The following is a 57,671-nucleotide window of genomic DNA, read 5'->3' as shown; positions in this document are numbered from 1 at the left end:
TGGAACCAATGGTTACTTGGATTTAGTCCTGAAGAAAAAGTTGAACCCTGCAGTGTTGGCAGTGAGCAATTTCCGTCACTGGAAGCCGCGCCCGGTGGGTATGTTAAGCAAGTTCTGCCAATTAAAGTTTAATATAATTAAGTCTAGGTCGCGTCATTGAAAGCCTCTAGTTTTTTCTAGAGGCTTTTGTTTGTAATGAAGGACGGGATCTGGTTAATTATCTGAGCATGAAAAGATCAACTGTTTGGCACGGGTAGGGAAATAGAATGAAAACCATTGGTGTTATTGGTGGAATGAGCTGGGAATCGACCGCAACGTATTATCGTTATCTCAATGAGCAAATCAAACGACGTATGGGTGGATTACATTCAGCCAAAGCCATCATTAATAGCGTCGATTTTGCCGAAATCGAGCTGCTACAGCGGTGCGGCGTTTACCATGGAGCAAGATTTCTATAAACAAAGGCTGATCGATAAATACCCTATAGATGTTGTGGTGCCTAATCGTGCGCAGCGTTCGGTATTAGCTGATGGGTAAGTCTAAACTTGCGCCCCATTCAGTCCAAGAACCGTCATAAACCACTAAGTTCTGATAACCACAAATGTGAGCGGCAAGTAAGACAATACAGGCGGTAACGCCTGATCCACAGCTAAAAATAGTTTGTTGTGCTTGATTAGACAAGGTGCTCGATAAAACACGCTCAAGCTCTTGATTCGGTTTAAACTTGTGTCCATCGACCAATTCGGCAAATGGGAGGCAAACCGAATTTGGAATATGGCCACTACGAACGCCCACTCGCGGTTCTTTCACTTTACCGTCAAAGCGTGCACGACCACGAGCGTCCACCGTGAGACTGGCCTGATTGTCGATATTAGCTAATACATACTTGGCATCAACAAAGTAGTTAGGATCAAGCTTGCCTGAGAAGTTACCTGCTAGCTTATTCTCTACATAGGATTGGTTAAGTTCTAAGCCTTGCTTCTTCCACTCAGTCAAGCCACCATCAAGCACATAAACCTGTTTATGCCCCATGGCTTTTAGCATCCACCACGCTCGGGGGGACGCGAAAGTGCCGCTGTTATCGTAAACGACAATCAGCGAATCAGAATTTAATCCTAATTGGCGTGCAAGTTGATTGAAACGCGCTTCGCTGGGCATCATATGCGGTAATTGAGATTCGGGATCGCAAAAAACCGTGTCATAGTCGAACCGGCGCGCTCCTGGAATAAGGTTGACGCGGTCTTTTTCGACTTCTCCAGGGATCTGAAAATCGATACTGGCATCAAGTACAACCAATTGCGGGTTGTTGCTCTGCTGCATAAGCCACTGAGGGCTGACTAGAGGTGACATTATTATTCCTTTAATTATCTATCGAGCCTGATTACACTGTACAAGCTGGTAAGTGACAATGTCACTAAATAAGCTTTGCTTTTGTACGATATATACTTCAGAGCCATCAGGACAATCCGTTTTTGGGTCGACTTGCACAAGCATGAGTTGTTGTTTGGTTTTAATATTCAAAAACAGTCGATGCCCGTCTAAAGACTCAGTTAATGTTTGCGCCACAACGATGCCTTCGAAGTGTTCATTGTTCGGTGTTTTTATCCCTAGCAATAACGCAAGTAGCACACAAGCAAGGGCAGCGAGATAGTATTTTGGACTGTTCATCGTTTTACTCTCGCGGCTCCGTTAACTATGCACACACTGGGCAGGTTGGCATTTTCATTAAGTTCATTTCACGCCACGACATCGTTAGCGCGTCTAACATGAGGATTTTGCCTTTTTTCGCGTTACCATAATTAGCGATAACCTTGATGGCTTCCATTGCCTGAACTGCGCCAATAATTCCCACTACAGGTGACATGACGCCAGCTTCCACACAACTTAAAGCGTTGTTACCAAAAAGGGCGCTTAAGCATTGATAACAAGGTTCAGTTGGGTCTTGATAAGTGAAGACGCTCACTTGGCCTTCCATACGAATGGCGGCGCCAGAGACCAGCGGAATTTTATGGGCAAAGCAGATCTTGTTGAGCTGATTGCGTGTCTCGACATTATCCGATGCATCAACGACTAAGCTATGAGCTTGGATTAAAGTGCTAAGTTCATCATCATTCAAACGGCGATCTATGGTTTCTAGCTTAAGGTAAGGATTGAGTTGCTTGAGTGAATGTGCCGCTGACAAGACTTTTTTTGTGCCTATATCAGCGTCATGATGCAAAACTTGGCGTTGTAAGTTCGATAATTCCACAACGTCATCATCAATTAAAGTCAGCTTACCAATACCGGCAGCAGCTAAGTATTGACTTGACGCGCAGCCTAAGCCTCCAGCGCCAAGGATCAAGATTGAGCTCTGCTTTAGCGCTTCCTGGCCGTCAAAATCAAACTGTTTAAGGATGATTTGGCGGTTGTAGCGCAGCATCTCTGGATCAGAAAGAATTTCCACAAACACCTCTAGTAGAGCGTTGCATTGAAAAGTTGAATATTGACGGTTTCGCCCACTTCAACTCGTCCACGCTCGCGTTCTAGTACCACAAAGCAATTGGCAAGACTCATTGAACGAAACGCGCCCGAGCTTTGATTTCCCGTTGTCTCAACAACAAACTGGCCATTTTCAACCGAATAGATGCCACGCTGATAATCGGTGCGACCAGGTGCCTTTTTAAACGCGCTGCGAGTAATCGCAGGGATAGACTGTGGTGCTTTCCACTCGCTGTGTCCGCCAAGTTTAGCCAGTAAAGGTTGAACCAATACGTACATTGTCAGTACCGCCGAAACTGGGTTGCCGGGAAGGCCGCAGAACCAAGCGGTTGACAGTTTACCAAACGCAAATGGCTTACCAGGTTTGATAGCCAGCTTCCAAAATCCAATTTGGCCCAGTTGCTCAAGGATGTCTTTAGTGTAATCGGCTTCACCAACACTTACGCCACCAGAGGTCACCACCACGTCTGCAAGGGTTTGCGCTTTTTCAAACGTCGCTTCGAGCGTTTTAGGGCAATCGGGGATAATGCCGAGATCGATCGCTTCACACCCAAAATTTTCAATCAATGACTTAATGCCGTAACGATTACTATCGTATATCTGGCCTTCAATTAAGGGCTCACCGAGCGGCTTGAGTTCGTCACCAGTTGAGAAAAAAGCCACCCGAGGTTTACGCACGACAGTGACATGGCTAATGCCTAAAGTCGCGATCATTGGAATATCACGTGCGGTCAAACGAGCGCCTTTCAGCAATACGACATCGCCTTGTTTAATATCATCACCGGTAGGGCGGATATTGTTGTTTGGCTTTACGTCGATTTGGTTGAATTGAACACCAGCGTCGGTGACCTCGGTATTTTCTTGCATGATGACCGCATCACAACCGAGTGGAATTTTGGCTCCGGTCATAATTCGCACGCAACTCCCTTGTGGCCAATCGCCTTCAAAAGGTTGCCCTGCGAATGACTTACCCGCGACAGGCATGACTTGCTGATTGGCTAAATCGGCAATACGAATCGCATAGCCATCCATCGCTGAATTATCGAATGGCGGCACAAAAATTGGCGACTGAATCTCTTCGGCGATAACATAACCAATGGCATCGGCAATCGGCAGTTGTAAAGTAGTTTGGATAGGTGTGATTGGCGACAACATCTTTTCCATCGCTTCTTCAATTGGCATCAAGCCTGGTGCGTCACAGCAGCCCATATTTGAATCCTAATTTTGTTCTTTTTTATTGTTGTTAGCCACTTTACCACAATATCAAATCGGCAATAATGACCCCTGTAAAATATGGGTGTAATTATTCAAAAATCCGAGTATCCTTGTCAGCCATCCTAAAGGGGTAATTAAGAGGAAGTGGAATGTCAGGTCTTAGCGAATCCGCAATATTGGTCAAAGATGCGCTAGAAAGCCGTGGATTAGAGACGCCAATGGCGGCTAATCAATTCAGCCGAGAAGAGAAAAAAGAAAAAATTCAGCATCATATGCGTGAAATTCTTTCTTTACTAGAGCTTGACCTAACGGACGATAGCCTTGAAGAAACACCGCAACGTATAGCAAAAATGTACGTTGATGAGATCTTCTCTGGGCTAGACTACGCCAACTTTCCAAAAATCACGGTAATCGAAAACAAGATGAACGTCAGTGAAATGGTTCGTGTAAAAGACATCACGGTAACCAGCACTTGTGAACATCACCTTGTTACTATCGATGGCCGCGCCGCAGTGGCTTATATTCCGCGTGGCAAGATCATCGGTTTGTCGAAGATCAATCGTATTGTTCGTTTCTTCGCTCAGCGCCCTCAGGTGCAAGAACGCATGACACAGCAGATTTTGGTCGCACTACAAACCTTGCTTGAGTCTGACGATGTTGCTGTCACGATTGATGCGACCCATTATTGTGTCAAGTCACGTGGTGTCATGGATGCCACCAGTGAAACGACGACAACTGCTTTAGGTGGTATTTTTAAATCAAATTCCGCGACCCGTCATGAGTTCCTACACGGAATTCGCTAGGGAAACTGCTGCGATTTAACCAATTCAAACCGCTTCATTTTTGAGGCGGTTTTACTTTTTCTGCCAGGACAAGCTTTCTGGCGAGTCCTTAAAGGATACGACAGTGACAACCTCATTTAAAACACTTGGCCTACGACCTGAGATGTTAGAAACGCTCAACAGTTTAGGCTATACAGAAATGACTCCGATTCAACAGCAAGCTTTACCTATGGTACTGCAAGGTAAAGATGTGATTGGCCAAGGTAAAACGGGTTCAGGTAAAACCGCTGCGTTTTCTCTGGGTCTATTGAGCAACTTAAACGTTCAGCGTTTTCGTGTTCAAACCCTAGTACTCTGCCCAACACGTGAACTGGCTGATCAAGTGGCGAAAGAGATCCGAACCTTAGCTCGCGCCATCCACAATATTAAAGTTTTGACGTTATGTGGCGGTATGCCAATGGGGCCGCAAATCGGTTCGCTTGAACACGGCGCGCATATTTTGGTCGGTACACCGGGTCGAATTCTCGATCATATGTCAAAAGGGCGCATCAATCTTGATGAACTAAATACATTGGTGCTTGATGAAGCCGACCGCATGCTTGATATGGGCTTTGAAGACGCGATCGATACCATTATTGCCGCTGCGCCGAGTAAACGTCAGACCTTATTGTTCAGTGCCACGTTCCCGGACGATATTGAGTCACTAGCGCAGAAAGTCATGGTTGATCCGCAAATGATCAAGGTTGAATCAACCCATCAGACCACGACGATTGAACAACGCTTCTTTGAGGTGAAGTCAACAGAATCACGTGATGATGCGTTAGAAGCGTTATTGTTAACGCATAAACCTGAATCTTCTGTGGTTTTTTGTAACACCAAAAAAGAGGTACAGAATGTCACCGATGAGCTTCTTCACCGCGGATTTAGCGTAGTTGAATTGCATGGTGACATGGAACAGCGTGAGCGTGAACAAGCATTGACGATGTTTGCTAACAAAAGTATTTCGATTTTGGTGGCGACTGATGTTGCCGCGCGTGGTCTAGACGTTGATAACCTTGATGCGGTGTTTAACTTTGAATTGTCACGCGACCCAGAAGTGCATGTCCATCGAATTGGTCGTACTGGTCGTGCAGGTTCAAAGGGGATGGCCTTTAGCTTGTACAATGAAAAAGAAGCGTACCGAGTTGCTCGTATTGATGAGTATATGGATATCGCGATTTCGCCATCTCAACTACCAGAAAAACCACTAGAACGTCCTTTCTATCCTAAAATGCAGACGATCCAAATTTTGGGTGGCAAGAAGCAAAAAGTCCGTGCTGGCGATATTTTGGGTGCGTTGACCAAACAAGCTGGGCTAGATGGCAAAAAGATAGGCAAAATCAATATCCTTTCAATGGTTTCTTATGTTGCCGTTGAACATGACATCGTCAAGCCTGCGCTTAACCAACTGCAAACGGGTAAAATGAAAGGTCGCAGCTTTAAAGCGCGCGTAATGAAATAATTAATACGCTGACTTTCAACCAGTAAAGAGCCAACTTATGTGAGTTGGCTTTTTTATTTGTCCAAGATTTTTAACTACCTAAGACAGGATTAGCTGTCAAAGAGATAGAGATAGTCTTGGTAGCCTTGCTCGGCCATCTTTTCTTTGGGTATAAAACGCATCGCCGCGGAGTTCATGCAGTAGCGTAAACCGGTTGGAGCAGGGCCATCTTTAAACACATGACCTAGATGAGAGTCGGCGAAACGGCTTCTCACCTCTGTTCTTTGGTAAAGCAGGTGATTATCGGTTTTTTTGACAATGTAACCTGAGTGAATCGGCTTGGTAAAACTGGGCCACCCAGTGCCGGATTTGTATTTATCCGTAGATGAGAACAAAGGTTCACCAGACACGATATCAACGTAGATGCCCGCTTGTTTGTTGTCCCAGTATTCGTTACTGAACGCACGCTCAGTTCCTTCTTCCTGAGTGACATAGTATTGCAATTCAGACAAGTTTGCTTTAATCACCTCATCAGAAGGTTTGCCGTATGGTTTGATATCGCGAACTTGTTTTTGTTCATCGATCATCTGGCGCAGAGTCACGGGGTTGTCTTGGCGATCATCACCGAAGATGTTGTCTAAATACTGATCGCGACCAGAGGCATAACGGTAGTAGTTATAGCGAACCTTATTTCGTTTGTAATAGTCTTGATGATAGTCTTCTGCGGGCCAAAATTTTTCAAACTCAATCAGTTCGGTTTTAAGTGGCTTTTTGTATATGCCCAGTTGATCTATTTCGGCGATAAATTGCTGCGCGATGTGCTTTTGTTGCTCATTGTGGTAGAAAATGGCTGGGCGGTATTGCGGGCCACGATCGACGAATGAGCCTTTGTCATCGGTTGGGTCGATGTGACGAAAGAACTGATCGAGAATTTGTTCGTAGCTGACAACACTGCTATCGTATTTAACTTCAACCACTTCAATATGGCCTGACTTACCGGATGAAACTTGCTTATAGGTCGGGTATTCTAGGTCGCCGCCTGAATAACCAGAAACCACATCAACCACACCATCAAATTTCTCTAGATCGGATTCCGTGCACCAGAAACATCCTCCGGCTAAGGTGGCAATCTCAATCTCTTTTCCTGCGTGGCTCTTCGACAGATGATTGTCTGCTATACCAAAAAATGACGCCGTTGTGGCAATAAGTGCCAGTGATAACAGCGCCGATTTAAACTTTACTTTCATATCAACCTCATCGATTGTTTTCGTTATCGATTAAATAGAACGGTTAAGTGGAAAAAAAATTACACCGCTTGTTAGAATTTTATTGAGGTTGTATCAATAAAGATCAAAAAAAAGCGCTCGAAAGCGCTTTTAATCTATTTCAAATTGCGTTGTCAGCCCAGAGCAGGGAGAAAGCCCGCGGTGATGAGTAGCTGTGCGCCGACAATGAATACACCGACACCACTGGTGACGCCCAGAGCTAGGTTACCGCCTGCTACCTGATAATGACTCAGCTTTGATTGAGCACGTGCTTTGCGCACCATCATGATGGGTAAGAAAATAGCGAGAACCACTAAAGCGATAGCGGCGTAGCCTAACGCGGTGATAAAACCTTGAGGGTAAAACAGCGCAAAGCCCATCGGAGGCAGAAATGTAACTAAGCCGACCGCAAGACGAGAACTGCTGACACCGCGTTGCTTCATCGTGTCTCCAAGAAACTCAAACAGCCCCAGGCTAACCCCAAGGAACGAAGTGAGCAAGGCTAGGTCGGCAAAGATACCAATAGTTTGCCCTAGGTTTGATTGATGAACCGTTGTTGCCAAGGTGGAAATGAGTGCGCTTAGTCCTTGATTTTCGATCAAGGTTGCTTGATTGACCACCCCCAAGGTTACTAACTGCCAAAAGACATAGATGATAAGTGGAATGGCAGAACCAATGACAATGGCCTTACGTAAAGATGGAGTATGACCATCGAGGTAATTGACAATGGCCGGAATACTGCCATGAAAACCAAATGAGGTAAAAATGACAGGGATAGCGGCAATCACAAGGCCTTGTTCAATAGGCATACTCATCAAGTAAGATTCAGTGACATTTGGCGCGAGAAAAGTCAGCACCACTGCCATCATCAATACTTTAATGGTGAACAACACACGATTGACTTTATCAACAGTCGCCGTACCAATAATGACGATACCTGCGACCAGAAAAGTAAACAACAGAATCGCATTTGAGCCAGAGATTTCGACCCCAGTAAAATTTGCAATGCGTTCGGCGAATTGAGCGCCACCGCCGGCAATGTAAGCAGCACACAAAGCATAAAATAAGAACATCATCGCGAAGCTCGCAAGCCATTTGCCTTTTTTGCCCAGAAACTGCTTGGCTAATGTGTGCAGTGTCGCGCTCTTATCGGCATGCTGATGAACTTCTATCATTAAAAGCGCGGTATAAGCCATCAAAGCCCATAAAGTGATCATAATGATAAGAGAGGTTGTAAATCCGATTCCCGCAGACGCGAGAGGTAGGGCGAGCATGCCAGCACCAATTGTGGTGCCTGCAATGATCAAAGTACTACCGAATACCTTTGAATTTTCCATTGTAATTATTTCTTTACACTTTGAGGTTGAGTTTAGACTTTTTGGCTATTAGCTACTCATATTGTGGTGAGTAAGCCTGCTTTACTGGCCATTGTGTAAAACATTGACGATGACATCAAGCAAAATGTACAAATATTTTACCGAAACCGTATTTTTATTTTTACACTCGTTAAAGCATTGGTAAAAGACAACGTTTGCGTGAGACTTGCCTCAAAGCGCGTGCAGAATTTTCTTTGCCCTTTCAAAAAACTGTCATATAAGTGGTTTAAAAAGGGAGCGTAGACCCGCATATCTCAAGTGTCAGACAAACATTAGGGTCTAACAATATTGTTTTACTAAGGAGGTCAGAATGAGTGACCAAATAAAAAGCGAAGAGTGCCTAGAGCTACTAGATGCCATGGAAATTGGCTTGGAACTGTCAGAGTATGAGCAGTCAATCGAAGAGCTCGCTGAAGTTATCTTTAAATAACGACACGTTATCTCAGTCGCTATTTCGCGTAGCAACCAGAATAAGCCAGTGCCGACGCGCTGGCTTTGAGCTTTCAGTGGGGTAAATAATCTAGCTGGCTTTTTGACGTAAACTTTCTTGCTCATTTACACATTGTTTATCATTGCTAATCCAGTCTGTTGGGCAATTTACTGGGCGACTTTGTCAAAGGTAACCCCGAGGTACTAACTGCCAGTCGAAGATTCTGATAGAATCGTCCGCCTTGCAATTATAGGTAAACCGCATGTCGACAGAATTCGCCGCGTTAGGGCTATGCACACCATTATTATCAACGATTGAATCTTTAGGTTTTAAACAGCCAACAGAGGTTCAAAAACAGGCGGTTCCGCCTCTGCTGGAAGGTAAAGACGTCTTAGCTGGCGCGCAAACTGGTACGGGTAAAACCGCCGCGTTTGGACTGCCGATTCTGCAACATTTGCTTCAGTCACCAAGTAAACGCAATCCGCAAAGCAATGATGTGACCGCTTTGGTGTTGGTACCAACTCGAGAACTCGCGCAGCAAGTCTTCGACAATATCAGTCAGTATGCCCAACAGACTGAGGTTAAAGTCGTCACGGCTTATGGCGGGACTAGTATGAATGTGCAAGTCCGCAATTTACATCAAGGTTGCGATATATTAATCGCCACGCCTGGCCGCTTGCTCGATCACCTGTTTTGCAAGAATATCCGTTTGGCTAAGACGCAGTATCTGGTGTTGGATGAAGCAGACCGAATGCTCGACATGGGCTTTATGCCTGATATTCAACGCATCCTTAAGCAGTGTAATCCCCAACGTCAGACAATGTTTTTTTCAGCAACCTTTGATAAACGCATCAAAGCTATTGCTTACAAGATGCTCAACGAGCCGGTTGAAGTGCAAGTAACGCCTTCGAATAGTACCGCAGATACCGTCGAGCAGATCGTTTACCCGGTGGACAAAAAGCGCAAAGCAGAATTGCTCGCGTATCTGATTGGATCTCGTAATTGGCAACAAGTGTTGGTGTTTACCAAAACGAAGCAGGGCAGTGATGCCTTAGCGAAAGAACTCAAACTAGATGGAATAAAAGCGGCATCGATTAATGGCGATAAAAGCCAAGGAGCGAGACAAAAGGCGCTGGATGATTTTAAAGCCGGTCGTATACGTGCTTTAATTGCGACGGATGTAGCTGCTCGTGGCTTGGATATTCAACAATTGGAGCAAGTGGTCAACTTTGATATGCCTTATAAAGCGGAAGATTATGTTCACCGTATTGGGCGGACAGGTCGTGCTGGCCAGCAAGGCTTCGCAGCATCATTAATGAGTCGTGACGAAGAGTATTTACTTGAAGCTATCGAGCGCTTGCTTGATACCAAATTGCCACAAGAATGGTTGCAAGGGTTTGAACCAAGTTTGATTGAAGAAATCGAGCCAGACAAAAGCCCGCGGAGCCGTGGACGTAATGCTGATAAACGTAAAATAAAAGCAAAATTGAAGATCCATGCCAATCGCGGTAAAAAGAACTAATCAAGTGAAATCGGCTTATATTGATGACGAGTATGAGCTGCTTTCACCTCGAGAAAGGAATGATCAGTGAAACTCACGTTAATCAATCTAAACGATGCACAAGCACTGTTAGAGTTTGAGATAACCAATAAACAGTGGTTTGAACAGTTTATCCCACCGCGTGAACAACACTTTTATTCTTTAGTTGGCATCAAGCAACACATCCGTGAATTCTTGCTTGATTTCAAATGCAACGAAATGATCCCATTGTTAATTAAAAGCGATAATAATAGGATCATCGGTCGTGTCAACATCACCAATATTGATGGCAACAAACGTCATGCTCATTTGGGCTATCGGGTCGGAAAAAGCGAGATCAAGCAAGGTGTCGCAAAATGGGCGGTTGCCGAAGTCATAGACATGCTAAAAAAGCAGAGAATTGAACAACTGTATGCGTATACAGAGCTAAGCAATATAGCCTCGCAAAAGGTATTGACTACAAACCAATTTAATCGAGTACGGATTGTTGCAAATTTCGCTAAGTTGCATGGAAAACCTATTGATTGTATTGAATATAGGCGGTCCATTTGATAGGTTTTAAATCACCGAAGTGTTCAGAACTATCCTAATCTCTAACATCATACTTACGTTTCCCTTAGTTACAAACATTTATACCAACAGTTTTTATTGTTATGAATGGTCTTCTTGACTTGATGGTGTCATGAACTATTACTTATTCATGGTATGAAAGAATGAATTACACGTCTTTGGGAGGCGATGATGCGAAATATAGTGGTAATTATTTGTGCTCTGGCGTTGAGTATGCCAGTAGTGGCTAAAACTGAAATTATGATTCATGGTGATGATTCTTACCCCCCATATTCCTATATGGAAAGCGGTCGACTAACGGGCATTTATACAGTGATCTTAGAGAAGGTTTTTGCTCAGATGCCTGATTATAACGTCACCTTAAAAGGAACGCCATGGAAAAGAGGCTTGTCTGAAATTGAGTCGGGCAAGCTGTTTGCTCTTTACCCTCCGTATAAGCGCCCTGAACTGCGACCATACATGGAGTATGACGTGCCTATTCTGGATGAAAAACTAGTGGTTGTTTGTCAAAAATCGGTAGTCAGTAGCCCAAGGCCGAATTGGCCAGCAGATTATATGGGGTTAATCATTGGCAACAACTCAGGTTTTTCAGCGGGTGGTGATGAGTTTAGGTCTGCAGTGGCATCAGGGAAAATTAAACTCAGTGAAACCAAAGGGACCCCTAAAAATCTGCTAAAACTGATTGCGGGCCGAGTGGATTGCTACATGAATGATGCTCTATCAATTCAATGGGAGTTGAAAAAGCTTAAAAATGAAGGCAAGTACGATGGCACAAGTGTTGTAGAAGCGGCGACGATTAGTTCTGAACAAGGTTTTCTGGGGATTGTGACCGATGGGACTAACTACCCTTTTAAAGCTGATTTTAAGACTAAATATCATAAAGTATTAGGCGAAATGAAGGCAAGTGGTGAGCTGGATCAAATAATCAATGATTTCATCCAGTAGTTATTAGGTTTATCACAGAAACGGAAGCGAAGGCTTCCGTTTCGGTTTGAGTAGAAACTAGGAATACTGGGCGACTAACATTTCCCAGCTTCGTCGTTGCGCGACAAGGTCTTGTTTCATTTGCTGATAACGTATTTTAAGTAAAGAGCATTCATATTTTTTTGCTAACACGTCTTTCTTTGCTTCCAAAACTTGTTTTTTAACGTCGTAGTAATCAACCATTTTAGTGACAAGATCCTCAAACTCTTGGTTTAGTGTCTCGTTAATTAATCGTGCATTTGGCAATTTTCGAATGTTGTTTGATGCTGTTAAAAGCGATTGTTTAGCGCGTGCTTTTTCGGCCTTGAGCTTAGGTGTGACCCGTAACTTAGACGCGAGACCGAGCCATGAGCACGACTTGATTAACCACTTCGTTGGATCGTATTGCCACCAATAAATACCATTTCGGTAGTCATTTTCGAAGATATGGTGGTAGTTATGGTAGCCTTCACCAAAGGTAAATACGGCTAGTATAGCGTTATCACGTGCAGTATTTTTGTCTGTATAGGGTTGGCTTCCCCAGATATGAGCTAGTGAATTAATAAAGAAGGTTGAGTGATGGCTAACAACCAATCGAAGTACGCCAACAATCAGTAACATTCCCCATATATCCTCATACAACACACCAAGCAATAATGGAATACCGACGTTTGTCGCTATCGCAAGTGGAACATAATACTTGTGTTGCCACATAACAATGTTGTCTTTTTGTAGATCGCGACAATTGCTGTAGTCACAGTAAGTGTTGGCACTGTATTCACGTAACATCCAACCAATATGAGAGAACCAAAAGCCGCGTTTGGCGGAATAAGGATCTTTATCATTATGATCGACGTGTTTGTGGTGAATTCTATGGTCAGAGCTCCAGTGCAGCGCACTGTTCTGAAGGGCAAAAGCGCCCCCTAAAGCAAATAGCCAACGGAGTGACCAATGAGCTTGGTAGGTTTTATGTGACCATAAGCGGTGGTAACCAGCAGTAATGGATAGATGACAAAATGAAAATGCCACCACAAACCAGGCAAGATGCTCAATCGAGTAACCATGCGAGAGGCCATACCAAGGCACAGCGAGTGTCGCGACCAAAAAAGACGATAAAAAAAGTATTATATTTAACCAAATCAGAGGTGGTTTAGGTGAGTCCGACATAGTGCACTCCTTTCAGCTAACAGTTGTTCGCTAGAATATCAGCGTACATGTGTAAGTCAAACGAAATTCTAATCCTTGTTAGCTCGTTCACTACTCGTTGCTTTGTATTTTGTAACCAAACGTATCGAATGCAAATAAATGCTTACTAATATGCATAATAATTCGAGCTAATTGGTGGATTACTCTAGAATGTTTGGCTTTTTGTTAAATGTTTTATAGTATTAAGGGATGTAAGAACCCTTACAGGAAGTAATAAGGTACTATAAATGGAATTAAAGTTAGCTGAATATAACGATTATGAACGCATTGCTACTTTGCATGCGCAGAGCTGGAAATTGTTTTATCAAGGGATTCTGGGCTCAGAGTTTCTAAAACATGACGTGTTAGAAGAGCGTTCTACTATTTGGCAAACCCGTCTTATTAATCCTCCGTTTAATCAACATGTCTTGCTTATTGAAGAAGGAGGCCTGCTCTGCGGCTTTATCTGTGCCTTCGGTAATCATGATTTCGAGAAAGGCACCATGATCGATGCGTTACATGTTGATCCTGCATTTCGCGGAAAAGGCGTCGGCGTTAGGCTATTAGCAGAAATGGCGAAATGGATAGATCAGTACTTTCCCCATAGTGGTGTCTATTTGGAAGTCATGAAAGAGAACACGCAAGCTGTGGATTTTTATCAACATTTAGGTGGTGAGTGTCATCTAGAACGATTATGGAATGCGCCTTGCGGTCATCAAGTCCCAGAGCTGATTTACGCATGGCACTCAGGTAACCATCTATTGAAATGTGTTGAACCACACACAAAGCTAGACGTTGTAACGGTCTGATACAAATAATACGCCGTTCCTGAAAATCCATAACATAACCTGATAAACGGTTGGTTAGCTTGAGACTGAGCCTGATAATAGTTTTCTAGCGCTCTATTTATGAAAAACTTATTGATTCCTGACTTTTGCGCATGGGTTCAGCGTTAGCGTGAAAAAGTTCACGGTAGCAGTATCAAATTGTTCCCTCTTGATGAGTAACTAACGATCCCCTTTTCACCTAGAAGGGGATCGTTTTTAGCGTTGGCTTATTTAGACGTTTTGAACTCTGCAACCGCACTGTCCATTTCATTAGCTTGAGTTGAAACCAGGTCGACTTCGCTTAAACATTGTTGAGCAGAAGTCATATTACCTTCCGATATTGTATTTAGCTCAGTAATTGAGCCACTGACCTGATTCATTACAATTCCTTGCTCTTCAATGGCAGAAGCAATGCGTTCCGAGTTGGCTTGAATGGTTTCCATATCGTTGATGATTTGGCTGAGGCTACTATCGAGTGTACGAGAAGCCGCTAGTGTTTGGGCACCTTGCTCATTACATTGGTCAATATTCGTTACGACTTCAGCCATTTGATTCTGGATCGCGGAGACGACTTTAGTAATCTCTTCGGTTGATTGATGAGTTCGGCTCGCAAGCGCGCGTACCTCATCGGCAACCACTGCAAATCCTCGCCCTTGTTCACCAGCTCGAGCGGCTTCAATCGCGGCGTTAAGAGCTAATAAGTTAGTTTGTTCGGCAATCTCTTGGATAATGTTTACCGCATCACCAATTTTATCGACGTGATTGTTGAGTGAACCAATGGATTCTTGACTACTACCCAAGATTGAGGAGAGTTGGTCAATGTTGTTTACAGTGGAATTTACAACTTTACGCCCATTTTTAGCATTTATAGACGCTTGTTGTACCCCTTCAACGGCAACTGAAGTACTTTCAGAAATTTCATTAATAGTCAGTACCATTTCTTGAACCGATGTTGCCATCGTACCTGTATGATCGGCCTGGACATGGAATTGCTCAATGACATGTTGTAGCTCGTTATGCATACTAGACGTGCTGTGAGTGAGCTGCTTAGACTTTGTTTGCGAACCGGAAATTAATTCTTCGAACTTATCTAATAACATATTGAAATGATCGCCAATAACTGAAAGTTCGTCTTTCTTGGTTAAGTTGGCACGCAATGACACATTATTGGTTCGAGCAATCTCTTGAATCGCAAGGAGTAGATTTGCCACCTGTTGGTTAATGGTGCGCGAAATTTGGAAGATAAACCCGAAAATTATTAAAACGACTAAAGATGTGACCGCCATTTTTAGTGTTGCTATCTCAGCATTCGATTCGTTGGTTTGCGCTTCTAAAGCCTCTGAAAATGCCTTGAATTGTTCTTCTACGGTATGTGACAAGTTACGTGTATCGCCAAGTAATCCCTCGTTATATTTGAGGCCGATCGTTTTCGCCTGAGCGATATAATTTCTGGCTGCGGCGATCAGAGCTGTCGCATTGTTGGGCAACAAGTCAGGTGAGAGTACCCCTTGCGATACAGCGTTATCAAACTGAGATAAATTAACCAGTTCATCGCTCGATAAAGAAGGGCGAAGAGAGTCAAGTGCTTTGTTGTAGGCTCCAACAAGCTTTTCATTGCTAGCCAGTCCCAGCTGTTGATAAGCTTGCACCAGTTTATTAAAACCAGTTTGGTAGGTAGTAATATCTCGGCGCAGCTGTTGGCTAGAGGGGAGGTCTTGTTCTTTTACAATAACAGCGAGTTTTTCTTCAAGATCGAAGAAAGTCTGCATGTTTTTGTTGAATCGGTCCAAATATTTTACGTCTTTCCTCAATAAGAAGTCTTTTTCGTTTCGTCGCAAATTCAAAAGCCGAATCTCTAGATCTGCTACTAATAGGCTGGCTTGATGGAGTTGAGAAGTGGTTTGGGCAAATTGCGTGGTTGTAAAAACAATGGTTATGACACCAAATATGGCTACAACACCTAATGAATACAGTTTATTCTTGATATTCATAAGATTACCTTAGTTCGTTAATATTATTCATTTATTGGTATTAATCCAGATAGTAGTTGTTATTTATGGATGTATCAATTATCTCGACTCATTCTGCCCATGAATTTAAGTTAAATATCGAACTAGTTCGACTAAGAGAAGTAAATTTTGGAACGCATAGAAAAGTATCACGCATTAATATTTGATACGGACGGCACCTTGTTCGACAATAATAAGAGCCGCGCAAGCGGCTCTGTAGCATTAGCGATCCCAATAGGCCTCTTCAAGGCTATCTTCTCGCTCTGGTAGAGCTCTTGCGAGGCGAGGAGAGTGTTGGGTTAATACTTCATAGCTGACGCGGTTGGCGTACTTACAAATTTGCGACAACGACGAATAAGTCAGGTATGGCTGATCGTGTTTCGATGAGTTTGGAACATTAACCTGATGATGGCTGTTGGCCGCCATATCATGCAATAGTGCAGACAGCGCTGCATCGCCCGCGCCATTGGTGTTCTTTATTTCCAAGGGGCCACCGAGATACGGGCCAATGTGCGAATACACTTTTACAGGCGTTTGACAGTCAGCTTTGCGCATTGCACGACTAAACTCATATTTATTAAACTCAGGAATATTACCTGGAAGCAGCGGTAGCTCGGTTTCACGTTTGACGCTCTCCTCGGTGTAACCAGCCATGTATAAGCCAACCGCACCTGCAGTACAAAGCACCAGATCAACCCATTCAAGTGCTTTATCCGCAGCAAGTAGAGGATCTTTCTCTCCGGTGAGAGCTTCACTTTCTTCTTCGTTCATGGCAATAATCGAGATATTGTCCTTGATGTAATCTTGCCACCACTTGGCGTTTCCTTCGATCACCCATTTAGTACCTAACGTCAGAACAACAGGTACATTTTTCGCGTTGGCAATCTCAATGGCACGTGCGACCGCTTTCGGCATCGGATCTTCAGGTTTACCACGCATTAGATAAGAAGAAACCACTAAGGCTGAGGCTTTATCAAACACCTCTTCAGGAATGCTCTCAGGATGCAGTTGGTTCATGTGACCTTCGTTAATCGCGAAAGTACGTTCTCCATTTTCAGAAATCAGGGTGTAGCAACGGCCAATAGACCCTTCAACCATTTGCAAATGGTTAAGGTTCATGCGCGAAGAGGTGCGACATAAATAGCGGTAAGCAAATGAACCCACTTCAATATTACGAGACATGACGCCGAGTAGCACAGACTTGCTATCAGCAAGAACCGAGTAGTTGTGCAAGGTATTACCAATCGTGTCGCCAGGGTATTGGTGAGTAATTAGCTCGCGCTGAACAAGTTCTTCATATAACGCATCGGCTTTACTTTCTTCAAGAACCAGCGAATGGCCTTTACTCAGTCCATATTTGTTAAGAAATTCATCATCAACACGTGCTTCGATATCAACGATAGTTTGTCCTACACCCACGACAATAGGCCGATAAAGTTTTGGGGTCTGCTTGATCTGATTGACGAGTGGATCACGGGCGTGAGTAGGGAAGTAATGCTTAGATTTGCGCTGTCCGGGAAATTTCATGTTTAGAATAGAGTGAGAAATTTTCCCGGATGATATCACAAAAATGAAATGGTGCTTTCATATTTATTACATCAAAAGAGGCCGATTATGTATCGACATCACTAAGATGTTATTTTTCACCTAGATACGAACCGTATGCTTTAGTGCCCCACAGTGGAACCGTCGACAAGCTGTGTTTGAAGCTGCCAGAGGTCTCTTTAGTAGAGTAAGACAAATACATAATGGTCTGGTTTTCGACATCAAGAATACGGCGAATTTTCATGCTCTTGAAAAAGATACTTTTCGACTTCTTGAAAACCACTTCACCATCGTTTGACTTGTCGATTTTTGCGATCATCTCTGCTGTGATCTCGCCTGTTTGACGACAAGATATTGAGCTATCACTTGGATCTGCAAAACTGAAATCGGCTTCAATTGAGGCCACATGACAAGTTACGCCAGTGACGATTGGGTCTTGCATGTGATTGAGCTTGATGTCCTTCATCGTGAAAAGACCTAGGCTGACGTCTCCCACTTCGTCGCCTGAACACCCCATTAGGGCGGTTACGAGAGTTGTGGCTATCAATACCTTTTTGAACATGATGGTTTCTCCAGATGATTATGAGCTTTGTTTTGTGCTCACTATATCAGGTTTTAGATACTGATCGACCTATGATGACTAAAAGACTTGTGACCTCAAGTGGTTATCGAGTAAGCTTCCAACACACTTCTTGAATTTGCAACAGGCTTAATTCCTATCATGTCGATACCTAAGATCGCTGAAATCAAAAACCAATGGCTTTATCAGCAAGTGGAGGTTGAATTTCCGACCAAAGAAAGTATCGCAGGAATGGCATTGTACAAAGACGACCTTTCTCACCGTGATTTTGTTGCTTTGTCATCCGATCAACCTTTGAGTAATGAGTTTAATCAGGACGATATTTTCCAAGTCGACTTTCATCGCTTAACCGTGATGTTTGCGTTGCTTCAAGCCAGTCACTGGTCGCAAGAGCGTGAACAAGAGCTGATAGTTGAATTCCTTACTCAAATAATCTATTCACCGCCGTGTAATTTGTATATTGGATTCAGACAGGGTGAGCCAGTTGCGGCGGCGATCGTCACTAATGTTGATGAAAGCTTGTTGATCTCTGATCTGATCGTTAGCGCACACAGCAAAACGAGTGAGCAAGGATTTGTTGCGGCGTTGACCGCTAAGTTGTCAGATATTGTCGAGCAGGCTAACCAAGTTTTGATAGAGGTGAGACGTTAATCCATTCTTCTGCGACTGTTGTGCTACATCGATCCCAGCCAAACAGTGATTTAGCCTAAACTTCTGGGCTTGAAACAGTAGGTATCCAACAAACTGTTAAGCACATCATTTCATTGTCTTGTTTGTATCTTATTATTTGCTAACGGCAATAGATAGGATAATACGGATGACTGAGCCTAGGGCTAAATGCGTGATCTTCGATTGTGATGGAACACTGGTAGACAGTGAAAGACTGTGTTGTCTTGCTTTGTGCGCCACATTTAAAAAATTCAATGCCACATTGACCATGGATGAAGCAATCAAACATTTCGAAGGTGGCAAGTTGGCTGATATTCTTAGCGCGACCAAGCAACGTCTAGCAGTTAACGTCTCTATAGATAAGCTTGAGCCTGTATATCGAGAGATTTTAGATGCGCTATTTGAACAGAAGCTTAAGCCGATGGATGGTGTGTTCGAGCTGCTTGATTATTTGCAGCGCCACGGAATCGAATACTGTGTGGCCTCTAATGGGCCGAAAGTAAAAATTAGACGAAGTTTAGAGCTCACCGGATTATTGCCTTATTTTGAAGACCGGATATTCTCGGCATTTGATACCAACAGTTGGAAACCTGAACCAGATTTAGTGCTATACAGCGCAATGACTATGGGGTTTAGGCTTGAGGAGTGCATCTATATTGATGATACGCCAAAGGGCCTTGAAGCAGGGATCCGAGCGGGCGTTAAAACCGTGCAATTAGTCGGTCTTAACGATAAAGGCCACGACCAAACGATGCAGACCATCGACAATTTGCGGCAGTTAGAGCAAGTGCTTTAGCAAAACAATCTATAGACCTAGTGGCACTGTAGACTGATAAACTTAATAGACTTAGTGCGATGCGTTAATTCAGTCGGTGCAGGGGGGATTTTACTGACGCTTTCAAAGAATGAACCGCATTCTGCACACAACATATTATCGCTTTCTGATAGTAAATACTCTTGACTCCCACATAGCGGGCAGCACAAGGTTGTTTGTTCGGTAAGGTTACCATTCATAGTCAAATTCTCAGCAGCAAGATAATAATAATCTAATCGTTAATTATTTTTAGCTTAAGCGAATAATGCCTAGCTTTTAATCATTCTATCTTAGTCTAATAGCATTCTAAAAAGTGCGTTTAACCGAGAATTAACTCAAGAATGGGAAGCAATTCATATATTAAAAAATGCTTATGTACGTCGATTTTATGTTAACTGTTACATCAATCTGCCCGCGAATCACGCGGGCAACATAAATCTAACTTAAGTACGTTCGGCCAAATATGCCGTGTAGTCGGGGATCTCGATGAGTACTTCTTGCTCCATTAAATCCGATTCAATAATGAATTTAGCGGTTGCGCGATTGGTCGCGACAGGAATATTCCATACACTGGCGATGCGCAGTAGTGCTTTTACATCGGGATCGTGCGGAACGGCATTGAGTGGATCCCAAAAGAAAATCAGCGCATCTATTTTACATTCAGAGATTAGCGCACCAATTTGTTGGTCGCCGCCCATCGGGCCACTAATCATGCTTTTGATTGCAAGCCCAGTCTCTTTACTCAGCATATGACCAGTTGTGCCAGTTGCGTAAAGAAAGTGTCCCTGGAGCTTATGTTTATTTTCTGTCACCCAGCGCAGTAGCTCAGGTTTGTAATTGTCGTGCGCAACAAGGGCGATGTGTTTGTGTGCAGGTAGAGTGCGCGTTGTTTTTTCCATTTATAATTATTCCTAATTGTTTTCGTTATAGACGTAAAAAGTAGGTCGGTACTCTGAAGGTGATAAAGACTCGGAGATCACCTCAGGATTAAGTCGAAGTGGTGTTAGTGGCGCGATAATCGGCGCTGCTTGTTTTTCATATGGCAGGTCACGTAGATAATGAACCGCTTGTCGTATTGACAAACGACCTTGTCCAACCATTTTGTCGCTTGGGGCAAATTCTATCCGACCACGCAGTAATCCACGGTATACACCGTGACTTAAGTAGGTTGAGATCAAACCAATCGACCCGCTGTTACCACTGTTTCTTAGTTCGCTGACAGCGGCTTCAATCGCGACGGCACTGCCGACAATGTAGCGTACATTGTCAATATCAATTGCTTGCTGAACTAGGTTACGTTGTAATTCCTTGTCATTGTCAGCCCAGTAAGTATCACTCACCACAATATCGCTGTCTTTAATCGCTGCATAAAAGCCTTGTATCACGGGCTTGGTTCCACCGCTAGATTGTGGTCCAGGCAACAAGACGACAGAGGTAATACCGCTACCAGATGGGTGTTGGCTTTTTAAATACTCACCAGCGTAATAACCCATCCAATACCAATCGACCCCAACTTCGCCTTTAACGATGCTTCGATTGGATTTATCGGTAATGAGTTTATTCACGGTCGCGAATACGGGAATATCGTTGACCTCTTGACGCAGCGTGGTGGCAAACACATCCGGTGACACTGTACCGAGTATGATAGCGTCGGCTTGCCATTGGGTACACAGTGCGAGTTGTTCTCTCTGTTTATCAATATTGGGGTAGCCACCGGCCTCTAACACGCGCAGATCAACACCTTGCTTACGCGCTTCATCAACCATACCGTAATTAACCGACAACCAATAGGAGTCTTTCAGGTGCGGATAAACGGCGCAGATACGCTCGGCGGCATTTGTTGACACGGCAAAACAAGTCAACAGTAAGGTTACCATTAGTCGAGTGTATAATTTAGTTGTGAAGTTCAAAGGCATGCAGTAATTCGTTGGTAAAGGCAGCATAAACACTGCAAAATATAACCTATTATCGAAAAGTTAAGAAGTGATGAATCTCAATGTTACTCGCTAAAGCCAGTATTGGACGTAAGTTATTACTGGCCTTCCTTGCTATGGCGCTACTGGTGTTAACATCAGCGTTAATTGGTGTGTTTGGCTTTAGTTCGGTAGCGAAAACGGAGCACAATGTTGTTAACTCGGCTATTCCGTCGATGCTAGAAGCGCGACAGGTATCTGTATTGAGTTCAAAAATCATCTCTTCGGTCCAAACGTTATCTAATGCAAAAACAGAAGTTCAGCGTCAACAATCGGGTAAAGAATTATTTAACCGGTTGGAGTCGCTATTAACGCATATAAAACAGCTTGGCTCAGATTCGTTCGATTCTGAGTTGCTGGCAAGGCTTGAAAATAACGTACAAGGTGTCATCGATACCTTAGCAAAACTGGGGATCGCAGTAGAGAAACGCTTGGTGTTAAATCAACATCTTGTCGTGAAAACCGCGCAACTACGTGATTTCGCTCAAGAGCTGGAGCAGTTAACTCGCACACAAGTTGCAAATACTTCAACGATTGCGGTTGCCAATGTGACCCATATTTATTCTCTGCTCGAACAGCAAGATGTTGAAGATGTTTATCAAGCACTCGATGCCTTGGTTGAAGTCGATCTCGACCTTGCAGAACGTTTGCACGAATTTCATCTGTTGGCATTTAAATTACTCAATCATATTGAAGAAACACGCACAGTGTCGGATATCAATCGTATCCGTACTATTGCCGATGAGTTCAAACACAACCTCAAGATTATGAAACGTCGCGTGAACGCGGTTGAAGATCCGACGCGATCGATGCAAATGGTTGATTTACTCGTCAAGCTGCAATCACACTCGGACGTGTTTGATCTGCTTGTGCGTCGCGATGAGAATGAGCGCAATGCTCAACAATTAATGCAAGATACCTTGACGCAATTTACCACGCTCAACACAACAGTAAATAAACTGGTTGATGAGTCGAATTTGGCCACAACGCGTGCGGTCGACGAATTAAAAACCACTCTCGACTACGCCCAATTAACGCTTACTATTATTACTGTGTTAGGCATGGTGATCGTCGTTTTGATCGTTTGGAAGGTCGTCTATGTCTCGGTCGTAAAACGTCTTGCGGAGTATTCCTATGCGCTACTGTCTATTGCCAAAGGTCAGTTGCAAGTTGAGTTGAACATTAAGGGCAACGATGAGCTCGCACATATGGGCCACGCGATCATCACCGCGAGAAACACCGCGAAAGCACTCAAGGTTGTTGCTGAAAGCGAAACAAAAGCGAAACGAGAGCTCCAAGAGCATAAAGAGCATTTGGAAGAATTGGTTGCTGAGCGAACTCAGCAGCTACAGCTGGCGAATTTACGTTTGAATGAAGAAGTTGAAAATCATGCACATGCTCGCAGGGCCGCAGAGCAAGCCAGTCGAGCTAAAAGCGCTTTCCTTGCCACCATGAGTCATGAAATCCGAACGCCTATGAATGGTGTGTTGGGCACCGCACAGCTGTTGAAAGATGCCGGTCTCAACCCCCAGCAAAGTTATTATGTTGATGTGATCAATCGTAGCGGAACTCACTTACTGGCCATTCTTAATGATGTGCTGGATTATTCAAAAATTGAAGCCGGTCATTTAGAAATACGCCCAGTGAATTTTAATTTGTATGCGCTTGTTGATGACATTACCCGTCTACATGACGGACGTGCGCAGGAAAAATCAATTGAGCTTAGCAGTCTGATAGAAAGCGATGTTGCCAAGTTTTGGTTGGGCGATGTCAATCGAATTAGCCAGGTATTGAACAACCTCGTCGGTAATGCGATTAAGTTTACTGAAGGTGGTCATGTCGATATCTATGTCGCATGTGATCCACAGATACCGCAAAATATTACGTTTGAAGTAAGCGATACTGGGATAGGTATCGCTGAAGAAGCATTGCCGACGTTGTTTGATGCTTTCACTCAAGCCGGACCGAGCCACGCGAGCAAAGGGGGGACGGGACTAGGGCTCGCAATCAGTAAGCGAATTGTAGAGGCAATGGGCGGGCAACTTTATGTTGAGTCAACACGCCACAATGGCAGTCGTTTTTGGTTTACTGTGCCATTGCAGTTAGGTAAAGAGGTACGAGAGGTTGAAGTACCCCGTGACTGCAGCATTAAAGCAAAAGTGCTGCTGGTGGAAGATAACCCGGTAAACTGCCTAGTCGCAGAAGGTTTTCTTAACAGTATGGGACATGAAGTGAAAACCGCTGTCGATGGTGCCTGTGCGAAAGAGATGTTTGCCCGTGAATCATTTGACATTGCATTGCTTGACATCAATCTGCCAGATTGCAATGGTGTAGAACTGCTTGCAGAACTTAAACAGTATAAGAAGAGTGGGCACATCAACAGGGCAATACCAGTGATTGCACTCTCAGCACACGTTTACAACGAAGACGTAGCAAGCTATTTATCGGCAGGATTTGATGGTTACCTAGCTAAACCTATTGATAAAAGTGCATTGTACCAGCTGATTCAAAATAGTTTGGATGGCAAAAACTTACAGTTGGAACAAGATCGTCATCAACCAGTCAATGTAGAGGTGCCAACTGACACTGAGATCATTAACCCCAACGTGGTATTGGCTGATTTACAGGTGTTGGGTGAAGATAAAATGCGTGACCTTATTCAGTTGTTTGAACACGGGACAACGCAGATCTGCGCCGAGTTACAGTATGCTTACGATAATGGCAATGAACAGCAGGTCATTCAATTGGCGCATAAACTTAAAGGTTCTGCAGGCAGCCTAGGTTTGGGTGCGTTGTTTCAATTGTGTTTGAACATTGAGACGGCGTCACACCCTTTGAAAAGTTACCACGATCAGCAACACAATTTGCGCGAACTTGTTTTTGCCTCTTGTCAGGCTTTACACAAAACATTAAACACAGAGGTTGAATGAATCATTTAGAGTCCAAACAACTGGTAATGAACCCTATCACCGCGAAAGATTGGTCACTGTTCGAAAGACTGCATCAAGATGATGAAGTGATTCGCTATGCCTTTGATAAACCGACTACTGATGACATTCGTCAGCGTTTTGAATCGCGTTTGCCTGTATGGCGTTGGCCAGACAAACATTGGTTGTGTTTAGTGATTCGCGAGAAGACGACGGGAGAGGCGATTGGTGTGACGGGATTATGTGTTTCTGAACAAAACCAACAGCAAGTGGAAGTCGGCTATCTTTTGTTGCCAGAGTTTCATGGTAAAGGCTATGGGACAGAATCTCTGATCACGCTTATCCAACATGCAGCAAATCAACTACCGATAACAATCGTTAACGCCATTGTCACCGATGGTAATGTCGCTTCATGTAAAGTTCTTGAAAAAGCGGGTTTTTCTCTCAAAGAGCGAGAAAAAAATGCTTATCAGATTGGCGGCAAGTATTACGATGACTTGATTTATTGCTATCAGGTTTAATCAACAATGTCAGATCACGGTTAGGTGGACTTTTATTAACCTATGATCGTATTTTATTAACCTATGATCGTATTTTGTTGAGCTAAGATGGTAAAAAAGCAGCGTAAGCTGCTTTTTTACTTAGAACTGAATTAGCGTTAGCTAATCGCAAGCTCAAGGATTTTGCGACTTTGGGTTAAATCAATCGCTTGATTCTCACCTAAAGCGACCATACCGTGTTGCTCTAATTGCTTAACAACAGTATCAACCGCTTCCTGCTTAGTACCCTGATAACCATTAAACTGAGTATCGACACCAAGCGAAAAGTAGAATGCCTCTATTGCTTTAATGGTCTCTTCAGCTAGATTGTCACAGTCAGCAAAGCCAAAGACATTTTTGCCCATTTGCTCAAGTTTGGCTTGCTTCACGGCAAACTGATTACGCAATAGCGAAGGTTGTACAATAGCCAATGATCTCGCATGGTCGACTGCCCAAAGAGCGGTAAACTCATGGCCGATCATATGCGTTGCCCAGTCTTGCGCAACACCCGAACCGATCAGACCGTTTAGAGCTTGGTTCGCTGTCCACATCAGGTTAGCACGCCATTGATCGTTATCACGAGCGTCAAATTGTTCACCCAGTGTCTTTAAGTTACGCAATAATGCTTCAGCATAACCGTCTTGAACCATTGCACCGTGGTCAGTGGTCAGGTACTGCTCGCACACGTGTACCCACGCGTCAACGATGCCGTTGATCAACTGCTTTTCAGGCAACGTTTTCATTACATCAGGGTCCATCACGGCAAACTTAGGCTGCACGTGAGGCGTCATAAACGGAAGTTTATCGTGAGTTTCAGCTTTGGTAACCACCGCACCCATATTCGACTCAGAACCCGTCGCGGGTAGGGTTAGAATTGCGCCAATTGGAATCGCTGCTGTCACTTGGTGTTTGCCAACCATAATGTCCCAGCCGTCACCGTCATATTTTGCGGCAGCGGCGACATATTTTGAACCATCGATAACAGAGCCACCACCAACAGCAAGAATAAAGTCAATGTCTTGTTCTTTGGCGATCGCGACAGCTTTGTCGAGGGTTTCTTTGGTCGGATTTGGCTCGACACCAGAAAACTCAGACCATTGATGATGAGCAAGTGCTTGGCTGACTTGGTCATAAACGCCATTGCGTTTGATAGAGCCACCACCATAGATCACCAAAACTTTCTGATCGGTTGGAATCACCGATTCAATCGTTTTGATTTGGCCTTGACCGAAATGAATTTGTGTTGGATTTACGTAGGAAAATTGCATGGTAATTTTGCCTCTTGCTTCCGTGTTGGAATGTATTGTTTAACTTCATTGTGCATATTAGTCTTGACTTTGGTCTAGATAAAGGTCAATTTCTCTGAATGTTTTGCCTATTTCTATTTTTTAATGAAAGAGAGTATTTACTTATGTCTTTGGCTGATTGGATGAAGCTCTATGTTGAGCAAAAAAATCTATCGAATTTAGAAGGGATCACCACGACGGAAATCGACGGCGTTCATTTCTACCGCAGCAGTCAAGGTAATCAACGTCAGCCTTTCGTTTATCAATCCGGTTTGATTGTTTTGGGCCAAGGAACTAAAAACATCTATCTTGGTAACCAACCTGTACATTATGGCCCCGATGACTATTTAGTGGTCGGTGTACCTATGCCGCTTGAGTGTGAAGCGATCACTGATAATGGTGAACCTTTGCTAGGATTGAGTATTGATATTGACGCACAAGTTTTACATCGGCTAGTTAACAAGCTTGAAACGCGAGGTAGCTACAAACCATGTAAAGACTCAGGAGCTAAGTCAGGTTTAAAATCAGTCGCAATGGACAATGAAATGCTCGATGTGTGTCAACGTTTAATGAAAGCGCTGTGTAACCCTATAGAGGCTTCAATCTTGGGCGATAGCTTAATGGAAGAAGTCACTTTTCGTGCGCTGATGAGTAAAGAAGGACACGTATTGTTTGACTTGGCGCGTCATGAAGGTCATTACGCGCGCGTGGCTAAAGCATTAGATTATCTGCATAGGAACTACACCAGTACAGTCACAGTGCAAGATCTTGCCCAAACCGCCAATATGAGTGTTTCCGCGTTTCATCAAGCATTCAGAAGCGTCACATTGGCGTCACCGATTCAATACATTAAAAAAGTTCGTCTCAATAAAGCGCGTGAGTTAATTCAATTAGAAGGTGTAAAGGTGGGAGATGCGGCGCGTTTAGTCGGGTACAACAGTACATCGCAGTTCTCGCGTGAATTCAAGCGTCATTTCAACTTAACACCGACCGAAAACAGTGTTGGTTAAAATAGGGAAATGCTTTTTAACACTCTTTACTGTGTTTTTTTTCTTTAGTTTTAGTAGGATAAGCAAAGAGAACTATTCTCGTTACCCCTATAGGAGATCTAGTCAATCTTCTAGCTATAAGCCTCTTTATGTTGAAATGAAGAGGCTTATTTTTATCGATCGAATTAAATAGAAAATTAGTTATCGATACAAAATAAGTGTGATGTTGTTGCAAATGAGATCACTCTGTTTGCGAGGCATTTTGGATTGTCACGATTATTATCGTGTTATTTTCTCGATCTTATCTACTGTTATTTCACGAAGTGTTTTAAGTGTTCAATGCAAGATTGAATAAATTTAGCATTTATAAACAATAACTTAAGGATGGATCACAATGCACAAGTCAAAAGTGAACATGGCTAAGAGAGTTTTTACTCTGAGTACGCTTAGCGCATCGTGTTTGATGGCGTTCAACAGTTACGCGGCGATTGATTGCGCCACATTGGGTGATTGGGACTCAGCAACAATTTACAATACGGGTGATCAGGTCGCATATTCAGGTCAAGCTTACCAGGCCAATTATTGGACGCAAGGAAATGATCCACTACAAACCTCAGGTGAGTGGGGGCACTGGAAGCGTCTAGGCAGTTGTGACACAGGAGCGTCAAACCAAGCCCCAACGATCAGTTTGACGGCGCCATTAGCCAACGCTGCTTTTAGCGAAGGTGAAGTAGTGACACTATCGGCCGATGCGCTAGACACAGATGGCGAGGTGGTTAACGTTGAGTTCTTACTTGATGGAGTGGTGATTGCACAAGTCAGTAGCGCACCTTATGTTTCATCATGGGTTGCTAGCGTGGGCTCGCATCAAATTAGTGCAGTGGCTACCGACGATAAAGGGGCAACCAGTGTATTCAGTAGTGCTGGCATTCTTGTTGATAGTGCAACGCCCGGTAATGAAGCTCCGAATGTTGATCTTACTTTGTCTGCAACAATTGTTGATGTCGGCAGTGTGGTTACCTTATCGGCCAATGCCGTTGACAGCGATGGCACCATTGATAAGGTAGATTTCTATGTTGCTGGCACACTAGTCGGCAGCGCAGCGGCAGCGCCTTATCGTTTAGACTACACCACCACCCGCTCTGGCACTATGGCCGTTTATGCTAAAGCAACCGACAACGTGGGGGCGAGCACAAACTCGATATCTACAAATCTCAAAGTTAACGACTTACCAACGGTGTCAAATTGTCGTCCTGATGGCTTGTATCAAACTCAAGGTATTGATGTCCCATACTGCACTATTTACGACGAAGAAGGTCGCGAATTAATGGGTGCCGATCATCCAAGACGTGTCATTGGTTACTTCACCAGTTGGCGTTCAGGGGACGATCCTCAAGCGGCTTATTTAGTCAAAGATATTCCATGGGAACAGCTAACACATATCAACTATGCCTTTGTTGGCATAGGTTCTGACGGTAAGGTTAACCTAGGTGATGTGAATGATCCGAATAACGCCGCAACGGGTAAAGAGTGGCCAGGGGTAGAGATTGACCCTACATTGGGTTTCAAAGGTCACTTTGGTGCGTTAGCGACCTACAAAAAACGTTTTGACGTCAAGACACTTATTTCTATTGGTGGTTGGGCTGAAACGGGTGGTCACTTTGGTGCAGATGGTAATCGTGTTGCTGATGGCGGCTTCTATACCATGACCACCAATGCTGACGGTTCAATCAACCATGCCGGTATTGACAAATTTGCTGCATCAGCGGTTGAAATGATGCGCACTTATCAATTTGACGGCTTAGATATCGACTATGAGTATCCGACCTCTATGGCTGGCGCGGGAAATCCATACGATAAAGATTTCATGGAACCTCGTCGTCAATACTTGTGGGCATCTTATCAAGAGTTGATGAAAGTGCTGCGTGAAAAATTGGATGTTGCTTCAGCGCAAGATGGTCACCACTACATGCTGACGATTGCCGCACCATCATCGGGTTATCTGTTACGTGGTATGGAAACATTTGATGTTACGAAGTACCTCGACTATGTCAATATCATGTCTTACGACTTACATGGCGCTTGGAATGATCATGTCGGCCATAACGCAGCATTGTACGATACAGGCGAAGACTCAGAGTTAGCGCAATGGAACGTTTATGATACCGCTGCCTATGGTGGCATTGGTTATCTTAATACTGACTGGGCTTATCACTATTTCCGTGGCTCAATGCCAGCGGGCCGTATTAATATTGGTGTCCCTTACTATACGCGTGGTTGGCAAGGCGTGACGGGTGGCACCAATGGCTTATGGGGACGAGCCGCGCTTCCTGATCAAACTCAGTGTCCACAAGGTACCGGTGAAGGCGAAAAGAACAATTGTGGTAACGGTGCAATAGGCATTGATAACATGTGGCACGATACCGATCCGAAAGGTAACGAAATGGGGGCGGGCTCAGGTCCAATGTGGCATGCGAAGAACCTCGAGAACGGTATTTTTGGTTCGTATGCTCAGGCGTATAATCTTGATCCTATCAATAATGCCGATGATCGTTTAGTGGGGAACTATTCTCGCCACTATGACAGCGTAGCCGTTGCCCCTTGGCTCTGGAACGCCGAGAAGGGGGTATTTCTTTCTACTGAAGATCAAGCATCGGTATCGGTTAAAGCTGACTACGTTATCGACAAAGAAATTGGCGGCATTATGTTCTGGGAGCTGGCGGGCGACTATAACTGTTATGTACTCGATGCGAACGGGCAACGTGGCGCGGTTGATACCACTGAGCAAGCGTGTCAGAGCGGTAACGGTGAATACCACATGGGTAACACCATGACCAAAGCGATGTACGACAAGTTTAAATCCGCAACCCCATATGGTAATAAAGTTGCAACCAGTGCGATTGCAAGTGAAACGGTTGATATTGACGTGGCAATTGGTGGCTTTAAAGTCGGCGATCAAAACTACCCAATCAATCCAAAAGTGACCTTTACGAATAATACTGGTCAAGCCATTCCTGGTGGGACTGAGTTCCAATTTGATATTCCGGTTTCGGCACCAGACAATGCCAAAGATCAATCCGGAGGCGGGTTGGCCGTCATCGCATCGGGTCATTCACGAGCAAATAACGTTGGTGGTTTAGACGGTACGATGCACCGAGTTGCGTTTAGCCTGCCGGCATGGAAAGAGTTACCCGCAGGTGGTAGCTATGAACTCGATATGGTGTATTACTTGCCAATTTCGGGACCTGCCAATTATTCAGTCAATCTTAGCGGAGTCGATTACGCCTTTAAGTTCGAACAACCGGACTTGCCTGTTGCTGATTTATCTGCGGGGAACGGTGATCCTTCAGGTGGTGACAACGGTGGCGATACCGGCGGAGATACTGGCTCTGGTAGTGTGACACCCTGGCAACCTGGTGTCACTCAAGCGACGAACGGTGAAACCTATTCGTACAACGGCAAGTGTTTTGTCGCGCAAAATAGCCCAGGAACGTGGGAGTCACCGACTCAGTCAAACTGGTTCTGGAATGAGGTTCCTTGCTCGTAACTGGTAAATAAACACACGGCCTTGGTATACCCAAGGCCTTTTTTTTTCGGTATTAAAACTGGTAACTCTCAGGGACAACAACAATGCCGCTTTCTGAAATGTGAAAGCGTTTCGCGTCTTCGACTCGATTCAATCCAATTTCTGTGTGCGCTGGGATCTTGACGTGTTTATCAATGATACAGTTAACTAATTTACACCCTTCACCAACGTTGACACTGCCAAATAAAATACTGTCTACGATCGTTGCGCTGTCTTCAATCTGTACGTTGGATGAGATAATTGAGTGTTGTACTGAGCCGCCGGAATTAATCACACCACTGGCAATGATCGAGTTAATAAAGATACCTTCATTCCCCGTTGCCGAAGAGACCGTGCGCGCTGGCGGTAGTTGGGCTTCATAGGTGCGAATCCCCCAATTGGATTGATACAGATTCATGGGGGGAACGGGTTCAAGTAAATCCATATTGGCTTGATAAAATGAATCTATCGTGCCGACATCGCGCCAATAGCAATCACGTGCCACACGCCCTCGATCAGAGCAGAAGTTGTAAGTATAAACTTGTTGTTCATCAATTAGCTTTGGAATGACGTCATGACCAAAATCGTGCGACGACTGTGGGTCATTAGCGTCTTGGCGTAAAACACGACGTAGGGTGTCTATTTCGAAGATATAAATCCCCATCGACGCCAAACACTTTTCACTATTATTTGGCATAGGTTGAGGTGACCGGGGCTTTTCAGTGAACGTTTCAACTCGATCCTGCTCGTTGATCGACAACACTCCGAATGACGACGCCTCTTTGAGAGGGACGGCCATCGAGGCGATGGTCAGTTTGGCGTCATTTTCAATATGAGTCTTTAACATTTCGGCGTAATCCATACGATAAATGTGATCGCCAGATAGGACAATCACATGTTTCGCTTCACTGCGTTCCAGTAGCCACAAATTGTGATAGATCGCGTCCGCTGTCCCTTCGTACCATTTACCACCACCACGCATTTGTGGAGGAACAACGGTGATAAACTCGCCAAGCTCTGGATTGAAAATAGACCAGCCATCGCGGAGGTGTTTTTGCAATGAATGCGATTTGTATTGGGTCAAAACGAGGATTTGGCGCAGCCCTGAGTGAAGGCAGTTAGTAAGGGTAAAATCAATGATTCGATATTTGCCCCCAAATGGAACAGCTGGTTTGGCACGGTCATCAGTTAGGGGGCTTAATCGTGAACCCATACCGCCAGCTAGTATAACGGTGAGTACATCTTGCATGAGTATCTCCATATAGCGCATCGAGGAAGGAATGTAGCTATTAAGCGTAGTTCAAGAATTGAGCCAATAACAAAACGACCTTGGCATAAGAGATAGAGGCGGGCGAAGTGAAAGCATTGATACTTTATGGTGCACTCGTTAGTGCAAGCGCACCAAAATTAAGCAATAGTATCGGCTTCGCTGGCTGAAAACACTGAAACTTGATTGCGACCGAGAGATTTTGACTCGTACAAAGCGATGTCGGCGCGTTTGTAGGTCTCTTTGGCTGAGGCTGAGATCTCTGTTAGTCCAACACTGATCGTGATGTTGAGTTCATTTTCTAAATTAATGGCGATGCGAATGCGGTTTAACACCATTTCCGCTTCGTTCAATTCGGTGTGTGGCATAATGATCGCAAATTCCTCGCCACCAATACGAGCGACAAGGTCTGTTTCCCTGAGGTGATGTTTTAGACTACGAGCCACTTCTTGAATGACCTCGTCACCCTTATCGTGACCATATTTATCATTGATGCGTTTAAAGTGATCGATATCAATCAAAGCCAAGGTCGAGGTTTCGTGCTTTCTATAGCGTTTAATCCGAGATACTTGAATTTGCATCTCTGAGTCAAATTTGCGGCGATTCCACAAGGCAGTCATTGAATCTTTCTCACTCAGTTCGCGTAAGCGGTCTTCGAGTTCTTTACGATGTGAGATATCAACGAAGGAGGCAACGTAGAACTGAATAGTACCACGGCGGTCTTTGATGGTTTGGATTCTCAATATTTCTGTGATCAGTGAACCGTCTCGACGCTTATTGATCACTTCGCCTTCCCAAAGGCCTTGCTCTTCCAATACTTTCCACATGTTCATGTAGAACTGCTGTTGGTGTTTTCCTGAGGCAAATACCGAAGGTGGCTTGCCTTTGACATCGTTAAGGGTATAACCACTTACGCGAGTAAATTCGCTGTTGACTTGTATGATGCGGTTATTGCGGTCAGTGATAACAACGGCAGACATGCCGTTCATTGCTGCGCGGGCGATCTTACTGTCTAAACTGTTTTTAATGTGGTTATGATTCCACACCACGAAAGTAAAGCTGAGTAAGAACAAAATAATGAAAATAAAACTGGCTTGAATGTAAAGGGCTCTGCTCTCTAAATCGGTGAACGCTTGAGCTTGAGAAAAATCGGTAGTGATGAAAAAAGTCAGTTTTTTTATGTTGTCAATCTTGTCAAACATTGCTGTAGTGAAAGAGATCCAACCTTGGCTTGAACGAAAGGTGCCTGAATCACGCTCATTAATCATCTGCCATAGCTTAGGATATTGCAGTGCAATGTTGGCTTGTTCATTGGCAGCAATTAAGTGGCCCATAATCCCCTGATTATTTGGAGACATGATGTAATAGCCATCGTTGTTGACAATATTAGGTAGATAATCGCTATTGCGTTTATACGCTAGCCCGCGGTAGATACGTGTAAGGTCAAGATTCGCGATAAAGTAACCCGCGCGCTTGCCATTGATCGAAAGCGGGTAGATCACCCGATAGGCTGGAGTAAGCGGAGTGGTAATCTCTCCATATTCTGACTCAAGATCAATGCCAAATTCACCCACTTCATCATTTGTTAATGTTTGAGCGTATTTAAAAAAGCTTCGATCGCCTTTAAATTGTAACTGCTGTAACGGCACGATTTCATCATTATTTTGGCTGCTGTTGATCCGCACAACTTCCATTCCTTGCGCGTCAATAAAACGAAGATGAGAGTAGTAGCCTTGGGTACGAACAATGAGTAACCAAAAGGCTTGCAGCGCTTGGATATTCTCTTGGTTTGGTTGTTGTAGCACCTTATCTAACATACTGTTATTCGATAGATACTGTAGTGAGGTAGAGACTTCTGTCAACGATGTTTGCAGTTCAGCTTTTGAGTACTCGAGCTTGTTACGGTTGAGCTGCTCAACGTATTGTTGTGTTTTAGTATCAAGTTGGTTGAATTGACTATAAAAATAAAGAAATGGAACAAGTGCCAATATAGAGAACACGACTAAGAACTGGAAAATGAGTTTGTATTGGCTTTTATTCATTGGGAAATAATCGGTTATTTGGCAGTAATATCAACAACATCTTAACTAAGATAGATTTTGATTGCTGTGAGCGCGATTGAATATTGTGCGGTTAACCACGGTGGTTATTGATTTGTGTCGGTACAGCTCTATTTGAAGTAAAAAAAGAGCACCTTCATAGTAAAGGTGCTCAAGCTAACCATCGGGGGGATGAGGTCAGTTAAACGGTAGCCGTTGTTGTTTGTTTAGCGTCTGATTTATTCTTCAACAATGCGTAGCCAAAGCCAGTTAAAGCAGTACCTGCAGCTATCGCAACTAAGTACATGACAACGGGCGTGATGGCATTTGGAATCAACAGAACAAACAAGCCGCCGTGTGGGGCCATCAATTTTGCACCAAATAGCATAGATAGAGCCCCAGTTAGTGCGCCACCAGCCATACAGGCAGGGATGACACGCATTGGGTCTTTAGCCGCAAATGGGATGGCACCTTCAGAGATAAAACAAAGGCCAAGTACAAACGAAGCTTTACCTGCTTCACGTTCACCTTGTTCAAACTTATTCTTAGCAATAAATGTTGCCAGTCCCATACCGAGTGCCGGAACCATACCTGCAGCCATGATGGCAGCCATAGGAGCATAAGTTTGAGATGCAAGTAAACCGACACCAAAGGCATACGCCGCTTTGTTTACCGGGCCACCAAGGTCGAAACACATCATTGCACCAAGCAGCATACCCAACATAACTGCGCTGTCTGAACCCATATTATTAAGGAAATCAGTTAAACCGTTCATGATGCCAGATACCGGGCCACCAACAACGTAGATCATGACAAGGCCAGTAAATAGGGTTGCAACGAATGGAATGATCAAAATGGGTTTTAATGCTTCCATCGATTGTGGAAGACTGACTTTTTCTGCCAAGAGTTTTGCCGCATAACCAGCAATGAAACCTGCGGCAATGCCACCTAAGAAACCAGCACCTGTTGAGCTCGCTAACATACCGCCAACCAAACCAGGAGCAAGACCTGGGCGATCCGCGATAGAGAAGGCGATGTAACCTGCAAGAACAGGGATCATAAGGGCAAACGCAGAACCGCCACCAATCGTCATCAGAGCGGCGGCGAGTGTACCTTCTTCTTTAAAGGCTTCAATACCAAACACAAATGAGAGCGCAATGATCAACCCGCCTGCAACAACGACAGGTAGCATGTGCGAAACGCCGGTCATTAGATGTTTATACGCACCTTTATTTTCTTCGTTAGCGGTTGAACTGGCATTGCCAGAGTGTTGATAAACCGTTGCTTGTTCGAACGCTTTGTCCATTTCTTCAGAGGTTTTCTTCAGCGCAGGGCCCGTCTTGGTACGGTAGATCTTTTTACCGTTAAAACGATCAAGAGGGACGTCGATGTCGGCGGCAATAATCACTAAGTCTGCTTCAACAATATCTTGATCGCTAAGTTGGTTTTTTGCGCCAACGGAACCGCGAGTCTCGACTTTAATTTGGTGACCTCGACGTTTACCTTCTTCATTTAACGCTTCTGCTGCCATAAAGGTATGGGCAACGCCAGTTGGACATGCGGTGATCGCGACTATCTTTTGGCTACCACTGCTCGTCGTGGCTGGCGTGTTTTCAACGGAAGTAGCTTGCGTTAATACCTGTGCCTGTTTTATCGCTTGTTGCAAACATTGGGTTGGGTCGGCGATGACTTTATCCATGCTGACTTGGTATACTTTCTTACTAACAAAGCGTGATGTATCGACCACACGGTTAGCGGCGATCACGATCACTTCTGCATCATCAATCTCGCTTTGACTTAGTGTATTTTGTGCAACCACAGTCGATTGACATTCAATAGCTGCATTCCAACCAAGGGAAGCAACGGATTTTTCGAGTAAACCTGCAGCTAGGATGCTATTGGCAACCCCGCTAGGGCAGGCCGTAATAATGGCGATATTCATAGTGGTAACCTTTTGTTATCTAATTTCCGTTATGACTTGATGCTTGTCCAAGATCGAACATTTTGGTTGCAAGCGTTACTTGTTCCAGCTCTTGTTGACTGGTTAGGCCTACACCAACTTGGCTAACTGCGATGGCAGATAGCGCAGTGGCGAAGCGCAGTAATTCGTGTTTTGGCATGTTTTGCATGTGTCCCCAGCACAAGCCAGCGACTAATGTGTCTCCTGCACCAACGGTACTGACCACATCCATACGTGGAGGTTGAGCGCGAATCCATTGCTGTGCATTGAGCCACATCACACCATCAGCACCCATTGAAACGACAATGTTTTCTATACCGCTGCTACTGAGTTGTTCAGCGGCTTTCTGGCATTCCACTGGGCTAGACAAGTGCTGACCGAACAGTTCGCTTAGTTCTTCATCATTGGGTTTAATTAGCCAAGGCTGGGCAGCAATTCCTGCGTGCAAAGCGGTTTTACTGCTGTCGAATAACACCTTTTTACCTTGAGAGCGCAACAACTCGATCCACGCAGCGCATTGTTGAGGAGAGATGCCTTGCGGCAAGCTACCAGCAAAGACAAAATATTCATGTGACTTAGCAAGTTGCAGCAGTTTAGCTTCAAACTTGGATGCCTCATCAGCAGTGACTTTTACGCCAGGAAAGTTAATGTCACTGACCTGACCACTGGACTCAACCAGTTTGACGTTAATGCGAGTCGCCCCTTCAACCTCAATAAAATGATTTGATGCGCCGATTTGATTAAACAGCTGGTGGAACAGTTCGGGGTTATCCTTGCCTAAAAAGCCAGTTACGGTGACTTGAGCGCCAAGATCGGCAAGAACTTTGGCAACATTAACGCCTTTACCTGCCGCGCGTAAATTGCTTTGGTTGACCAAGCTTACTGTGCCCACATTTAGCGATTCAAGGCTACCAGTAAGATCAAGGGCAGGGTTTAGAGTAATAGTGACAACACGCTTGGTGTTTACCATGGTCATAGTCACCTCTCAACCTTCACCGAGACCAGAATTAATTGCGCAACCAATGGCCTCAAGCGCCTGGGCTGCATCATGCCCTTGTGCAGTAAACTGCAGTTGATGGCCATGTTTCACACCTAGAGCAATGACCTTCATCAGGCTCTTGGCGTTAACCGCTTTGCTATCGCCATCAAGGTTAGCAACGCGAATGTTGGATTCAAATTTCTTGGCTTCTGCGACTAACATCGCGCCAGGTCGAGCATGTAAACCGTGAGCGTTTTTAATTTTGAACGTGGCGATATTGTCAGTTGATTGATCGCTGCTACTGTGTTCAACCACTTCACCCTTAAGCAGATCAATCAATTGTTTTGCGTTGGCATCGATTACTATTTTCTGCTTTTGTTGGAACACAAGTTCGGTAATCCGTTGGAGAATATCTAGGTGAGCATTATTGCAGGCAGCAAACGCGATAAGCGCATGAACTTTTTGCCCTTGGTATTCGCAATCATTGATCGTAGACACAAAAGATAAGCCAGTGCGCAGAACGTGTTGATCACTGCCAATCAGCCATAAGCCCTTGCCAAGGTGAGTGGGCGACTTGGTCACAATGTCAGCAACGAAGGCACTTTCAGCGCAGCCAGTATTTTTAAGTAGGCTACCGGCAACGGCGCTCATTTGCACCATGTCACTGGCAGGGAACTGAAGCTGTATCAATGAAGCATCAAACTCGGCTTCGAATTGAATATCGCCGTTGAGTAGCGCGATAATTTCTTGCTCATTTTTTGCATCGCGTAAGCGCTGTTCGACACCATCGGCGCTAAGAACCTTCATGAGCTGTTTTAAAATGCCTAAGTGTTCATCTGATTTGGCCGCAATTCCAATTGCAACATAAGCGACATTGCCGTCACCCCAATCAACACCTTGAGGAAAGTGATGAACGGCAACGCCCGTAGTGTTGACCATATTTCGAGTATCAGTGGTGCCATGGGGAATCGCAATGCCATTACCAAGAAAAGTCGAGTTCTGATTTTCACGATTCAACATACCGTCAACATAACCTGATTGGACGAGGTTCTTATCGGTAAGACTGCTTGCTATACGTTTGATGGCATCGAACTTGTTATCGGCGGCTTGCGACAACGTGATATCGCTTGTGTCTAATTTAAGCATGGGACTCTCCAACTTGGTCAATAGTTATTCTTCTAAGTCTCTGCTCGTTAAGCAGGCTTAACTTCTGCTGTTGGTTCTAATCTTTACTCAGCCGCTAATTAACGGATAAATAGTCGGCTGAATCGATTCAGCAAAAGACTAAAATAAATTGGATTCAGTCGATTGGCGTCCTAATGATTGAACTAGGAGTTGTAAGCTGACTAATCGGGGTTTATTGACTTCGATTAGTGATTCGCTTCACCATTTTTATTCTTGCTGAATCCTTTCAGCTTTAATACTGAATCGTTTCAGCCTATAATTCAACCCAAGCTTGGATCCTAATGTTTGTTCTATGATCCGGCGCACAGAACAAAGGTTGATGATATGACTCTTGATGAAATCGCCAAATTGGCTGGCGTTTCTAAAACGACCGCAAGCTATGTAATTAATGGCAAAGCGCAAAAGTACCGAATTAGTGAAAAGACGCAGCGTAAAGTAATGGCTGTCGTGAACGAATATAATTACCGCCCAGACTTGGCTGCAAGCACGTTACGTGTCGGACAAAGTCGATCATTTGGACTGATTATCCCTGATCTAGAAAACACCAGTTACGCCAGGTTGGCAAAACTCCTAGAGCAAAATTCGCGCTCGGCGGGTTATCAAATCTTAATCGCCTGTTCAGATGATGAACCTGAAACAGAGAAAAACGTTGTCCAGGCATTAGTCAGTCGCAAAGTTGATGCCTTGTTTGTTGCCAGTGTGATTCCCGAAGCGAGCGACTATTACCTTGAGTTACAGAGTCGGGGAACGCCTGTCATCGCACTTGACCGTCCACTTGATGATGAACACTTTTCGTGTGTTATTAGTGAAGATTTTAGCGGGGCGTACGATCTTACTCTCTCGGTGCTTAGTGACACTAAAATGACGGTGGGGCTGATTGGTGCCTTACCTGAATTGAATATTTCCCGAGAGCGGGAGCTAGGCTTTAGATCAGCAACTTCAAAGTATGGCGTTAATACTCAGATTCGCTATGGTGAGCACTTTAACCGTGCCGATGGTGAGAAAGTGTTTGGACAGTGGTGTGAGCAAAATACAATGCCTGATGCCATAGTCACGACATCATACACACTCCTTGAAGGCGTACTTGATGCGCTAGTGAAAAAGCCGGAACTGATGCAGGGGCTAAAACTAGCGACCTTTGGTGATAATCGATTACTCGACTTTCTGCCAAGCAAAATTAATTCCTTGCCACAGCAATTTGAACTGATTGCTGACAGTGCAATGGAACTGGCGTTGAACGCTGCCGCTAAAAGATACAAACCTGGTATTGAACTGATTCCGCGCAAAATTATTGTTCGCTAATACAAGCAGCCCCAGCCAATGGTTGGGGCTGAAAGTTTTTATAAGATGCGAGTGTTAGTACTGAAAGCGGACAGACATCGTGATCTGTGGACCGTAAAGGCCATTGTTACGCGTTTCTGCCGACAAAGAGAGTTGCTGCGTTGAATGGAAACGCACGCCAGCATGGACAACAGAAGAATCGTCATTGCGGCCAATACGGCCCGTTAGTTCGACTTGCTCCGTAATCCAGATGCGACCACCAATATTAACCTCAGCTTGAGATTCACTTTCTCCGCCAGTGTCTTCAGTAAACTTAACTTGGTGGATAAGGAATTGGCCATAAACGTCGGCAAACTGATTAACAGGACCATTGAAACCAATCCCCGCCGCTAAATCGTAATCTTTATCGAACCGAGTGTCGGCGCGAACGACAAAGTGTGAATTTTCAGTAAAAAATGTGCTGAATTCTACGCCGGCCATCTCTGGGCCCACTGCGGTGCGAACTTCGAAATAGTTGTAATTAAAGTTATTAGCTTGTGCACTACCACTGATACCCAAAAATGCTAAGGTACTGGCCAAGATGGTGTTTTTCAAAAGAAGTCTCCGACTCGCAACAATAAATTGACTAAATCATTTAGCTTGCAATAAGCAAGCCAAATCATAGCGTAATTGGCGAGTGAAAACAGGCTTTTATAACAGTTGAAGTCGATCAATCTCAATTTCTGGTGTACTTCCCCCCTCGTACTCTCCGAACAAACGCACTTTACTGGTTTGATCTAACGGTTGATCGAGTACGATGCCATCATCAAGTTCTACTTGAATTTCTCCCTTACCGTCCGAGAAAATATAGGTATCCCCTTTGATTTGACGGAGTAAATTACCTTCCACCACGACATATTTCTCAGTAAACATACTGGTATCTTCTAATAAAGAAGCTACGGAGCTCACTTCTACCGGACCTGTGTATTGTACGCCGTGAGATGCGTGGTCATTTTTTGCCATTGCAAGACCTGGAGCAAGAATGATGCTTACTGCTGTTGCTAGTAGAACCTTGTTCATTGTGTTCTCCTTTATTGACTTTAATGAGTATATCGGGCTTTGATGGTGCTATTAGAGCAGGGTATTTGTGAACGAATGCTGAGTGATAAGTTCATACTCCATTCATATTATTGAGTTATTTCGCCCAAATTCGTTATTATGTCGGCCTAAACAATATCGAAGACATTTCCATGAAATCTACTCACCAAGCATTAATGGTTCAAGGCACTACCTCGGATGCCGGCAAAAGCGTGTTAGTCGCAGGCTTATGCCGTGTGCTCGCAAGAAAGGGCGTAAAGGTTGCGCCTTTCAAGCCACAAAACATGGCACTCAACAGTGCAGTGACTGCTGACGGAGGAGAAATAGGTCGTGCTCAGGCGGTACAAGCATTAGCGGCCAACCTCGAACCAAGTGTCCACATGAATCCAGTGCTGCTTAAGCCAAGCAGTGATATGGGGGCGCAAGTCATTTTTCAAGGTAAAGCGACCACCACGGTTGATGCTATTGGCTATCAAAGTTACAAGCAGGTTGCGATGCCTGTGGTGATGGATTCCTTTAATCAACTACAGTCTGAGTTTGATTGTATCGTTATTGAAGGTGCAGGCAGTCCAGCAGAAATTAACCTGCGCGAAAACGATATTGCCAATATGGGATTTGCCGAGCAGGCGGATGTCCCGGTGATTATCATCGCGGATATTGATCGTGGTGGAGTCTTCGCTCATCTTTATGGCACCTTGGCCCTGCTATCAGAGCAAGAGCAGCAACGGGTTAAAGGTTTTGTGATCAATCGATTTCGCGGCGACATTGGCTTGCTTCAATCAGGATTAGACTGGTTAGAGCAAAAAACGAGTATCCCGGTTATTGGTGTCTTACCATATTTGCATGGTTTCGATTTGGAAGCAGAAGACGCGATTAATGCTGCACAAGTGGTTGCTGAGAAAGCAAAACTCAATGTTAAAGTACCAGTGTTGCCGAGAATAAGTAATCACACGGACTTTGATACATTACGCCAAAATCCAGATATCAACCTTACTTATGTCGGTAAAGGCGAGCGCTTAGACGGCGCTGATCTTATTATTTTACCTGGCTCAAAATCGATTCGTAATGATCTCGATTATCTACGTAGCCAAGGTTGGGATCGTCAAATAGAGCGCCATTTGCGCTATGGTGGTAAAGTGATGGGAATCTGCGGTGGCTACCAAATGCTGGGCAAATGGATACATGATCCATTAGCGATAGAAAGCGCGGCGGGTTCGACGCAAGGTTTAGGTTTTCTTAATGCTCATACGACACTCGCCTCAGAGAAAACCTTGACCAATGTATCAGGCACGCTCACTCTGGATGATCAGACGTTGTCGATCAGCGGTTATGAAATTCATACTGGTATTACCGAAGTAAACGCAAGCCAGCCGATAACACTGAATAACAATACCTTAGATGGTGCGATAAGTGACTGTAATCAAGTATTGGGTACTTATCTACATGGTATTTTTGACGACTCGCGCGCCGTGACGGCGGTGGCTCGATGGGTGGGTATTGATGATATTGCCCAAGTGGATCATCTTCAGAATCAACAAGATGCGATTGATAGAATAGCGGACGCGATAGAGCAGCACCTAGATCTGAACAAATTATGGCCATAACTCGTTTCATTTTAGCCAGCCAAAGCCGGCACATCGTACTAACAGCACTGTTTGCATTAGTGAGCTTTTCTGCCACCGCTAGTGAAAGGTTGCGTATATACGCCGCTTCATCAATGACCAATGTTGTTAACGAGTTAATTACTCAGTATAAACAACAGCACGAGGTTGATATGACCGCAGTGTATGGCGGTACGTCGTCGTTGGCGCGTCAAATTGGATATGGAGCGCCTGCAGATATCTTAATTGCAGCGAACCAGAAGTGGATCGATTTTCTGATTAATAGTGACGTGACATCAAGTGACGCTGTCACTAATATCGCAACCAATCAATTGGTTGTTATTAGCAAAAATGCCCTGAAACCATTCGACATTAAGCAATCCAGTGCTTGGTTGGAGGTATTGCAAGGCCAGCGCTTAGCGATTGGACAACCCGACGCCGTCCCTGCAGGCATTTATGCCAAACAGTCGTTAGAGCATCTTGGTGTCTGGCCTACGCTTAATGGTCATTTGGCGCCAACCAATAACGTCAGAGTGGCGCTCACTTTGGTTGAACGTGGTGAAACACCTTTAGGCATTGTTTATCAGACAGATGCACTACAAAGTGACCAAGTGAGCACTGTGGTGCGTTTACCACCAAGCAGCCATAGCACGATTGTTTATCCGATGGTAAAACTAACCAATAACCATACCACGACTCAGTTTGTCCACTTTGTACAAAGTGATGCTGGGCAAACGATCTTATCTCGCTTCGGTTTTTCTGCTGCTACGGAGTTGAAATAGTGCTATCAGAATACGAATATCAAGCCTTAATGCTCAGCCTGAAAGTCGCAGGTTATGCGTTGCTGTGGTTGATTCCAATAGGTATTGGCTTTGCATGGGTGTTAGCACGCAAGCAGTTTATTGGTAAAGGTATTATCGATAGTGTTATTCATCTACCTTTGGTGCTCCCACCTGTGGTTATTGGCTATCTGCTACTCATCTCAATGGGGCGCCAAGGCTTTCTAGGAAGCTGGTTGTACGATCAATTTGGCTTGGTGTTTTCTTTTAGTTGGAAGGGGGCGGTACTGGCTTGTATCGTCGTTGCACTGCCACTTATGGTTCGTTCTATTCGCCTCAGCTTAGAAAATGTCGACACTAAACTTGAACAAGCCGCTGCCACTTTGGGGGCATCACCACTCAAAGTCTTTTTTACCATAACTTTGCCATTAACCCTACCTGGAATCATTACGGGCAGTATGCTCTCCTTTGCACGTAGTCTTGGTGAGTTTGGTGCAACGATAAGCTTTGTCTCAAATATCCCCGGAGAGACGCAAACAATTCCATTGGCAATGTACAATTTTATCGAAACGCCAGGAGCAGAATCGCAAGCAATGCGCTTATGCGTTATTTCAATTGTTATTGCGCTCGGTTCGTTGATGCTATCTGAGTGGTTGACTCGCGCAAGCGCCCGTCGATTAGGAGCGCGCTTATGAGCAAACTTACGATTCAGTATCAACAAACACTAGGCACGACACAATTTGATATTGACCTTTGTTTACCTCAACAGGGAATTACCGCGATCTTTGGCCGTTCTGGGGCGGGGAAAACTTCGTTAATTAATGCCGTTGCAGGGTTAGCGACCCCGACAAGTGGGCGAATAATAATAGGTGATGTCACCCTATACGATTCAAGCCAACACGTTAATGTACCAACCTATAAACGCAATATTGGCTATGTATTTCAAGATGCACGTCTGTTTCCACACTTTAACGTCCAAAGCAATTTAACCTATGGCGTTAAACAAGACGATGCACAACATTTTAATGATGTTGTCGAACTGCTCGCGTTAAAGCCACTGTTACAACGATACCCGAGCGAGCTCTCTGGAGGTGAAAAGCAACGTGTTGCTATAGGCAGAGCGCTACTTTCAAAACCACGCATATTGCTCATGGATGAACCGTTAGCCTCATTAGATTTACCTCGTAAGCGTGAGGTGATGCCATTTCTTGAGCAATTGGCTAAAAGCGTAAAGATTCCAATCCTTTATGTCTCTCATAGCTTGAACGAAGTGCTACGCTTGGCCAATCAATTAGTCGTGATTGATGGTGGACAAGTGATCATTTCCGGCCCCATAGAGCAGGTGTGGTCGTCACCAGCGATGAAGCCTTGGCAGGGCTTTTCTGAGCAAAGTACTCTGTTTGAAGCCTGTGTTATTGGTCATAATGACGATTATGCCTTGTCACAAGTAGAGTTAGCTCCAGATACCGCGTTATGGGTACAGAAAGTAGAAGGAGAGGTTGGTCAACCAATACGTTTGCAGGTACGTGCCAATGATGTGTCGATTATGCTCGACAAGCCACATCGAACGTCGATCCGTAACGTTCTAAAAGGGACGATCTCACACATCGAACTTCATAGCCATGGTAACGAGAGACAAAGTGTCGAGGTCCAAATACGATTGGCCATAGACTGTTATCTCAAAGCGACGATCACGCAATGGGCGAAAACAGATCTGCAACTTGACGTAGGGGTAGAGGTTTACGCGCAGATTAAAGGGGTAAGTGTCACCCAACGCGATATGGTTTTAAGTTAATAAAAACGCCGCTTATTAGCGGCGTTGACTCTTACTTGGTATAAGTAAGAACGGGTAAAAGTAAAAACAGTATTACTTGGCAAACACGTCAGTAAAATCGCGTTTAAGAATAGGATCACGACGCGCTTTTTTGATCTGTTTGACCATATCTTTGACACAGTTGTGCAGAACTTGATCAAGCAGCTGGGTACGGTACTCTTCTTTGTCTTGTTCAGACATCTCTTTTGGTAGGTTCAGTGTTGGGAACTCTTCCATCACATTGATACCAGCAAATGCCTGACTCACTGAAATGAGTGCATGAAACTGTTCAAAGTTGTCTAATACATTTTGTGCACTGTTTGGTAACTCATTCCAGGCTTCACGAACGGCTTCTTCCGAAACTTCATGGATTGACGTCACCATGTAGTGCATAGCTTCTGGGACTTCGTCAAATTGAATTACCTGGCGAAGCTCTGCCGAAACCTCTGCTAGATCTACTTTTGTTTGCTCTGTTGGATTAACGTCAGACATGTATGTTTTCTCTTAAAATGTGTATGTATCGGCGCTATCGTAAAAAAACAGCCATAAAAGTCAACCATCGTTGGATGATTATCATAAGGTGGCGTATGCTTTTGAGTATTGCTTACGTTTAGTTTTGTGTTTGAAAATCAAATTACTAGACGCTTACAACAAATTATTAGACGCTTATAAATAGTATATATAACCGAATTCAGGGTAGAGAGCGAGTGGAAATAGCCGGTTCTTCGATGAAAATCTTATTGGTTGATGATGTTCAGATGGAAAGAATCCAGCTGGCAATAAGACTGAAACAGTTAGGGCACTCAGTTGAAATGGCCGAGTCGGGGGAGCGAGCTCTCGCACTTTATCCTCAATTTGAGCCTGATCTTATTCTACTCGATGTGACTATGCCGGATATGGATGGGTTTGAAGTGTCACGTAAAATACGTCAGCTTTATCCTGATTGGGTGCCGATTATCTTCCTCAGTGGCCATGATGAACCAAGCATGATCGCGACTGCGATTGAAGCGGGTGGCGATGATTATTTGATTAAACCTGTAGATAAAATTGTTCTTAATTCTAAGCTTATCGCGATGCAGCGAATTGCGTTTATGCGCCGTGAACTTAAGCAAATATCTGCTGAATTGGTTAAAGCCAACGCGGAGCTAGAAAAGTTAGCCCAAGAAGATGGCTTGACCAAAGTAAAAAATCGCCGTTACGTCGACCAGAAGCTGCAAGAAATGATCGCCTTACACGGACGCCATCAATTGCCTTTAAGTCTTATTTTGCTCGATGTCGATCGTTTCAAGCTTTATAACGACAGTTATGGCCACATCGAGGGCGATAAATGTTTAATCGAGATTGCCCAGCTATTAAACACACTGTTTGTGCGAAGTGGCGAAGTGGTTGGGCGTTATGGTGGTGAAGAGTTTGTTGTATTGTTAGGTCATAGTGATGCAGACAAAGCCAAACACGACGCTCAACGAATACAAGATGCTTTAAAGCAAGCTAATATGCCTCATGAGTTTAGTGATGTTGCGAATTTTGTGACAGTGTCACAAGGTGTGTTAACCCTCGCTACTCCAACGGGTCGAGAGCAGATATCCGATATCTACAAGCAGGTCGATGAAAAGCTTTACAAAGCCAAATCTGATGGACGTAATCGTTTTATCATCTAACCCAAGCTCATTCTTTATTTAAGTCAAGATGACCAATAACCTTAAGCCAAGCAGACTTGGTTACGTCCTGATTGTTTGGCTTTATAGAGCGCACTGTCGGCACTTTTGAGTACCACAGAGACCTTACGTGATTCACTACTGTCTGCGACACCAATGCTGATGGTGACATTAACGTGGTTGGTATTTTCACCCCCTCCGCGTATTTTACTGCCTTGTTTGTTACTCTTTGGTCGTTTGTCTTGATTGCGTAGTACCATGTCGTAAGACTCGATAGCAGCACGTAATGACTCTAGGTGTTCTTTTGCTTGAGCGGCTGTCTTCCCTTTGAACAAGATGGTGAACTCTTCCCCGCCATAACGATACACTTTGGCTTTACCGCTCACTTGTTTCAGTTTGGTCGCGACCAATTTCAATACATCATCACCTGTGTCGTGGCCATAGGTATCGTTAAACGACTTAAAGTGGTCAATATCTAGCATAGCAATGGTAAATCGCCGGCCAAGGTGTTTTAAATCAGACTCAAGCGCCAAACGGCCCGGAATCTCAGTTAAAGTATCCATAAATGCCAACTCATAGCTTGCGGATAGCAAGTAAATCAGCAGTAATATCCCGATCAAAGAAAATAGAGTGCTTGAAATATAGGCAACGTCGAAGAAGACAAAGGTGGTCGATGACAGTAAAGTGGCAGAATAAACCACGACATCGATAATCTGATTGCGATTGAGCACACAGATTGCAGAGATCAACACCATGGCTAGCGAGTAAATGACTAAAATAAACGGCAGTTTTGAAACCTGCGGCAAAACATAAAGATATGTTTCATTTATATTGTCGAATCCGCCTTCATAAAAATAGGTCAGGGTGACATAGGACCAAAGCAAAAGCATAACGATGATTGCGCCATAGACGATGAATGAACGCGAGAATAGGTTAGAGTCCTTGTAGGAGTAGACTAAAACCAATGCGATAGGTAAAAGTCCAGCAAGCAAAGAAAGCTCAAGAATGGTTGTTCCTGATGACAGAGGGGTTTGTAGCCGAGCTTGAATTAGCCAATAGGCAACACATAATGCGCTTGCTACCATGGCAATTCGACTTTGTTTGAAGATATGTCCGAGTAGAATCGCAATCGCCAGTAATACAAACGGAAGATGGCTCACGATGCCCAAGTTGGCACGTGTCAGGTCAATGACGTTGTCGATGCCCAGTCCGATAAATACCATGAGTATTAATGGCAACAGCAAGCGGAACCAATTTGTAATAACGATCGAAAACGACATTAATCCTAGCCTGAGAATACGAACAAATTATTAAGAATACTTTTATTTGATGAATTTCCAAGCTTTTTACTAAACTTAACAGAGAAAATTGATGACATGAGTAATTTGCAGGCAAAATAGTCGTTGAAGTGGTGTCTGCGATGGCTGTATTTATCGTTTTGGCAACAATAATTTTGGAAAAAGTGTCACTAAAGGAGCAGGTGAATATGCAAATAAGTGTAGACGTTCATAACTATATGGAAACGGTGGTGGGTCAAGAGTTAGCGAAATCAGAGTATGTTGACTTTTTCGACAACGAACAATTAGCCGATTTAGCCTGCTTAGCGTTAAGCCAATTAAGACCAGTATACATTCGTTACGACATTGATTTTCTCTCTGCGCTACCTGAAGAAAGGTTAGTGACGCTAAAAGAGTACGCAGCCAATGCGATTGATGCTGCCAAAACAATGATTATTGACGATCGTCGTAAAAGTCGCAAAGATGAAGTACCTGTGGTGTTTAGCCGTCAGGCATTCGATGATGATGTGGAACTTGAATGGTTTGAAAAGCCAATTCTACAAAAAACAAAATAACAATTTAGGAGAAGTACGTGGGACTTTTTTCTCGCTTGTTTGGTAGCAGTAAAACTCAACCCCAACCTCAAGTCGAACCTGTTGAGTATAAGGGGTATCTGATATATCAAGAGGCATTGCCTGAAGGCGGTCAATATCGTATTGCGGGTCGGATTACGAAGCCGCTGGGTGAAGACATACAAACTCATCGCTTTATTCGTTCTGACGTACTCTCTAGTCAAAGCGATGCCAATGAATTTATGCTAAAAAAAGCACAGATGTATATTGACCAAATGGGTGACAACATTTTCCAATAGATTCTTGTCAAATTGATAGATATCATAATTTTTTGAACCATTAGCCGCTATGCTGATGGTTCTTTTTTATTTTTGACGTAACATAATCTATTGTTTTTACGTAATTTTACCTATACTGGTTTGACCCCCCGTTCTGTTAAAAGAGTGTTGTTAGGTAACGAGTTCAGAAGCACAATAATCGATGACCAATGGTTATAAGTAATGATATTTTGTGTTTTTGTTACAAATTACTTGAAGTATCGGAATACGTTGGATAAAAACAGAACAATCATTGTTGCGAATAGTCAAGGAATAGCTAATGCAAATTGGTGTGCCAAAAGAAATACTTGCGGGTGAAACGCGAGTGGCTGCATCGCCAAAGTCGGTTGAGCAGTTATTAAAATTAGGTTTCGAGGTTAATGTCGAAAGCGGAGCAGGTGAATTAGCAAGTTTTGACGACTCTGCGTTTACTGATGCTGGAGCGAAGATTGTCTCTACGGAAGACGTTTGGAATTCGGATATTATTCTTAAGGTCAACGCACCACTCTCAAATGAACAACATGATGAGATTGCGTTACTTAAAGACGGTGCTAGCTTAATCAGCTTTATTTGGCCTGCGCAAAATCCTGAGTTGATGGAAAAGTTATCAACTAAGAACATCAACGTAATGGCAATGGACGCCGTACCGCGTATTTCTCGTGCTCAAGCGCTAGATGCGTTGTCTTCAATGGCAAACATTGCAGGTTACCGTGCGGTGGTGGAGGCGGCTCATGAATTCGGTCGTTTCTTCACAGGTCAAATTACCGCAGCAGGTAAAGTACCGCCAGCTAAAGTTTTGGTTGCAGGTGCGGGTGTTGCTGGCCTTGCGGCTATTGGCGCTGCGGGCAGTTTAGGTGCGATTGTTCGCGCATTTGACGTTCGTCCTGAAGTTAAAGAACAAGTTCAGTCAATGGGGGCTGAGTTCTTAGAGGTCGACTTTAAAGAAGAGTCGGGTTCAGGCGATGGTTATGCCAAAGAGATGTCAGAAGATTTCAACAAAAAGGCCGCTGAGCTTTATGCTAAGCAAGCAAAAGATGTTGATATCATTATTACCACTGCATTGATTCCAGGCCGTCCCGCACCAACGTTGATCACCAAAGAGATGGTTGACAACATGAAAGCCGGCAGCGTGATTGTTGATTTGGCCGCAGCCAACGGTGGTAACTGTGAATACACGGTTGCTGATAAAGTGATCACCACAAAGAACGGCGTCAAGGTTGTTGGTTACACGGATATGGTTGGTCGTTTGCCGACTCAATCATCTCAACTTTATGCGACCAATATTGTTAACCTACTTAAGTTATTAGCTAAAGAGAAAGACGGTAACATCAACATCGACTTTGAAGATGTCGTTTTGCGCGGCGTTACGGTTATCAAAGAAGGTGAAGTGACTTGGCCTGCGCCACCGATTCAAGTTTCTGCTCAACCAGAGCAAAAACCAGCAGCGAAAGTTAAACCAGAACCGAAAGTAGAACAACCAACGTCACCAACTAAAAAAGTGGCAGGCCTTGTCGCCGCGGTGGGCGCTTTTGCTTGGATTGCCTCAGTTGCGCCGGCGGCATTCTTATCACATTTCACCGTATTTGTACTTGCTTGTGTGGTTGGTTACTACGTTGTGTGGAACGTCACTCATGCACTGCACACTCCTTTAATGTCAGTGACCAATGCGATTTCTGGCATTATCGTGGTGGGTGCATTGTTGCAAATTGGTCAAGGTAATGGCGTTGTTTCATTCTTGTCGTTTATTGCTGTGCTAATTGCCAGCATTAATATTTTCGGTGGTTTCACCGTCACCAAGCGTATGCTTGAAATGTTTCGTAAAAACTAGGAGTAACAGGGAATGTCTGCAGGATTAGTACAGGCAGCTTATATTGTTGCTGCTTTATTCTTTATTATGAGCTTAGCGGGTTTGTCTAAGCAAGAGTCGGCTAGGTCGGGTAACTACTACGGCATCACAGGTATGGCTATCGCGTTGATCGCAACGATCTTCGGCCCGGATTCGCAAGGGTTTACTTGGATCATTATTGCGATGGTGATTGGTGGTAGTATTGGTATCCACTACGCCAAAAAAGTTGAAATGACAGAAATGCCAGAGTTAGTGGCAATTTTGCATAGTTTCGTCGGTATGGCCGCGGTGTTAGTAGGCTACAACAGCTACCTTGATGCCCCCGTTGCAGCAACACACGCTGAACACGTTATTCACCTTGTTGAAGTTTTCCTTGGCGTTTTCATTGGTGCGGTGACATTTACAGGGTCGATAGTGGCTTTCGGTAAATTACGCGGTATTATTTCGTCTTCACCAATGAATCTTCCTCATAAACACAAACTTAATTTGGCGGCGATCGTTGTTTCAACGTTGTTGATGCTGAAGTTTGTTAACGCGGATGGTAGCGTATTTGCGTTGATCGTGATGACTCTCATTGCTTTCGCATTCGGTTATCACTTGGTTGCATCGATTGGTGGTGCAGATATGCCAGTGGTCGTTTCAATGTTGAACTCTTATTCAGGTTGGGCAGCAGCGGCAGCAGGTTTCATGCTCGCAAACGACCTGTTGATTGTGACAGGGGCGTTGGTCGGTTCATCAGGTGCGATCCTTTCTTACATTATGTGTAAGGCGATGAACCGCTCATTTATCAGTGTGATTGCTGGTGGTTTTGGTCAAGAAGTGGTGATCTCATCGGATCAGGAGCAGGGTGAATACCGTGAAACATCCGCTGAAGATGTCGCTGAAATGCTTAAGAACTCGACGTCTGTCATCATCACGCCAGGATATGGTATGGCCGTCGCTCAAGCGCAATATCCAGTGCATGAAATTACCGAAAAACTACGCTCTCAGGGTATTGAAGTCCGCTTTGGTATTCACCCTGTTGCGGGTCGCTTACCCGGTCATATGAATGTTTTGCTCGCTGAAGCTAAAGTACCTTACGATATCGTACTTGAGATGGAGGAGATCAACGATGATTTCCCTAACACCGATACTGTGCTAGTTATTGGTGCGAACGATACTGTTAACCCAGCCGCACTCGAAGATCCAAATAGCCCTATCGCAGGCATGCCAGTGCTGGAAGTTTGGAATGCGAAAAACGTAGTGGTATTCAAGCGTTCAATGAATACTGGTTACGCTGGTGTACAAAACCCATTATTCTTTAAAGAGAATACTCAGATGTTGTTCGGTGATGCAAAAGAGAGCGTTGACGCGATCTCACGGGCTTTGTAACATCAAATAACCTGATAAGAAGCCAGCATCTTGCTGGCTTCTTTCATTTCATCAGTTACATTTCTGACATAGATATCACATTCAATTTTATATTTTTGCAATAATGCTTTACTCTAAATCATAACTTGCTGATTTAATGAATTTTTGCATTTGACTAAGAAAACGATAATCGCATGGCTATTTGGCTTAGCACTTTTTAACACCAGTGTCTTAGCTCAATCATTGCCGGAACGTATTGATAAGTTTGTGGATCTTTTTGATCAAGTAGACGCGACGGTCTCTTACGACATCCGTAACTTACAGTCAGATTATCCCACTCGTCTTCTTACGCCTGAATCAATGTTGCCACAGACGTCTTCTTATCCATTAAAAGATATCCAGCGATTGTACAAGCTTGCGCAAAATTGTACCGGTAAGTTGCCTCTAAGTCCGTTGATCACTGAACCATTGGTATTCACTCGCGCCATGTGTAAAGGCAGTAAGTTAAGTGATAAATGGTTTGCACGTAGTGCACTGATTCATCCTGGCGGGGGGACTTACGCCAGCCGGTATGTACAATTTCACCCAGAAAAGCTCGATGATTTGCAGCAATATATGCACATAAATGAGCGTTCTTTAGCACCGAATAACACCTTATTGGGTCGGTTGCAGAGAATGAGTGAAGACTCGATCATCGCTTTACTCTCAGGGTCAAGCATGTTCATCGAAAGCGATGAACTATGGCTGAGAAAAAACGACAATTACTTGCTCTATCCTGACGCTCAATGGCGGGATAATTTAAAAGAAGCAGGGTTGATGTTTACGCTCAAAAGTGAGTCGAATGCCTGTTTTATTCAGCGTGGCAATTTATGCTGGGATGTAGAAGATCAATCCGATATCTTGCGCATTTCGATGGTAGTCCTAGTTATCGCTAACATATTATTGGTGATTGGCTGGTCAGCATATCGTTGGAATACCAAACGACAAGAGATGAAAAGTCGGATGTTGGTACTGCAAATTCTCACCCATGAATTGAGAACGCCAATTGCCAGTTTGTCGTTAACGGTTGAAGGTTTTCGCCGTGAGTTCGAAAAACTGCCAGAGTCGGTATATGATGAATTTCGTCGTTTATGTGAAGACTCCAGACGCTTACGCCAACTCGCTGAAGCAAGTAAAGATTATTTGCAATCGGATAATAAACCCCTTGCAACCGCTTGGGTTCCATCAGTTGCAGAGTGGCTTGAATTTAAGATGGAACAAGAGTTTGATAACAATATTAAGTTTGTCATCAATAGAGATAGTGCTGCTAAACTTAATGTTTATTGGTTAGGGACATGCATTGACAACCTAATTAGAAACGCCATTAAATATGGTGTGGCACCTATTGTTGTCGATGTTATAACGGAAAAACAAAAAATTACGGTTAAAGTGATGGACCAAGGTGAACTGACGGCAAAAGATTGGCGTCAAGTTCGCAAACCGTTTGTAAGTAAAAGCGGCCTAGGACTTGGCTTAACAATTGTCGAGTCGATGGTCAGCAGGATGGGTGGTAAAATGTCCTTAGTTGGTCCACCGACAACGTTTATTTTGGAGATACCTTGTGAAACAGACACTGCTTCTCGTTGAAGATGATAAAAACTTAGCGGATGGGTTGCTAGTCAGCCTTGAACAAGCGGGATACGAATGTTTCCATGCCGAAAAGATCGCTGATGTTGCGCAATATTGGGATAAGGCCGACTTGGTCATTCTCGATCGTCAATTACCAGATGGCGATTCAGTACAGCACTTAGTCGATTGGAAAAAAATCAAAGACGTCCCTGTTGTATTGTTAACTGCTCTAGTGACAGTAAAGGATAAAGTCACCGGGCTTGACGCTGGTGCTAATGATTACTTAACTAAACCTTTTGCAGAAGCGGAGCTATTTGCACGAATTCGCGCTCAACTTCGTGCACCTGAAGGGGAACAAAGTGATGATTCTCGCGTGGTGACCGAGCATTTGGTTATCGACAAGTCCACTCGAGAAGTGTTCTATAATGATGAATCGGTGACATTAACGCGTACCGAATTTGATCTGCTGTTGTTTTTAGCGAGCAATTTAGGCCGAGTATTTACTCGTGATGAGTTACTTGATCACGTTTGGGGCTACAATCACTTCCCAACTACTCGTACGGTTGATACCCACGTCTTACAACTTCGCCAAAAGCTGCCCGGCCTTGAGATAGAAACGCTCCGTGGCGTTGGCTATAAAATGAAGGCGTAATGGTTAAACTTTACTTATTAATCGGTGCGCTAGCGATTAGCGCGCCAATTAACGCAGAGCAAGTGCCGTGGTTTGATACGAACTCACCGCTGACCCAGGCACACAAGCACCTTTTAAACAATGATTTATCCGCTATGTTTGGATCGTTGGTAGAGGTATGGCAGCTTGAAAATAACCAGACTATTACACCACACCTCAATGATCTTTTTGTTCAATCCCTTGAAGTCGATTGTGGTAAAGGTTTTGCAAACAAACCACTACCACAGTGGTTGAATACGGTCGTAGTTCGGCGTAGCGATATTCAAAGTCCAGGTCGGGACGCATATCGAGCTACAGTCGAAGCGGCATCAAATAAAGAGATTACAGACATCCGCTTAACTAAATGGGTGTCAAAAGAGCTTTCAACGGATAACACGTTTACCGTCGCAATTTCACCCAACGACGAAGATTTACAAATATACTCCAAGCGATATAACTTAAATAGTCAGGTCGATATGGGGCTCTATCGCATTGATATCACCGCGACAGACCAAACTTCTTGGAGTTCTTGGCTAATGTTAGGTGAACCCTTTTCGTCAACAGTCGTTCGATGGAACGCGAAAGCGGAATGGCGCGTTGAACGCAACGCATTACTAAATCCACACTGTCCGCTACCTAAACTGGATGTGTCTATCTATGACTATGTCGATGGTAATTACATTCAAGTGGCGAATGAGCGATATGAATCCGACTATCCTACATCAATCGATAAAATCACCGTCGATCCTGGTCGTTATGTCCTAGCGGTGTCAATCAACAGCCAACGTTGGCAGGGGCCGGTCATCGTAGAGCAGTCGCAAATAATTAGTAAAACGTATGATGTTTCAGTGGAGGAATAACTAAAGATAATAGACAATAGGGCGATATAAGCCCATGGAACCTAAAGTTTATATCGATATGGAAAATAAAATTAAACTATTAACACTGTCTATTGCGCTAGCGACTACATCAGCGTCTGCGGCTAACTACGCTATCGAAGCACGTGGTGATGCCATGGGTGGTGTTGGTGTAGTATCGGCAAACTTCTTAACCGCCCCCTTTTATAATCCTGCCATAACCGCTATTTATCGTCGCAACGATGATGTCGGGATGATCACACCAAGCTTTGGTCTTTCATATAGTGATGAGCATATGATGGTTGATGATCTAGACAAAGCGTCTGACCTTATTAATCGAGCAAGCAATGATATAACAAGCATCGATATCAACGATTTAGACAATACCCTAAAAGCGTTAGATGGTGATGTAGCTAAGCTAGAAATAGGTGGGGTTGTTGCGTTTGCTATTCCTAATAGATATATATCCGCCAACGTGTTTGGTAAGGCATATGCAGAGTCTTACGCTGCTCCTCAAATTGCTAGCGATAGTTCCAATCCGATAAATGAAGGACGAATCTTAGAAAATGCTCAAAATAGTACAGTAAATGCAGTATCGGTAGGCGTGACAGAAGTTGGTATTTCGTTGGCTAAATATCAAACATTTCTTGGTCAACATATTTCATTTGGTATAACGCCCAAACTGCAACGTATTTACACCTATGTTTATGAGGCGAGTTTTACAAACTACGATATTAAAGATGTCCGAGATAATGGTAATGGAGAAACTACATTCAACATAGATGCAGGTTTTCTTTGGTTTTATGGACCGTTAAGAGTTGGGTTTTCTGCTAATAATTTAGTTAGCCGTGATATTCAGACGTTAACGATACCATCATCAGTGTCTGGGAAACCGGCGATTAGTTATTCTTATCAAATGCGCCCCCTTTATACCGTGGGTGTGGGTTTAATCGGTGATTACGCTTCGTTAAGTGTCGACTACGATCTGAACGAAGAGGAGCGCTACACCAATTTCAATGACAATACTCAAATGGTAAGAGTTGGTGGCGAGATCGACATTTTGCGCCAGCTCAAATTGCGTGCGGGTTGGAACCGTAACTTAGCCTATGATGATCTCGACGATACGATAACTGCGGGTATCGGTCTTTCGCCGTTAAACCTGTTTCAACTTGATATCGGTGCAAGTTACACCAATGAAAATTCTATGGGTGCTTATATCAACTTCCTAACAAGTTATTAATCTGTGCAGTTAGGTTAGTTAGGCTAGTCATTAGCTAAGATTCGTACTATAGTCGGCTGCTAAATATTTAGGAGCCTTTTTTATGTTTGACGATTTACCGCAACTCTCTCACCAAGAACAACAAAAAGCCGTTGAAGAAATCCAAAAGTTAATGGCAGAAGGGATGAGTACCGCTCAAGCGATTAAAGTCGTTGCCGGAAAAATTAGAGCGCAAGCCGCTAAACAATAGTAAAGACTAATTCTCGACTAAAAGAGCGCTGCGGCGCTCTTTTTATATTTATAGTCATATAGTGCACTATAACTAAATGAGTCTAAAACGAAGGAAAACGGAATAGGTGAGTAAGGGGTAAAAGCAAGCGTGACACTAAAAGAAACTAATTATGGATGTGTTTTGAAAGTCTAAATAATAAGATTTCAATAAAAGGAAAATCGTTTAAATACAGCGCCTTACTGAAACATTTTATTCTGCGCGGGACGAGCTTAGTGTTTGACCTGTAATTTAATTACATAATGGTAACTCATGACAGCAAGTGCTTACGGCATTCTAGATGATTACACTGCATGGTGATGCGGTAACGAATGTAGGTCACTCGTAATGCAGTTGCAAGTAGAGCAATGAGTTAGCTAGACAGCTTAAGGAGACCCAGTTTGTTATGTGGAGGCTTGAACTTAAAACTAATCGTTTGAGACGAAATGGTGTTTAACACAGATTTACTTTTGAAGGCTTAAAGCAGAAGGTAACGGTGCTGCTGAATTCAATGTTACGTCGTAACTTAAAGTGAATTCTGATGACGTAAGGTCTCTATGGGAATCTAACACAGAATACAATCAATATATCAAATCAAAGATTCGAGGATGGTTTTGATATTAATTGACAGTAAAGTATGCAATTCGTTTTTCCTTCCCTTCATTTTTTAGTGCGTATTATCATTGTTATGTTAAATGTCTTGGGTTTTAAGTTAACTTCATGAGAACCCTACTTTCAATAAGTTATAGACCTTGTTGTATTGGTATGCAGTTTTAGTTTTGGGTTTATCATAAGTTCATATGCTAACAGTTTTGGGTTTTCCATAAGTTCATTAATATTTTCTATTTAACAGTACACTGATTTACCATAAAGTAGATAATCTCTGTTGTTCTAACTGTCGTTAGATCATCAGAGGTTATCTAACTAATTAGTTGGAACTTGGAAAAGGTACACTGAGTAATCCGGTAATCTACTCTAGATAAATGCGTCAGGGTGAGATCGTGAACATTTTTTAATCAAAATAACGATCGATTTGACGATCAC

Annotated in this window: 50 protein-coding genes and 2 pseudogenes (1 of these 52 running past the window's edge); 30 read left to right on the top strand and 22 right to left on the bottom strand. The window is 43.9% G+C overall.

The genetic code is table 11. The annotated features are described in order from the left end of the window. Nucleotides 1–132 carry the end of a class I poly(R)-hydroxyalkanoic acid synthase gene (phaC, locus tag CDZ87_RS13005; protein ID WP_100753928.1) on the top strand. It extends 1,644 nt beyond the left edge of the window, so the window shows 132 of its 1,776 coding nt (coding positions 1,645–1,776); its start codon lies off the left edge, out of view; it ends in the stop codon at nt 130–132. Between the two features lie 134 nt (nt 133–266). Continuing rightward, nucleotides 267–531 (top strand): annotated as a pseudogene (locus tag CDZ87_RS13000) (aspartate/glutamate racemase family protein); the annotation flags it as partial. On the opposite strand, the gene CDZ87_RS12995 reads toward CDZ87_RS13000, so the two are convergent. The 4 genes from CDZ87_RS12995 to moeA are packed head-to-tail and all read right to left on the bottom strand — an operon-like array spanning nt 523 to nt 3,687. Continuing rightward, on the bottom strand, nt 523–1,353 hold the full coding sequence (locus CDZ87_RS12995; RefSeq protein ID WP_172953585.1) for a sulfurtransferase: 831 nt from the start codon (nt 1,351–1,353) through the stop codon (nt 523–525). The pseudogene CDZ87_RS13000 and the gene CDZ87_RS12995 sit on opposite strands and share 9 nt — an antisense overlap. A gap of 15 nt (nt 1,354–1,368) precedes the next feature. After that, a complete protein-coding gene (locus CDZ87_RS12990) occupies nt 1,369–1,668 on the bottom strand; it encodes a hypothetical protein (protein WP_100753926.1) in 300 nt (99 codons plus the stop codon). A 25-nt stretch (nt 1,669–1,693) separates the two neighbouring features. Then, nucleotides 1,694–2,443, bottom strand: coding sequence for a molybdopterin-synthase adenylyltransferase MoeB (gene moeB / locus CDZ87_RS12985; RefSeq protein WP_100753925.1), 750 nt, complete (start codon nt 2,441–2,443; stop codon nt 1,694–1,696). A gap of 8 nt (nt 2,444–2,451) precedes the next feature. Then, nucleotides 2,452–3,687: a molybdopterin molybdotransferase MoeA gene (moeA, locus tag CDZ87_RS12980; protein WP_100753924.1), complete on the bottom strand. Its 1,236-nt coding sequence runs from the start codon at nt 3,685–3,687 to the stop codon at nt 2,452–2,454. 155 nt (nt 3,688–3,842) lie between these two features. Here moeA and folE point away from each other — a divergent pair, with 155 nt between their 5' ends. Together folE and dbpA are read left to right on the top strand one after the other, a co-directional pair. Then, nucleotides 3,843–4,496 carry a GTP cyclohydrolase I FolE gene (gene folE / locus CDZ87_RS12975; RefSeq protein ID WP_038176488.1) on the top strand — a complete coding sequence of 218 codons (654 nt, stop codon included), beginning with the start codon at nt 3,843–3,845 and terminating at the stop codon, nt 4,494–4,496. A 103-nt stretch (nt 4,497–4,599) separates the two neighbouring features. Further along, nucleotides 4,600–5,976 (top strand): ATP-dependent RNA helicase DbpA, encoded by a 1,377-nt coding sequence (gene dbpA / locus CDZ87_RS12970; RefSeq protein WP_100753923.1) that lies wholly within the window; start codon nt 4,600–4,602, stop codon nt 5,974–5,976. A gap of 89 nt (nt 5,977–6,065) precedes the next feature. Here dbpA and msrB read toward each other — a convergent pair whose 3' ends face one another. Continuing rightward, nucleotides 6,066–7,202 carry a peptide-methionine (R)-S-oxide reductase MsrB gene (msrB, locus tag CDZ87_RS12965; RefSeq protein ID WP_100753922.1) on the bottom strand — a complete coding sequence of 379 codons (1,137 nt, stop codon included), beginning with the start codon at nt 7,200–7,202 and terminating at the stop codon, nt 6,066–6,068. Between the two features lie 152 nt (nt 7,203–7,354). After that, on the bottom strand, nt 7,355–8,557 hold the full coding sequence (locus tag CDZ87_RS12960) for an aromatic amino acid transport family protein (protein WP_100753921.1): 1,203 nt from the start codon (nt 8,555–8,557) through the stop codon (nt 7,355–7,357). A gap of 600 nt (nt 8,558–9,157) precedes the next feature. Between CDZ87_RS12960 and CDZ87_RS17490 the strand changes: the two are divergent. From CDZ87_RS17490 to CDZ87_RS12940, 4 genes and pseudogenes are all read left to right on the top strand, one after another. After that, nucleotides 9,158–9,226, top strand: a pseudogene (locus CDZ87_RS17490) (acyl carrier protein phosphodiesterase); the annotation flags it as partial. A gap of 62 nt (nt 9,227–9,288) precedes the next feature. Continuing rightward, entirely contained in the window at nt 9,289–10,548 is a 1,260-nt protein-coding gene (locus tag CDZ87_RS12950) for a DEAD/DEAH box helicase (RefSeq protein ID WP_100753920.1), read from the top strand. 66 nt (nt 10,549–10,614) lie between these two features. Then, nucleotides 10,615–11,118 (top strand): GNAT family N-acetyltransferase, encoded by a 504-nt coding sequence (locus CDZ87_RS12945; RefSeq protein WP_100753919.1) that lies wholly within the window; start codon nt 10,615–10,617, stop codon nt 11,116–11,118. Between the two features lie 189 nt (nt 11,119–11,307). Further along, complete coding sequence (locus CDZ87_RS12940; protein WP_100753918.1) at nt 11,308–12,081, top strand: substrate-binding periplasmic protein; 774 nt, start codon at nt 11,308–11,310, stop codon at nt 12,079–12,081. Between the two features lie 57 nt (nt 12,082–12,138). Here the strand turns inward: CDZ87_RS12940 and CDZ87_RS12935 are convergent, their stop codons facing one another. Beyond that, nucleotides 12,139–13,266 (bottom strand): acyl-CoA desaturase, encoded by a 1,128-nt coding sequence (locus CDZ87_RS12935; protein ID WP_100753917.1) that lies wholly within the window; start codon nt 13,264–13,266, stop codon nt 12,139–12,141. A 266-nt stretch (nt 13,267–13,532) separates the two neighbouring features. Between CDZ87_RS12935 and CDZ87_RS12930 the strand changes: the two genes are divergently transcribed. Beyond that, nucleotides 13,533–14,093 carry a GNAT family N-acetyltransferase gene (locus tag CDZ87_RS12930; protein ID WP_100753916.1) on the top strand — a complete coding sequence of 187 codons (561 nt, stop codon included), beginning with the start codon at nt 13,533–13,535 and terminating at the stop codon, nt 14,091–14,093. A 245-nt stretch (nt 14,094–14,338) separates the two neighbouring features. On the opposite strand, the gene CDZ87_RS12925 is transcribed toward CDZ87_RS12930, so the two are convergent. The 3 genes from CDZ87_RS12925 to CDZ87_RS12915 form a co-directional block, all read right to left on the bottom strand. Beyond that, entirely contained in the window at nt 14,339–16,102 is a 1,764-nt protein-coding gene (locus CDZ87_RS12925) for a methyl-accepting chemotaxis protein (RefSeq protein ID WP_100753915.1), read from the bottom strand. Nucleotides 16,103–16,342: 240 nt separating this feature from the next. Continuing rightward, nucleotides 16,343–17,647 (bottom strand): inosine/guanosine kinase, encoded by a 1,305-nt coding sequence (locus CDZ87_RS12920; protein WP_100753914.1) that lies wholly within the window; start codon nt 17,645–17,647, stop codon nt 16,343–16,345. Between the two features lie 109 nt (nt 17,648–17,756). After that, on the bottom strand, nt 17,757–18,227 hold the full coding sequence (locus tag CDZ87_RS12915) for a CreA family protein (RefSeq protein ID WP_038176508.1): 471 nt from the start codon (nt 18,225–18,227) through the stop codon (nt 17,757–17,759). A gap of 159 nt (nt 18,228–18,386) precedes the next feature. Between CDZ87_RS12915 and CDZ87_RS12910 the strand changes: the two genes are divergently transcribed. Further along, entirely contained in the window at nt 18,387–18,896 is a 510-nt protein-coding gene (locus CDZ87_RS12910; protein ID WP_100753913.1) for a flavodoxin, read from the top strand. Nucleotides 18,897–19,062: 166 nt separating this feature from the next. Then, complete coding sequence (locus tag CDZ87_RS12905; protein WP_100753912.1) at nt 19,063–19,710, top strand: HAD-IA family hydrolase; 648 nt, start codon at nt 19,063–19,065, stop codon at nt 19,708–19,710. Between the two features lie 461 nt (nt 19,711–20,171). Here the strand turns inward: CDZ87_RS12905 and CDZ87_RS12895 are convergent, their stop codons facing one another. Both CDZ87_RS12895 and torT read right to left on the bottom strand, forming a co-directional pair. Then, nucleotides 20,172–20,627, bottom strand: coding sequence for a methylglyoxal synthase (locus CDZ87_RS12895; RefSeq protein ID WP_100753910.1), 456 nt, complete (start codon nt 20,625–20,627; stop codon nt 20,172–20,174). A gap of 12 nt (nt 20,628–20,639) precedes the next feature. Next, nucleotides 20,640–21,605, bottom strand: coding sequence for a TMAO reductase system periplasmic protein TorT (gene torT, locus CDZ87_RS12890; RefSeq protein ID WP_245834714.1), 966 nt, complete (start codon nt 21,603–21,605; stop codon nt 20,640–20,642). A 119-nt stretch (nt 21,606–21,724) separates the two neighbouring features. Here torT and torS point away from each other — a divergent pair, with 119 nt between their 5' ends. After that, the gene (torS, locus tag CDZ87_RS12885; RefSeq protein WP_100753908.1) at nt 21,725–24,631 is read left to right on the top strand and encodes a TMAO reductase system sensor histidine kinase/response regulator TorS; all 2,907 of its coding nucleotides are present in this window, start codon (nt 21,725–21,727) and stop codon (nt 24,629–24,631) included. Next, nucleotides 24,628–25,149, top strand: coding sequence for a GNAT family N-acetyltransferase (locus CDZ87_RS12880; protein ID WP_100753907.1), 522 nt, complete (start codon nt 24,628–24,630; stop codon nt 25,147–25,149). Before torS ends, CDZ87_RS12880 begins: the two co-directional genes overlap by 4 nt. Nucleotides 25,150–25,286: 137 nt before the next feature. On the opposite strand, the gene CDZ87_RS12875 is transcribed toward CDZ87_RS12880, so the two are convergent. Further along, on the bottom strand, nt 25,287–26,435 hold the full coding sequence (locus tag CDZ87_RS12875) for an iron-containing alcohol dehydrogenase (protein ID WP_100753906.1): 1,149 nt from the start codon (nt 26,433–26,435) through the stop codon (nt 25,287–25,289). Between the two features lie 143 nt (nt 26,436–26,578). Here CDZ87_RS12875 and CDZ87_RS12870 point away from each other — a divergent pair, with 143 nt between their 5' ends. Together CDZ87_RS12870 and CDZ87_RS12865 are read left to right on the top strand one after the other, a co-directional pair. Continuing rightward, on the top strand, nt 26,579–27,463 hold the full coding sequence (locus tag CDZ87_RS12870; RefSeq protein ID WP_100753905.1) for an AraC family transcriptional regulator: 885 nt from the start codon (nt 26,579–26,581) through the stop codon (nt 27,461–27,463). Nucleotides 27,464–27,836: 373 nt separating this feature from the next. Further along, nucleotides 27,837–30,989 (top strand): chitinase C-terminal domain-containing protein, encoded by a 3,153-nt coding sequence (locus CDZ87_RS12865; protein ID WP_100753904.1) that lies wholly within the window; start codon nt 27,837–27,839, stop codon nt 30,987–30,989. A 52-nt stretch (nt 30,990–31,041) separates the two neighbouring features. On the opposite strand, the gene glgC is transcribed toward CDZ87_RS12865, so the two are convergent. The 5 genes from glgC to fruB form a co-directional block, all read right to left on the bottom strand. After that, on the bottom strand, nt 31,042–32,268 hold the full coding sequence (gene glgC / locus CDZ87_RS12860; protein WP_100753903.1) for a glucose-1-phosphate adenylyltransferase: 1,227 nt from the start codon (nt 32,266–32,268) through the stop codon (nt 31,042–31,044). Between the two features lie 146 nt (nt 32,269–32,414). Next, a complete protein-coding gene (locus CDZ87_RS12855; RefSeq protein ID WP_100753902.1) occupies nt 32,415–34,316 on the bottom strand; it encodes a sensor domain-containing diguanylate cyclase in 1,902 nt (633 codons plus the stop codon). A gap of 199 nt (nt 34,317–34,515) precedes the next feature. Next, nucleotides 34,516–36,255: a PTS fructose transporter subunit IIBC gene (gene fruA, locus CDZ87_RS12850; RefSeq protein ID WP_100753901.1), complete on the bottom strand. Its 1,740-nt coding sequence runs from the start codon at nt 36,253–36,255 to the stop codon at nt 34,516–34,518. A gap of 19 nt (nt 36,256–36,274) precedes the next feature. After that, nucleotides 36,275–37,249, bottom strand: a complete 975-nt coding sequence (gene pfkB, locus CDZ87_RS12845) for a 1-phosphofructokinase (protein ID WP_100753900.1) — start codon at nt 37,247–37,249, stop codon at nt 36,275–36,277. Nucleotides 37,250–37,258: 9 nt separating this feature from the next. Further along, the gene (gene fruB / locus CDZ87_RS12840; RefSeq protein ID WP_100753899.1) at nt 37,259–38,398 is read right to left on the bottom strand and encodes a fused PTS fructose transporter subunit IIA/HPr protein; all 1,140 of its coding nucleotides are present in this window, start codon (nt 38,396–38,398) and stop codon (nt 37,259–37,261) included. A 363-nt stretch (nt 38,399–38,761) separates the two neighbouring features. Here fruB and cra point away from each other — a divergent pair, with 363 nt between their 5' ends. Then, nucleotides 38,762–39,739 carry a catabolite repressor/activator gene (gene cra, locus CDZ87_RS12835; RefSeq protein ID WP_100753898.1) on the top strand — a complete coding sequence of 326 codons (978 nt, stop codon included), beginning with the start codon at nt 38,762–38,764 and terminating at the stop codon, nt 39,737–39,739. A gap of 54 nt (nt 39,740–39,793) precedes the next feature. Here the strand turns inward: cra and CDZ87_RS12830 are convergent, their stop codons facing one another. Next, on the bottom strand, nt 39,794–40,312 hold the full coding sequence (locus CDZ87_RS12830) for a hypothetical protein (protein ID WP_100753897.1): 519 nt from the start codon (nt 40,310–40,312) through the stop codon (nt 39,794–39,796). Nucleotides 40,313–40,408: 96 nt separating this feature from the next. After that, the gene (locus CDZ87_RS12825; protein WP_100753896.1) at nt 40,409–40,777 is read right to left on the bottom strand and encodes a YgiW/YdeI family stress tolerance OB fold protein; all 369 of its coding nucleotides are present in this window, start codon (nt 40,775–40,777) and stop codon (nt 40,409–40,411) included. 170 nt (nt 40,778–40,947) lie between these two features. Here CDZ87_RS12825 and CDZ87_RS12820 point away from each other — a divergent pair, with 170 nt between their 5' ends. From CDZ87_RS12820 to modC, 4 genes are read left to right on the top strand one after another with little or no spacing between them, the layout of a single operon-like run. Continuing rightward, nucleotides 40,948–42,399 carry a cobyric acid synthase gene (locus CDZ87_RS12820; protein WP_100753895.1) on the top strand — a complete coding sequence of 484 codons (1,452 nt, stop codon included), beginning with the start codon at nt 40,948–40,950 and terminating at the stop codon, nt 42,397–42,399. Then, entirely contained in the window at nt 42,390–43,178 is a 789-nt protein-coding gene (gene modA, locus CDZ87_RS12815; protein ID WP_100753894.1) for a molybdate ABC transporter substrate-binding protein, read from the top strand. Before CDZ87_RS12820 ends, modA begins: the two co-directional genes overlap by 10 nt. Continuing rightward, nucleotides 43,178–43,870: a molybdate ABC transporter permease subunit gene (modB, locus tag CDZ87_RS12810; protein ID WP_100753893.1), complete on the top strand. Its 693-nt coding sequence runs from the start codon at nt 43,178–43,180 to the stop codon at nt 43,868–43,870. Before modA ends, modB begins: the two co-directional genes overlap by 1 nt. Next, complete coding sequence (gene modC / locus CDZ87_RS12805; RefSeq protein WP_100753892.1) at nt 43,867–44,970, top strand: molybdenum ABC transporter ATP-binding protein ModC; 1,104 nt, start codon at nt 43,867–43,869, stop codon at nt 44,968–44,970. Before modB ends, modC begins: the two co-directional genes overlap by 4 nt. 72 nt (nt 44,971–45,042) lie before the next feature. Here modC and CDZ87_RS12800 read toward each other — a convergent pair whose 3' ends face one another. Continuing rightward, nucleotides 45,043–45,480 (bottom strand): DUF3069 domain-containing protein, encoded by a 438-nt coding sequence (locus CDZ87_RS12800; RefSeq protein ID WP_038176540.1) that lies wholly within the window; start codon nt 45,478–45,480, stop codon nt 45,043–45,045. Nucleotides 45,481–45,716: 236 nt separating this feature from the next. Between CDZ87_RS12800 and CDZ87_RS12795 the strand changes: the two genes are divergently transcribed. Beyond that, the gene (locus tag CDZ87_RS12795) at nt 45,717–46,646 is read left to right on the top strand and encodes a GGDEF domain-containing response regulator (RefSeq protein WP_100753891.1); all 930 of its coding nucleotides are present in this window, start codon (nt 45,717–45,719) and stop codon (nt 46,644–46,646) included. A gap of 41 nt (nt 46,647–46,687) precedes the next feature. On the opposite strand, the gene CDZ87_RS12790 is transcribed toward CDZ87_RS12795, so the two are convergent. Continuing rightward, nucleotides 46,688–47,923 carry a GGDEF domain-containing protein gene (locus CDZ87_RS12790; protein WP_100753890.1) on the bottom strand — a complete coding sequence of 412 codons (1,236 nt, stop codon included), beginning with the start codon at nt 47,921–47,923 and terminating at the stop codon, nt 46,688–46,690. 206 nt (nt 47,924–48,129) lie between these two features. Here CDZ87_RS12790 and CDZ87_RS12785 point away from each other — a divergent pair, with 206 nt between their 5' ends. The 9 genes from CDZ87_RS12785 (at nt 48,130) to CDZ87_RS12745 (ending at nt 56,609) form a co-directional block, all read left to right on the top strand. Then, nucleotides 48,130–48,495 carry a late competence development ComFB family protein gene (locus CDZ87_RS12785; protein ID WP_100753889.1) on the top strand — a complete coding sequence of 122 codons (366 nt, stop codon included), beginning with the start codon at nt 48,130–48,132 and terminating at the stop codon, nt 48,493–48,495. A gap of 17 nt (nt 48,496–48,512) precedes the next feature. Further along, nucleotides 48,513–48,791 (top strand): HlyU family transcriptional regulator, encoded by a 279-nt coding sequence (locus CDZ87_RS12780; protein ID WP_100753888.1) that lies wholly within the window; start codon nt 48,513–48,515, stop codon nt 48,789–48,791. A gap of 298 nt (nt 48,792–49,089) precedes the next feature. Next, nucleotides 49,090–50,637: a Re/Si-specific NAD(P)(+) transhydrogenase subunit alpha gene (gene pntA / locus CDZ87_RS12775; protein WP_100753887.1), complete on the top strand. Its 1,548-nt coding sequence runs from the start codon at nt 49,090–49,092 to the stop codon at nt 50,635–50,637. A gap of 12 nt (nt 50,638–50,649) precedes the next feature. Next, nucleotides 50,650–52,026, top strand: a complete 1,377-nt coding sequence (gene pntB, locus CDZ87_RS12770) for a Re/Si-specific NAD(P)(+) transhydrogenase subunit beta (protein WP_100753886.1) — start codon at nt 50,650–50,652, stop codon at nt 52,024–52,026. A 144-nt stretch (nt 52,027–52,170) separates the two neighbouring features. Continuing rightward, nucleotides 52,171–53,631, top strand: a complete 1,461-nt coding sequence (gene vxrA, locus CDZ87_RS12765; RefSeq protein WP_422641424.1) for a sensor histidine kinase VxrA — start codon at nt 52,171–52,173, stop codon at nt 53,629–53,631. Next, the gene (gene vxrB, locus CDZ87_RS12760) at nt 53,606–54,265 is read left to right on the top strand and encodes a response regulator transcription factor VxrB (protein ID WP_038176550.1); all 660 of its coding nucleotides are present in this window, start codon (nt 53,606–53,608) and stop codon (nt 54,263–54,265) included. Before vxrA ends, vxrB begins: the two co-directional genes overlap by 26 nt. After that, a complete protein-coding gene (locus CDZ87_RS12755) occupies nt 54,265–55,143 on the top strand; it encodes a DUF2861 family protein (RefSeq protein WP_100753884.1) in 879 nt (292 codons plus the stop codon). Before vxrB ends, CDZ87_RS12755 begins: the two co-directional genes overlap by 1 nt. 58 nt (nt 55,144–55,201) lie before the next feature. Further along, on the top strand, nt 55,202–56,380 hold the full coding sequence (locus CDZ87_RS12750; RefSeq protein ID WP_100753931.1) for a conjugal transfer protein TraF: 1,179 nt from the start codon (nt 55,202–55,204) through the stop codon (nt 56,378–56,380). Between the two features lie 82 nt (nt 56,381–56,462). Further along, on the top strand, nt 56,463–56,609 hold the full coding sequence (locus CDZ87_RS12745) for a YoaH family protein (RefSeq protein WP_100753883.1): 147 nt from the start codon (nt 56,463–56,465) through the stop codon (nt 56,607–56,609). Nucleotides 56,610–57,671 lie beyond the last annotated feature (1,062 nt).

It is taken from the genome of Vibrio salilacus, from assembly GCF_002811245.1.
Lineage (GTDB): Bacteria > Pseudomonadota > Gammaproteobacteria > Enterobacterales > Vibrionaceae > Vibrio > Vibrio salilacus.
The sequence above is the reverse complement of the archived record's forward strand: the minus strand, read 5'-3'. Positions and strand labels throughout refer to the sequence as shown.

Coding starts and splice junctions, on each gene's coding strand:
- CDZ87_RS12990 (WP_100753926.1), bottom strand. CDS start 1,668: ATGAACAGTCCAAAATACTATCTCGCTGCCCTTGCTTGTGTGCTACTT.
- moeA (WP_100753924.1), bottom strand. CDS start 3,687: ATGGGCTGCTGTGACGCACCAGGCTTGATGCCAATTGAAGAAGCGATG.
- folE (WP_038176488.1), top strand. CDS start 3,843: ATGTCAGGTCTTAGCGAATCCGCAATATTGGTCAAAGATGCGCTAGAA.
- msrB (WP_100753922.1), bottom strand. CDS start 7,202: ATGAAAGTAAAGTTTAAATCGGCGCTGTTATCACTGGCACTTATTGCC.
- CDZ87_RS12960 (WP_100753921.1), bottom strand. CDS start 8,557: ATGGAAAATTCAAAGGTATTCGGTAGTACTTTGATCATTGCAGGCACC.
- CDZ87_RS12950 (WP_100753920.1), top strand. CDS start 9,289: ATGTCGACAGAATTCGCCGCGTTAGGGCTATGCACACCATTATTATCA.
- CDZ87_RS12940 (WP_100753918.1), top strand. CDS start 11,308: ATGCGAAATATAGTGGTAATTATTTGTGCTCTGGCGTTGAGTATGCCA.
- CDZ87_RS12935 (WP_100753917.1), bottom strand. CDS start 13,266: ATGTCGGACTCACCTAAACCACCTCTGATTTGGTTAAATATAATACTT.
- CDZ87_RS12930 (WP_100753916.1), top strand. CDS start 13,533: ATGGAATTAAAGTTAGCTGAATATAACGATTATGAACGCATTGCTACT.
- CDZ87_RS12925 (WP_100753915.1), bottom strand. CDS start 16,102: ATGAATATCAAGAATAAACTGTATTCATTAGGTGTTGTAGCCATATTT.
- CDZ87_RS12920 (WP_100753914.1), bottom strand. CDS start 17,647: ATGAAATTTCCCGGACAGCGCAAATCTAAGCATTACTTCCCTACTCAC.
- CDZ87_RS12915 (WP_038176508.1), bottom strand. CDS start 18,227: ATGTTCAAAAAGGTATTGATAGCCACAACTCTCGTAACCGCCCTAATG.
- CDZ87_RS12910 (WP_100753913.1), top strand. CDS start 18,387: ATGTCGATACCTAAGATCGCTGAAATCAAAAACCAATGGCTTTATCAG.
- CDZ87_RS12905 (WP_100753912.1), top strand. CDS start 19,063: ATGACTGAGCCTAGGGCTAAATGCGTGATCTTCGATTGTGATGGAACA.
- CDZ87_RS12895 (WP_100753910.1), bottom strand. CDS start 20,627: ATGGAAAAAACAACGCGCACTCTACCTGCACACAAACACATCGCCCTT.
- torT (WP_245834714.1), bottom strand. CDS start 21,605: ATGGTAACCTTACTGTTGACTTGTTTTGCCGTGTCAACAAATGCCGCC.
- torS (WP_100753908.1), top strand. CDS start 21,725: ATGTTACTCGCTAAAGCCAGTATTGGACGTAAGTTATTACTGGCCTTC.
- CDZ87_RS12880 (WP_100753907.1), top strand. CDS start 24,628: ATGAATCATTTAGAGTCCAAACAACTGGTAATGAACCCTATCACCGCG.
- CDZ87_RS12875 (WP_100753906.1), bottom strand. CDS start 26,435: ATGCAATTTTCCTACGTAAATCCAACACAAATTCATTTCGGTCAAGGC.
- CDZ87_RS12870 (WP_100753905.1), top strand. CDS start 26,579: ATGTCTTTGGCTGATTGGATGAAGCTCTATGTTGAGCAAAAAAATCTA.
- CDZ87_RS12865 (WP_100753904.1), top strand. CDS start 27,837: ATGCACAAGTCAAAAGTGAACATGGCTAAGAGAGTTTTTACTCTGAGT.
- glgC (WP_100753903.1), bottom strand. CDS start 32,268: ATGGAGATACTCATGCAAGATGTACTCACCGTTATACTAGCTGGCGGT.
- CDZ87_RS12855 (WP_100753902.1), bottom strand. CDS start 34,316: ATGAATAAAAGCCAATACAAACTCATTTTCCAGTTCTTAGTCGTGTTC.
- fruA (WP_100753901.1), bottom strand. CDS start 36,255: ATGAATATCGCCATTATTACGGCCTGCCCTAGCGGGGTTGCCAATAGC.
- pfkB (WP_100753900.1), bottom strand. CDS start 37,249: ATGACCATGGTAAACACCAAGCGTGTTGTCACTATTACTCTAAACCCT.
- fruB (WP_100753899.1), bottom strand. CDS start 38,398: ATGCTTAAATTAGACACAAGCGATATCACGTTGTCGCAAGCCGCCGAT.
- cra (WP_100753898.1), top strand. CDS start 38,762: ATGACTCTTGATGAAATCGCCAAATTGGCTGGCGTTTCTAAAACGACC.
- CDZ87_RS12825 (WP_100753896.1), bottom strand. CDS start 40,777: ATGAACAAGGTTCTACTAGCAACAGCAGTAAGCATCATTCTTGCTCCA.
- CDZ87_RS12820 (WP_100753895.1), top strand. CDS start 40,948: ATGAAATCTACTCACCAAGCATTAATGGTTCAAGGCACTACCTCGGAT.
- modA (WP_100753894.1), top strand. CDS start 42,390: ATGGCCATAACTCGTTTCATTTTAGCCAGCCAAAGCCGGCACATCGTA.
- modC (WP_100753892.1), top strand. CDS start 43,867: ATGAGCAAACTTACGATTCAGTATCAACAAACACTAGGCACGACACAA.
- CDZ87_RS12800 (WP_038176540.1), bottom strand. CDS start 45,480: ATGTCTGACGTTAATCCAACAGAGCAAACAAAAGTAGATCTAGCAGAG.
- CDZ87_RS12795 (WP_100753891.1), top strand. CDS start 45,717: ATGAAAATCTTATTGGTTGATGATGTTCAGATGGAAAGAATCCAGCTG.
- CDZ87_RS12790 (WP_100753890.1), bottom strand. CDS start 47,923: ATGTCGTTTTCGATCGTTATTACAAATTGGTTCCGCTTGCTGTTGCCA.
- CDZ87_RS12785 (WP_100753889.1), top strand. CDS start 48,130: ATGCAAATAAGTGTAGACGTTCATAACTATATGGAAACGGTGGTGGGT.
- pntA (WP_100753887.1), top strand. CDS start 49,090: ATGCAAATTGGTGTGCCAAAAGAAATACTTGCGGGTGAAACGCGAGTG.
- pntB (WP_100753886.1), top strand. CDS start 50,650: ATGTCTGCAGGATTAGTACAGGCAGCTTATATTGTTGCTGCTTTATTC.
- CDZ87_RS12755 (WP_100753884.1), top strand. CDS start 54,265: ATGGTTAAACTTTACTTATTAATCGGTGCGCTAGCGATTAGCGCGCCA.
- CDZ87_RS12750 (WP_100753931.1), top strand. CDS start 55,202: ATGGAAAATAAAATTAAACTATTAACACTGTCTATTGCGCTAGCGACT.
- CDZ87_RS12745 (WP_100753883.1), top strand. CDS start 56,463: ATGTTTGACGATTTACCGCAACTCTCTCACCAAGAACAACAAAAAGCC.